Genomic DNA, 55,830 nt, shown 5'->3' with positions numbered 1-55,830 from the left:
TTCCAGTTGGCCTCCATCGACTTGTGCACGGTGCGCATGATGTCGTCGAGGGTCTCGTTCCAGACCGCCGCGTTGGCGGGGTTGCCCCAGATGTTGGAGCCGCCACCGTCGGCGGCGTGCAGGTTCCACTCGGTCATCCACACCGGCTTGTTGTGCTGCTCGGCCAGCGAGTACGGCCGCAGTCGGCCGGACTCCTCGGTGCCGTAGAGGTGCCCGCCGATGTAGCCGATGTTGTTGCGGGCGGTCGCGTCGTTGAGGGTCGGGTCGGTGAAGTTGTAGTTCATGTTCACCGCCTCGGCCACCATCAGCTTGGTGTTCTGCACCCTGGTGCCCTGGTCGCGGACGAAGGTGCGCAGCTCGGTGCCGCTCCAGTCCATCGAGTCGTAGTCCGGGTGCCAGTCCGGCTCGTTCTGCACCGAGGTGACGTCGATGGGTACGCCCTGGCCACGCATGTACTGCACGTAGCTGTTGAGGTGGTTGGCGTAGTCGTCGTAGTAGTCGGTCTTCAGCTTGCCGCCGTTGACCCGGCTGTTGTTGGTCTTCCACGCCGCCGGCGCGGTCCACGGCGAGGCGAGGATCTTCACGTTCGACCCGTACGACTTCGCCGTCTTCAACGAGTTCACGTGCGTCGCCCACTCGCTGGACACTGGCGACAACCCGGTCCGCACGATCGACAGCCCCAACTGGTTGGCACCCATCCCGACCAACGTCTGGGTGTCCGTCGTCGACCAGGCGCTACCCCAGATCGACTGCGCGGCCCCGAACCCGTCGACGGTCTGGTACCTGGTCGCGTTGTTCACAGTGATGTCCGCCGGCCCGGTGGGTGGCGGCGGGTCGGTCGGCGGCGGAGTCGTCGTCGGTGGCGGGGTCGGCTCTGTGCCACCGGTGCAGCCCACCCCGTTCAACGCGAAGGTGGTGGGATCGGGGTTGCTGCCGGTCCAGGATCCGTTGAAGCCGAACGAGACCGTCCCGTTGGTCGGTATGGCCCCGTTGTAGCCGACGTTCCTGGCGGTGACCGCGGTCCCGCTCTGCGTCAGTGTCGTGTTCCAAGCCTGGGTGACGGTCTGGCCGGCGTTGTAGTTCCAGGTCAGCGTCCAACTCGTCACCGCGTCACCGAGGTTGGTGATGGTGACGTTCGCGCCGAAGCCACCTTGCCACTGCGACGACACGCTGTAGTCCACCCTGCAGCCGGCGGCTGCGGCTCCCGCCGGCACCGCCATCGCGACCCCGACCGACGCCAGCAGGACGGCGCCGGCCGACAGCAGGGCGACGTTCCTCGCTCTTCCGCTTCTTCTCATTGAAACTCCTCCTGAACTGGTGGTGGTATCCACGCCTCGGGAGGGCTCAGCTGTGGCGAGTTTGAGCGATGGTCGGACGGTGAGTGGTTGGGAGCGCTCCCAGGTGCTTGATTCAGAAAGTTAATTCGTCCAACGATTCCTGTCAATGCATTCGACCCTCGTTCAGCGGCCCCGTCACCGGCCGCACGCACCGCACGGGCTGCGAGTGCGCAGGTGGTGGTCGGTGGAGGCGACGAGCAGGCCCAGCCCGATGACGAGGTACGCCGACATCGCCACCCACAGGAACGCGTCGGAGAACTCGCTGTGCGAGCCCGTCGTCACCTGCACCATGCCCATGCCGAAGTAGGCCACGATGCCCGCGCCGAGCCCGAAGCCGGGCACCAGAAGCACGAGGCGAGGAATCGTCCGGCCGGCGAGCAGCGGAACCCACCACGGCCAGACCTCACCCCAGTGATGCACCAGCGCCAGTGGCAACAGCACTCCGGCCAGCACCAGGCCGATCTCCAACCCGAGCAGGGAGGCGCTCTGGTCGACGCTGTCGAACCCGACCACGAACTGGGCCGCGAAGCGGGTCACGAGACCGCCCACGGCGACCCACGCGGCCCAGCGCGCCCACCGCGCGGGTGCCGAGCGCCGCGTACCTGGTCGGACCGTCCGGCAGCAGGCCGGGCAGTCGCCCCGGGTGCGCCGCTGATAGCGCCCGGTGGCCAGAGTGAGCAGTACCGCTCCGGTGACACAACCGAGCCGGCTGACGAACGCCAACGGGTCGAAGAACGGGCCGACGGTGAACAGCAGGAAGCCCACCAGCTCCGGCAGCAGGATCGCGGCCGCCGCGACCAGCGCTCCAGCGACAGCCCAGGCGAGCCCGGCAAGCGCTGGCCGCCAGGTCGCCGCCCGGTCCAGGGCAACCGCCAGCCCGCCCGCGGCCGCGCACAACGCCACCGACCACCAGCCGGTGAAGCCGAGCAGGTCGAGCCCGAGCCGCCCGAACTCCGGAGCCTCGCCGACCGTCCAGGCCAGACGCACGCCCCCGTATGCCACGGCCCAGCCGAGCACCGCGTACGTCAGACCATGGACGCTTCGCCCGACGATCCGTGTCGATGTCGTCATGGACCGATCCTGCCGGCGTCCCAGCGTGGGCGGGCCCCGCTGGCAGGGGAAGGCACTCCCTCTCAGGAGGGAAGGGCCGACGGGGACCCAGGAATGATTTGCGTCGCAGATAAGTTGTCTGACAAACGATAGGTGCACAATATGTTTGATTGATCAAACGATCGGTGGATGGTGAAGCAATGTCGGACTACGGGCACGAACTCCGGTTTGGGTCGTTCCTGACACCCAGCGTGCACAACCCGGACCAGGTGGTGGCGCTGGCCGAGCAGACCGAGGCGGCGGGGCTGGACCTGGTCACCTTCCAGGACCACCCGTACAACGCGGAGTTCCTCGACACCTGGACACTGCTCAGTTGGGTCGCCGCCCGCACGCAGCGGCTCCGGATCTCGGGGAACGTTCTCAGCCTGCCGCTGCGCCCGCCGGCCGTGCTGGCCCGGGCTGCGGCGAGCCTGGACCGGCTGTCGCACGGCCGTTTCGAGCTGGGCCTCGGCGCCGGAGCGTTCTGGGACGGGATCGAGGGCATGGGGGCTCGTAGGCTGACCGCGGGGCAGGGCGTCACTGCGCTGCGCGAGGCGATCGATGTCCTGCGCGGCGTCTGGGACGACACCGCCACCGGACCGCTGCGGCTGACCGGGGAGTACTACCCCGTACCCGGCATGCAGCGCGGCCCGAAGCCGGCACATGACATCGACATCTGGCTCGGCGCGTACCAGCCGAAAATGCTGACCCTGACCGGCCAGAAGGCCAACGGCTGGCTGCCGACGCTGGAATACCTGCGGTCCCCGGACCGGGTGACCGCCAACCGGCTCATCGACGAGGCGGCCATCGCCGCGGGCCGCGAGCCCCGGGAGATCCGACGGCTGCTCAACCTGTTCACTGTCGACGTCTCCTCGCGCAGCCGCGGATTCCTCCAGGGTCCTGTCGCGCAGTGGGTCGACCAGCTCCTTCCGCTGGTCGTCGAGGAGGGGTTCAGCACCTTCCTGATCGGCCGTGACGAGCCACGCCTCATCCAGACCCTCGGGCAGGAGATCGCCCCCGCGCTGCGGGAGGCGGTAGCCAGGGAGCGCGCCGGCGGTGAGGTCGGCGGCGGGCCGACCCGCACAACCGTCGCGTTGGCCGAGCGGCACCCCGCTCTCGACTACGACGCGCTGCCCCCGTCGCTGGTCAGCAGCTCCGTCGAGCCCGGTGACCCGGAGTACGAGCGGGTGCGCCACACCTACAGCCGGCAAGGGTCGCCGGCGCTGGTGATCCGTCCGCGGAACGCCGCCGAGGTGGTCGACGCCGTGTCGTACGCCCGGACGCAGGACGTCCCCCTGTCGGTGCGCAGCGGTGGGCACGGCATCAGCGGCAGGTCGACGAACGACGGGGGAGTCGTCATCGACATGTCGAGGATGAACAGGGTCCAGGTGCTCGACCGGGCGACCCGTCGGGTGCGGCTCGAACCGGGTGCCCGGTGGGGCGACGTGGCCCAGGCACTCGCCCCGCACGGCCTGGCCATGAGCTCAGGCGACTACGGAGACGTGGGCGTCGGTGGTCTCGCCACCACCGGTGGCGTCGGATACCTGGCGCGCAGGTACGGCCTGACCATCGACCACGTCGTTGCCGCCGAGATCGTCACCGCGGACGGCCGCCTGCTCCGCGTCGACGACGAGCATCACCCCGACCTGTTCTGGGCCGTCCGGGGCGCCGGCGGGAACTTCGGTGTGGTCACCGCGCTCGAGCTGGAGGCGTACGAGGTCGACAACGTCGTCTACGCGCAGCTCGTCGCGGACGCGACCGACACCGCCCGACTGCTGCGCCGGTGGGGCCGACTGGTCGAGGACGCGCCACGGGAGCTGACGAGCTTCCTCTCCCTCTTTCCCGGCCGCCGTGGCAACCCTCCGGCTGCCCAGGTCACCCTCGTGTACGCCGGTGACGATGTCGAGGCGGCGCAGTCCGCCCTGGGCCCGTTCCTGGAGATCGGGCCGATCCTCGACCAGCAGGCGCAGCTCGTGCCGTACCCGGCGATCGTCGTGCCGCCGGGCAACCAGCATCGGGGGCAGGGGCTGGAGGACACCCGCAGCGGCCTGTTGCACCACGTCACACCGCAGGTGGCCGACCTCATGGACAACATGATCCATTCCGGCGACGTGATGATCATGCAGGTGCGGTCCGTCGGTGGGGCGGTCAACGACGTCGCCCGGGACGCGACCGCCTACCCGCACCGGCAGCAGAACTTCTCGGTGCTCGCCGCCACCGTCCCGGAGCGCCGACCCCAGCTCGACAAGCTGTGGGCCGAGCTGTACCCGCACCTCGACGGCCTGTACCTCAGCTTCGAGAGCGACACCGATCCGGCTCGACTGCTGGATGCCTGGCCCGAGCCCACCCTCGGCCGCCTGCGTGCCATCAAGGCCAGCTACGACCCGGACAACGTCTTCAACCGGAACTTTCCCATCCCACCGGCCGGGGCGGTCGACTAGAGCATGCCGGACAGGTACTCGCGGCGACGCTGCGGTTCGAACTTCTCGATCGCGTACCGCAGCATCACCCGTGGCATCACCAGGTAGCGGCGGGCGAGGAACTCCTCCTCCGCCGCTCTGTCCCGGTTGCCCACCTCGCGCAGCATCCAGCCCACCGCCTTCCGAACGAGGTCGTGCGGGTCGTGCAGGAGCCGGTCGCCGAGCCGGAAGGTCCACTCGAAGTCACCGGCCTTGATGAAGGCGAAGGTCGCCATGACGGCGGTGCGCCGCTCCCACACGAGGCTCGACTCGGCCAACCGGTCCAGGACGCCCCGGTCCCTGTCGATCAGCCAGGGGCCGACGATGTACGGCGCGGACGAGTCCACCAGGTCCCAGTTGTCGATGCGGCTGGTGTTGGCCAGGACGGTGCCGAAGATCCGACTCCGTTCCTGCTCGTCGCCCTTGGCGAACTTCCGCACCAGGATGAACAGCGCGGTCAACCGCTCCTCGTGCGCGCCCTCGATGAGCAGCTTCGTCGTCTCGGCCAGCGACAGGTCGCGCCAGAACCGGGCGGCCACCGTGCGCTGGTCAGGCACGGAGACACCGAGGGCCCGGTCGCCCTCGCCGTACCCGCCGGGAACCATCTGGAGGAACCGGCTCGATGCCTCGGCGCGACGGGGGTCGGCGAGGCTGGCGAGTGCCCGACGCACGTCGACGCTGGTGGCCATGACCGTCGACGCTACCGGGGGTCAGCCCGCGCGGCGTAGGCGTCCGAGCATTCCGTTGAGGTCCTGGACGAACAAGTCGTGGCGGAAGAAGTGCCCACCCGGCACCTCGCGCCACTCGTGCGGGATGCCGGCTCGGGCGAGTGCCGCGCGGAACTCGCGCTGACCGGCAAGGACCTGGGTCTCGTTGACGGTGTCGAACCAATTGACCGGGTCGGGGGAGGTTCCGGCCGCCAGGAAGATCCGCTTGTTCTGGAAACTTGGAATGCGCTGGACCGGGTTGTCGGCGCTGACCCGGGCCTCATCCCACAGCGGGACCCCGTAGACGGTGCCTCCACCGAGGTCCAGCGCGGCGGAGGTGGCATTCGCCCAGTGCACGACCAGTCCGAAGTCTCGGCGGAGACTGGCCGGCCCGGAGTGCGAGCTGACCGAGCAGAAGTGGCCGTAGTACTTGGCCGCGTACTTCAGCGCGCCGAAGCCGCCCATCGAGAAGCCCGCGACCGCACGCCCGTTGTACTCGGCGAACGTCCGGAAGTTCGCGTCTATCCACGGGAGCAACTGGGCGATGTGGAACGTCTCCCAGTTGCGGGGTCCAACGAAGCTGGTCACCGGATTGGAGTACCAGCCGGTCGACGCGTCCGGCATGACGACGATGACCTCCCGGCCGGCAGTCAGACCGACGATGTTGTCCTGTAGGTGGAAGGTGCGGAAGTCGGCGTTGCCGCCGTGCAGCAGGTACAGCACCGGATACCGCTTGCCGCTGGTGTGGTAGCCGTCGGGTAGCAGCACGTTCACGCCCGGATCCCACTCGACGGCGTCGGTGGCGAAGCGGTAGTACTGCAGCCGGCCGCCGTTCTCGTTGCGGTCGACGATGCGCAGGCCGTACCCGTCACCTGCGGCCTGGGCGGCGGACGACCCGGCGAGGGCGCCGCCGAACAGCCCGGCGGCGGCCGCCGCTGCCGAGCCACCGATCAACCGGCGCCGGCTGATCGACGTGGACGGGGGAACGTCGAACATGTGCGGTCTCCCTTGGGTCAGAGGGTGGTTTCGCCGTTGAGGCCGAAGAAGTCGTGCCATTTGGTGGCGCCGAGGAAGGTGGTGCCGGTGGAGAGGCCGACGTGGACGTCGTTGAAGCTGCCCTTGGTGAAGGCGACGATGTCGTCCTTGCCGTCGCCGTTGTAGTCGCCCAGGTAGGGGAACTCGCCGGGTAGGCAGAAGAGGTCGTTCCATTTGACTGTGGTGCCGACGAACGAGGTGCCGGTGGAGACGGCGGCGTAGACGTCGGCGTCGGCGTTGCAGGTGAAGGTGACGATGTCGTCGCGGCCGTCGCCGTTGATGTCTCCGACGCGGGGTTGTTCTGTCCCGACGGCGAACAGGTCGTGCCACGTCTGGGGCGCGCCAAATCCGCTTCCTGTGGAGAGGGAGACGATCACGTCGCTCGCCGTGGCCGGCCCCTGGGTGAAGGTGATGATGTCGTCGCGGCCGTCGCCGTTGACGTCGCCGAGGGCCGGGTACTCACCGGGGATGGAAAAGTACTCGTGCCACTTGAGGCCGGGGCCGAAACTCGTGCCGGTGGACAACGCCACGTACACGTCGGCGTTGGTGTCGTGGGTGAAAGCGATGATGTCGTCGCGTCCGTCGCCGTTGACGTCGCCGACCGCGCCGACCTCCGCGCCCGGCGCGAACCACTCGTGCCACTTCTGACCGCCGCCGAAACTGGTGCCGGTGGAGAGGGCCACGTAGACGTCACCGAGAGTGCCGTGGGTGAAGGCGATGACGTCGTCCCTGCCGTCGCTGTTGACGTCGCCGCTGAGCAGGGTCTCGCCGTTGAGGCCGAAGAAGTCGTTCCACTTCACCGAGGTACCGGCGAAGGCGTTGCCGGTGGACGTGGCCACGTAGACGTCGTTGAGGCTGCCCTGGGTGAACGCGACGATGTCGTCACGGCCGTCGCCGGTGAAGTCTGTCGGTGAGCCGGCCAGGTACCGGCCCCCCGAGCCGCCGGCGTTGACCAGGGAGACGTAGTAGTTCCAGTTCCAGTTCGGCCCCGGGTCGGTGTGGTCGTTGCCGGGCAGCTCGTTGTGTCCCTTGATCGACGCACGGGTCTTCGGCAGCCCGTACTTGTCGCAGAGGTAGCGGGTCAGCGCGGCGGACGACCGGTACATGGCGTCGGTGAACCAGGCCGGATTGTCGACGAAGCCCTCGTGCTCGATGCCCACCGAGTAGGGATTGGCCGAGCGTGCGTGATACGCCGTGTCGCCCTCGCGCACCATCTGGGTGATCTCGCCGTTGCTCGATTTCACCACGTAGTGCGCGCTCACCCCCGCCGACGGGTTCTGGAACCAGCTCACCGTGCCGGCGTACGACCCCTGGGTCACGTGCACCACCACAGTGGTTATCCGCGCCGACCGGCCGGCCTGGTAGTTGCCGCCGTAGGCGGACACCCAGCGGGCCGGCGCGTACTCCGGCACCGCCGCCGCGATGTTCGCGCCGGGGGCGCCCGCGGGGGCGACTCCCGCGTAGCGACCGAGTTCGGGTCGCAGCGGTCGCGGCGCGACCCGTACCGATCCGGCGGCGATTCCGGTACGCAGCAGGTCGTAGACGTGGTCGGCGTAGAGCCGGGCGGTCGACGCGTCGACGGCCGCGCTGTAGCGCGCCACCACCGGATACCAGGCGGAGAGCCGGTCGCGTGCCCCGCCGGACAGCCCTTCGTCGTCGGCCAGGTCGCGGAGCACCGCCGCACCGCCGCGGATGTTGGCGAAGGTGACCGAGCGCAGGCGGTCGACCGGTTCGCCGGTGAGCGTGGCCGCCCGCTCCAGGCTGTGCTGGGTGGGATTGCTGACCAGGTGCATGACCCCGTACCCGTTGGCCTGACTGGGCAGGCCGCCGTGCCCGTCCAGCCGGGACTCCCCGTAGGCGACGGCGACCAGCAGGTCCCGGGGCACGTCGAACTCGGCGGCGGCCCGGGTGAAGTCGGCGGTGAGCGAGCCGGGTGCCGCGGGTCCGGCCGCGTCGGCCGGCGCGACCGCGACCTGGCCGGCCAGCGCCGCCGCCAGGAGGAGGGTGCACGTGCGTCTGGTCAGTCGCATGAGATCTCCAATCCGCTGATCACAGCGTCGTCTCGCCGTTGAGGCCGAAGAAGTCGTGCCATCGGGTGGCGCCGAGGAAGCCGGTGCCGGTGGAGAGCGCGACGTTGACATCGTTGGTGGCGCCCTTGGTGAAGACGATGAGGTCGTCCCTGCCGTCCCCGTTGGCGTCGCCGAGGTAGGGGAACTCGCCGGCCAGGCAGAAGAAGTCATGCCACTTCACAGTGGTCCCGGCGAAGCCGGTGCCGGTGGAGGTGGCGACGTACACATCGGCGTTGGGATCGCAGGTGAAGGTGACGATGTCGTCTCTGCCGTCGCCGTTGACGTCACCGACCCGGGGTAGTTCGGCGCCGACGGCGAAGAGGTCGTGCCACTTCTGTGCCGCGCCGAAGGAGCTGCCGTTCGACAGGGCGACGACGACGTCGCTGGCGGTGGCGGGGCCCTGGGTGAAGGTGATGATGTCGTCGCGCCCGTCGCCGTTGACGTCGCCGAGCGCGGGGAACTCGCCGAACGGGCTGAAGAACTCGTGCCACTTGAGGCCGACGCCGAAGCCGGTGCCGGTGGAGAGTGCGACGTACACGTCACCGGCGGGGTTGTGGGTGAACGCCACGATGTCGTCGCGCCCGTCGCCGTTGACGTCGCCGACCGCGCCGATCTCCGCGCCGGGCGCGAACCAGTCGTGCCACTTGAGGCCAGCACCGAACGAGGTGCCGGTGGAGAGCGCGACGTACACGTCGCCGGTGTTGCTGTGGGCGAAGGTGACGATGTCGTCGCGGCCGTCGCCGTTGACGTCGCCGGTGGAGGCGGTCTCGCCACCGAGGGAGAAGAAGTCGTTCCACTTTGCTGAGGTGCCGCTGTAGGAGCCGCCGGTGGACGTGCCCACGTAGACGTCGGCGAGGGCGTTCTGGGTGAAGGTGACGATGTCGTCCCGGCCGTCGCCGGTAACGTCCGTGGCGGATCCACCGGCGATGGCGTGGGTGCGGGCCGCCTCGTTGAGCTGGGCTCGGGCGGTGGCGGCCGCCTGGTCGTACCGGTCGGGGAAGCCGGACCGTTGGACGCACTGGGCGACCTGGCCCGCGCTGTAACGGGGGTTGTCGCGGTCGCAGACGATGGCCCGGGTGACGTACTGGGTGCTGGCGTAGACCGGGTCCATGATCTGCTCCGGAGTGCCCCACCCGTAGTCCCAGCGCTGCTGGAACACCCCGAGCGACGACTTGTCGCCACACGGCAGGTTGTTCATGTGTGACTCGACCCAGCCCGCCTCGAAGGCGGACAGCGTCACCTTGTCGTTGGCGTTGTAGGCCCGGGCGACCCGGTAGACGACCAGGGTCACCGCCGGGTCGCGGTTGGCGGGGATGGAGGGGCAGGCCAGGGTGCCGACCGGGTCCGCGTGCGCCGGAGTGGCCGGGACCGTCGTGCCGGCGACGCCGAGGGCCATCAGCAGGGCCAGGAGAATACGTCTCACGCTGCTCCTCGTCGGGTCGGGGGTGGTCGACTGATGGCGTCACGAGACCGCCACCGACCGGGGACCGATTGCTGAGAGTTTCTTCAGGACGCTGACGACTGTCAATGTTGTATGAAGAATTCCTTCAATGCATCGTTCATGGCGGGCAGGTATTGACAGCGGTTGTCGTCGGCGGGTTTACTCGCCCGCAACCGCTGTCCAATCACGCGGCAGGGCCATGACGAGTGCGACAGGAGAGGGCAGCCATGGGCGTACGTCGTCGCTCGTTGCTCGGCCGCGCCGCCGCGATCGGGGCCGCCAGCGCGGTCGGTTCAGTCGGCGCGATCCTGACGTCGGCCGCTCCGGCCCAGGCGGCGGTCTGGAAGAAGCGGCTGACCGGTGCGGACCTGGACACCAGTCGCCGATGGCGGGTGGCCGGCACCGATCTGGGCATCCCCTACGTGCTGGAGAACGGATCCATCGGCTACCTCTTCGGCGACACCTTCGACACGCCGTGGCCCGAGGGCCCGCCCCTGCCGAACGACTGGCGGTCGCCGGTCATGTTGCGCTCGGCCGTCCACCCCGGCGCGCCGGGCGGAATCGTCTTCGACAGCGCCGCACGCGTCGCCGGCAACGGACGGGCACCGGAGCTGATGCACAACGGCCACCACGGCATCGGCATCGACGGTCTGCCCGAGGTGACCGTCATCCCCAACGACGGCATCAGCTTTCCGGAGACCGGTCGGCAGCTCATCTCCTACATGAGCATCGAGAACTGGAACTCCGCCGGCCCGGCCGGGCCGCAGTGGAAGTCCCGCTACGCGGGGCTGGCCTACTCCGACAACGGCAACGACTTCATCCGTACGCCGCTGAAGTGGTGGAACAGCCCGGACAACAAGGACCCGTTCCAGATGTGGACCATGCAGCGCGACGGAGAGTACGTCTACGTCTTCTCGGTCCGGTCGGGTCGGCAGGACGGTCCGATGATGCTGCGACGCGTCTGGTGGGATCAGCTGTTCTTCCCCGAGTCGTACGAGGGCTGGGGCTGGAACGGCACCAACTGGGGCTGGGGGAGACCCTGCACACCCATCCTCACCGGCCGCTTCGGCGAGCCATCGGTGCGCCGATTGGCCGACGGGACCTGGGTGATGGCCTACCTCAACTGCCAGAACGGGTGTCTGGTCACCCGTACCGCGTCCGGGCCCGACCGAGCCTGGACGGGGGAGAAGATTCAGCTGACTGGCTGGCAGGAGCCCGCGCTCTACGGTGGGTTCATCCATCCCTGGTCCAGCCGGAACGCCGACGACCTGCACCTGATGGTCTCGAAGTGGACCCGCACCCCGGACGGCCGCAGCACCGCCTACCACGTCAGCCAGTTCACCGGATCGGTGTGACGGGGGCACTGGCCGACCTCGTCGTGGGTGTGAGTGGGTGATTCAGGGGGTAGGACCACGGTTGCTGACGACCGGCCCGGGGCAGGGCTGCCGAGTATCCGACGTGATGCCGGCCGCGCCGGAATCTTCGTCCCGGCGGACGCCGATCGAGGAGGGCGTACTGCGATGACGCAGCCAACGATGGATCCCGCGGACGCGTTGGCCGAGTTGGGCAAGGTCAGATTCGACGAGGTCAGCCTCGACGAGATGCTGCTCCGGATCGCTGAGCTCGCCAAGGCGAGCATCGCCGGGACGAGAGAGGTGACTGTCACGCTGGTTCGGGGTCGGGTCGGCTGGACCGGGGCATCCACCGGCGAACTGGCCCGTCAGTTGGACGAGTGGCAGTACGAGGAGCACCGGGGTCCCTGCCTGGATGCCTCCGCCAGCGGTGACACCATCTCGGTGCCGGACATGGCGACCGAGGACCGCTGGCCGGTATGGGCGGAGAGGGCTCACGCCGCCGGGGTGGGGAGTTCCCTCTCCATCGGGCTTCCCGTCCAGGCATCGGTGGTAGGCGCGTTGAACGTCTACAGCGATTCGGTGAACGCTTTCGACCCGCCCTCGATCACCAGCGCGGAGGGCTTCGGCGCGTACGCGGCGGTGGCACTGGCCAACGCACACCTGTACGAGAACGCCGCCACGCTGGCGGCCCAGATGCAGGAGGCGATGCGCAATCGGGCGGTGATCGAGCAGGCCAAAGGAATCATCATGGGGAGCCGGCGGTGCTCGTCCGAGGAGGCGTTCGCACTGCTGTCGAAGATCTCCCAGGACACCAACCGGAAGGTGCGCGAGGTCGCGGAGTCCCTGGTCGCCCAGGCGGAGGGCAGGACCCAGCGGTGAACACGCCCGCCGCTCCTCGTCGAGCCGGTCGTCGACACTGGCGTCACCGTCCCCGCCCGGCAGCGTCCGGGCGAGCGGATTGAACATGTAGCTCCTTGTCGGGGGGACGGTGGCCGCGCCGCCTACGGTTGGGCGGCGACGGACGGGCCGAGTGGCTGATGCGGCGGTGTGGCACGGCGGGGCAGGGGTGGAACCACGCCGCTGAGGCGAGCACTGGTCGGTGTGGATGTGCCGTGAAGGTGGAGATGCCCCAGCACGCCGGCCACGTCGAGCACCCGGAGGACGAACGGCGAGGGGTCGCGAAGCGTCAGTCGACCGCCGGCCTGGGCGGCCACGTGGCCGGCGTGGAGCAGGGCGCTGACGGCGTGCGCGCCGAGGAAGCGGACCGCCGCGAGGTCGACGACCACCAGTGGCGTGGGCGTGCGGCAGAGGACCTCCACCAGTTCGGTGAGCAGGTGGGCGTTGCTCATGTCGATCTCACCGACGACCCTGATCTGGCTGACGGAGCCGTCACGGCTCAACGACAGCGACATGATGGGCCGGTCCGGGCCGTACTGCGGGTCTGGTCCTGAAAACCCGACTGGGGGGTCCTGGTCGGTCACACGATGCCTCCGCCCTCGACGAGGGTGGCCGCCCGCCGCGTGCGTGCCGAGGCGAGGTGACCACTGGAGGGCGCGTGTCTTGACCCGACAAAGACCCTACCCGGGGGGTTGGGGCTCAAACCAACCCGGCACCCACCGGACGGCAAATCGTGGGCCGCCGGCATGTGGGGGGGGTGTAGGGGAGCGCCCGGGGGGTAGGGCCCGCACATGCTGAAGCGAGCGGTGTGGCAGGGACTGGTGGCGGGTCTGGCCGGGGCAGCGGTGATGACGGCCGCGGAGAAGATCGAACAGCGGGTGACCGGTCGACCCGACTCCTACGTTCCGGCCCTGGTTCTGGCACGGTTGACTGGCCTGCCGGAATCCTCCGGGCAGCCGCCCCGGTGGCAGAACCTGGCAATGCACTACGGCCAGGGCGTGCTGGTCGGTGTGCTGCGCAGCGTCATGGCGCAGGCCGGGTTGCGGGGCGTCTGGGCGTCGACGATGTTCACCGCGCTGCGCCTGAGTAACGACCAGATCCTGGAGAACGCCACCGGCGTGGGGGCGCCGCCGTTCACCTGGCCCCGCTCCGAGCTCGCCATCGACGTGTTGCACAAGTCCATCTACGCGTTCGCCACCGGAGCGGTGGCCGACGCGCTCGCCGCCCGCGACGGGGCGGGTCCCGGGCAGCGGCACGCGGCGCTCCGTCCCGGTCGTCACTCGGACGTCGGACCGCTGTCCCGGACAGCCTGGGCGCGGAGTGCTTAGCTGAACGGATGATCACACCCGTTCCCCTCGGTACCTGGCCGACGCCGCTGGAGGCCGCGCCCCGGCTCGCCGCCCGGCTGGGGCTGGCCGAGCTCTGGTTCAAGCGTGACGATCTCAGCGGCCTCGGTGGGGGTGGTAACAAGATCCGCAAGCTCCAGTACACCTGCGCGCAGGCGATGGCCGTCGGCGCCTCCACTGTCATCACCTCAGGGGCGCCGCAGAGCAACCACGCCCGGCTCACCGCGGCCGCGGCCGCGCGGCTCGGCCTCCCCTGCGTGCTGGTGCTCGCCGGCCCGCCCCCGGAGACCAGGCGGGGAAACCTGCTGCTCGACGAGTTCGCGGGCGCGGAGATCGTCTGGAGCGGAGACCGTCCGCCCGCTGAGGTGGCGGCGGCCGAGGGAGAGCGACGATCGGCGTACGTCATCCCGTTCGGCGGCACCTCTCCCGCGTCGGTACAGGGTTATGTGGACTGCGGTCGGGAGCTGCGGGCCCAGTTGCCGGACGCCGACGGCGCCGAGGTCGTGACGGCGCTCGGGTCCGGCGGGACGATGGCCGGCCTGGTGCGGGAGTTGGGCGCGCGGCGGGTGGTCGGCGTGGACGTCGGCGCTGTGCCCGACCCACGGGCGACGGTCGCCGGGCTGCTCGTCGGCGAGGTGGAGCCCGGGGAGCTGCGGATCGACGGCACCCAGGTGGGTGCGGGTTACCGCACGCTGACCGACGCCGTTCGCGACGCGCTGGAGGTGACAGCGCGTACGGAGGGGATCTTCCTGGACCCGACGTACACCGGTCGGGCGATGGCGGCGCTGCTGGCCGGCAGCTTCCCGCGCGGCGACCGGGTCGTCTTCCTGCACAGCGGCGGGCTGCCGGGGCTCTTCGGCCACCCCGAGCTGTAGGGGCGCCGGCCGGGCACGCACGGCGGTGCCCTCCGGCCGATCGCGCCGGGGGGCACCGCGCCGAGCTGTCGACGGGTCAGACGCTGGCGAAGTGCTCGCGGTGATCGCTGGCGAACTCGGCGAAGGTCCGCGGCTGCCGGCCGAGGACCCGCTCGACATGGTCGTTGGTGAAGTCGCCCCACCCGGAGCCGTAGGCGACCCGGTACTCGGCGAGGACCTCGGCCGACCACTGGTCGAGGCCGGCCTGGAGCAGGCCGTCGCGTGCCTGCTGCGGGCTCTGCGGCACGTAGCGCACCGGCTGGCCGAGGGTGCGGGTGATCTCGTCGGCCGCTTGGTCGAGGGTGATGCTCTCCGGGCCGGTGGGCGTGTAGATCCTGCCCTCGTGCTGCTGTGGCGCGGCGAGGATCGCCGCCCCGGCGGCGGCGATGTCCCGTGCGTCGATCAGGCCGACCCGGGCGTCACCGAAGAGGCCGTAGAGGTGGTCACCGGCCTTGGCCGCGAGCAGGTTCTGCATGAAGTAGCTCGGTCGCAGGATGGTCCAGGCAATGCCCGACGCCTGGAGCTCCGCGTCGGAGAGCGCGTGCAGGCGGCCGTTGCGGGTTGGCGCGTCGTGCGCGGCGCCGATCGCGGAGAGCCGGACGATGTGCCGCACGCCGGTCTGTCGGGCCGCCCAGACCGCGTTCATGCTCTGGCTCGGTGCCAGCGGGCCCATCGGCATCAGCAGCCAGAGCGTCGTCACACCCTCGAACGCCGGGGTCAGTGTGGTGGGGCGGTCCAGGTCGCCGACGACGTACTCGACCCCGTCGAGCCCTGGCGTACGCGACGCGTCCCGGACGAGGGCGCGAACCGGCTGCTTGCCGGCCAGCTCCCGCAGCACCTCCCGCGACACGGTGCCGTTCGCCCCGGTTATCAGAATGGTCATGGTCATCCTCTCGGTCAGGCGGACCGAGGTCGGACCGCCGGTCGCCGCCAGCGACGATATAGTCCATAAGCTGTACAGTCCAATGATTGGACCAAATTATGAAGCGCAGCACACTGAAGGAGCAGGACCCCGACCTCGGGATCCTTGTCGTGCAGCTCTCCACGCGCGTTCAGCGGGAGATCTTCCGCCGCTCGGCGGAGCAGGGATTCGACGACGTGCGGCCCCGCCACGGCGCGGTCCTCGCGTACCTGGACGCCGAGGGCACCCGCCCCGGTGAGCTGGCCCGGCTGGCCGGCCGCAACAAGCAGACGATGGGCGCGATCCTCGACGAGTTGGAACGGCTGGGCTACGTGCGGCGTACGCCCGACCCGGCCGACCGGCGGGCGAAGTTGATAGTGCCGACGGATCGGGGCCTCAGCTTGATGGCGGCCTCCGACGGCTTCGTGCGTCAGATCGAGCAGGACCTCGCCGACACGCTCGGCCCCGACCGGTACCGCGACTTCAGGGATGCGCTGGCACGTGGCGTGGCGAGCCTTCCCGGGGCCGGCCAGGACACCGAGGGCTGAGTCGTGGGCATGTGTCGGCGCCGAACGGGTACGCCGTCGTGGCCCCGGGGGCCGGCGGAACGCCCAGGCTGACCGCTCTCCACGCAGCCGAGGAGCACCGACATGCCAATCGCGGGGCGGGCCCGACTCACGCCGACGGTCTCCCTGGTGCTGTTGGCGTCCATCCTCGTGTCGTTCCTGGCCGCGTCGGCGGCTCCGACCCCGCTCTACGGTACGTACCAGGAGCGCTGGCACTTCTCGCCTGTCACCACGACGATTGTGTTCGCCGTCTACGCCCTCGCGGTGCTCGCTTCGCTGCTCACCTTCGGCAAGTTGTCCGACCACGTCGGTCGGCGGCCGGTGCTGGGCGTCGCGATCGCGGTGCAGATGCTCGCGCTTGTCGTCTTCATCTTCGCCAACGGCGTTGCGTCACTGCTGGTCGCCCGACTCGTGCAGGGGCTGGCAGCCGGGGCCGCCACCGGCGCCGTGGGCGCCGCCATGCTCGACATCGACCGTGCCCGTGGCACGCTGGCGAACTCTCTCGCCCCCGGTATCGGCACCGGAAGCGGCGCCCTGCTGTCGGCGTTGCTCCTCCAGTTCCTGCCCGCGCCGACGCGACTGGTGTACGTCGTGCTGCTCGTCATCCTGCTGATCCAGGCCGTCGGAGTCGTGCTGATGCCGGAGACGGTGAGCCCGATGGGCGGCGCGCGCCGCAGCCTCCGGCCGGACATCGCTCTGCCCCGTCCGGTGCGCAAGCCGGTCCTGGTCGTGGTGCCGGTGCTCTTCGCGGTCTGGGCGCTGGCCGGGTTCTTCGGCGCGCTCGGCCCAGCGCTCGTCCGCAGTCTCATGAGCACGTCCATCGTGATCGGCGGTCTCGTCCTCTTCGTCTTCGCCGTCTTCGGGTCGGCAGCCGTTCTGATACAGCGCAACACCGCCGCGCGGACCGTGATCCTGACCGGGATCACCGCGCTCATCCTGGGCATGGTGGTCACGTTGGTGTCGGTCATGGCGAAGTCCGTCCCGGGCTTCTTCGTCGGCCTCGCGCTCGGGGGCGTCGGCTTCGGCAGCGGCTTCCAGGGCAGTCTCAAGACGGTCATGCCGCTGGTCGAGGCTCACCAACGTGCCAGCGTGCTGTCGGTGCTCTACGTCGTCTGCTACGTCGGCTTCGGTCTCCCCACGGTGATCGCCGGCTTCCTCGTGGTCTACGCCGGCGGCCTGCCGAGGACCGCCGACGAGTACTCGGTCGCCGTCATCCTTCTCGCCGTGGTCGCCCTGTTGGGGGTGCGCAGGGCCACCAGGACAACGCCGGGGTGATGCCGGAGAGCCGGGGTCGAGCAGTAACGCGGACAGTAGCGTGATGATCAGGAAGGGAGCGGGGGATGAGCCCGAAGGTTGACCAGGGAGACGCGGGCGCGACATCGCGCATCGAGAGCCTCGACGTCAAGCTCGAGGTGATCGTCATCCCGGTGTCGGATGTCGACCGGGCGAAGGCGTTCTACGAACGGCTCGGATGGCGACTCGACCAGACGCCGCCCGGCATCGTCCAGCTGACTCCGCATGGCTCCGCGTGCTCCGTGCAGTTCGGCCCCGGGCTCACGCCAGCGGCACCCGGCTCGGCCATGGCGTATCTGATCGTGTCCGACATCGAGGCGGCCCACGACACCCTCGTCGCCGCCGGTGTCGAGGTCGGTGACGTCTTCCACATCAGCCCGGACGGCCCGGTCGACGGGCCGGACCCGCAGCGGCGCAGCTACTTCTCGCGTGCCACGCTGCGCGACCCGGACGGGAACACCTGGCTGATGCAGGAGATCACGAGCAGGCTTCCCGGGCGCATCGAGGGCGGCCTCACGTCGTTCGGCTCTACGAGCGACCTGGCGAGCGCGCTTCGGCGCGCGGCCGCTGCGCACGGTGAACACGAGAAGCGTACGGGCGAGCATGACGACAACTGGCCCGACTGGTACGCGGCGTACATGGTCAGCGAGCAGTCCGGGGCCAAGCCGCCCGAGTGAGCTACGCCCATGCGTGGGACCTACTGATCGACGTGCTGCCGGTGAGTCACCTGATGACTCACCGGCAGCACCATCTCCGCTTCGGAGTGCGCGCCGCCACCTGCTGCGCGCTGTTCGTACGGGCGATATACGCGAGTTGTACGCCGAGCGCCCTACCATTCCCCCGGACGCGATGATCTTCGATCCAAGCGGCACCGCCGGGTTCAGAGCTGAATCGGGCGTGCCGTGCCTCGTCGCCGGGGCGCGGTTCCCCGGCCGCCGGTAGGGAGGAGACCTCGATGACGAGTCCTGGTGCGGGCGGTGCGGTGCCGTGACGCGGGTACGGTTTCACGCCCTCGGCCCGCTTCACGCCGAGGTCGGCAGAGAGTGGCTCGACCTCGGGCCCGTCCGGCAACAGGCGGTCTTCGCGATCCTGCTGTTCAACGCGGACCGTGTGGTCACACCGGCGTCGATCCTGCAGGGCGTCTGGGGCGGCCAGATCCCGGCGACCGGCGCCAAGCTGATCCCGCCGTACATCTATCGCCTGCGACGCACGCTTCAGGCGGCGTGCGGAGGCCCCGACGACCCCTCGATCGACAGTTCCCGGATCGGCTACCGGCTGCGTCTCGGTTCGGCCCGCACCGACGTCGCGGACTTCGACGAGGCGATGGAACGGGCCGCCGTGGCCGAGGCGGCCGGCGACCTCGCCGGGGCGGCGGCGCTACTGGCCGAGGCCGAGCAGAGTTGGGCGGGCGAACCATTGGCGGGCCTGACCGGCCCGTACGTGGAGAGCCGTCGACAGCACCTGCTCGAACGCCGCATCGTCTGCCTGGAACACCGGCTGGAACTGCACCTGCGGCTGGGCGACTGCCGCCGGGCGATCCCCGCGCTCACCGCGTTGCAGACGGAGTATCCGCTGCGGGAACGGCTGGCGATCATGCTGATGACCGCCCTGTACCAGACCGGCAGGCAGGGCGAGGCGATGGATGTGTTCGCGGCCTTCCGTACCCGCCTGGCCACCGAGTTGGGCGTCGAGCCGACCCCGGCGTTGTTCGCCGCGTACACCTCGATGTTGCGGGGCGACCTGGGCCCGACCGTCGGGGCCGGGCCGTTTTCCCGAAGGACCCGCCCGGGGTCCACGGCCACCCGCACCTGTCGGCCGAGGCGCTGACCACGCGCTGGGGCGTGGGGCCGGTCGACACCGTCTCCGGCCGCTGTAGCCGGTGGTCTCACTCGGGCGGGGTCACCGGGCGGGAGTGGCCGGGCGCGACGCGTACCAGCAGTTGCCGCACCACGTCCGCGGCGGGGTCGCCCAGGTCGTCGTAGATCCGGATGGCCCGCAGCCATGCCTCGGCAGCGGCCGGAGGGTCCGCCATCGCCTCGCGCGCCTCGCCGAGCCGGACGAGGGTCAGCCCCTCGTGATACCGGTTGGCCGATTCCTGGAAGCGTTGGACGGACTGCTCGTAACAGACCGCAGCCCTGGCCGGGTCACCGAGCCGGTGGTACGCGAAGCCCAGACTGTCCAACGTCGCGGCCTGCCCGACGCGATCGTCGATCGCCTCCTGTTGGGCCAGCGCCTCGGCGCAGTCGACGACGGCCTGCTGGTAGTCACCGATCAGGGCGTGCAGGTAACCCTTGACGTTGAGCGCGCGCGCCTCGGCGTACCGGTTGCCGATGAGCTGCGAGACCCGCAGCGCCTCGGCGCTGTGCTTGAGCGCCTCGTCCAACCGGCCGTACTGGGTGCAGTGCTCGGTGTACTGGCGCAGGATCAGCGCCAGGCTGTCCAGGTCCTCAAGCTGTTCGTACAGTTCCAGTGCCCGCTGAACGTGGTGCTCGGCCGCGTGCTGATCGCCGAGCCGCATGAGCGCGCGGGCGAGCATCCGGCTGGCCTGCGCCTGCGCCCGGACGTCGCCGATCCGCTGCGCCGCCGCGAGCGCCGCCTGCTGGGCCGCGAGCTGCTCCTGGAACATGCCTCTGGGCGCGAGGTACGCGGCCAGAGCCCAGGCGAGCTGGCAGGCGTACCGCTCGAAGCCGGTCTCCGCGGCCTGACGCAGCACCCGCAGCAGGACGGGATGCTCGGCGTGGAACCAGGCCGCCGCGACGACCCGATCGGGCATCGGCACGTGCACGTTCGCCGGCATCGGTGGTTCCAGCTCGATGGGTGTCCAGGTCGGCTGGAGCAGCACCGCGCCGGGGTGCGCGCTGTGCAGGTAGTGGTCGTGCATCCGGCGCGCGGCGACCTGTCGCTCCTCGGCCAGGTCGGATGCCTGGGCCAGTTCGGCGGCGTACGACCGGAGCAGGTCGTGCAGGGCGTACCGCTCGGGTAGGTGCTCGGTCAGCAGGTGCAGCCGGGTCAGCTCCTTCAGCAGCGGGGTGACCGCCGCCCGGGGGCGGCCGAGCAGCGCGGCGGCGGCGTCTCCGGTCAGGTCGGGGCCCGGGTGCAGGCCCAGCAGGCGCAGAAGGCGGGCCGCCTCGGCGCTCAGCGCCCGGTACGACCAGGAGAAGATCCGGCGGACGTCCCCGTCGGCCAGCTGCTCGAGGCGGGACTCGGACTGGCGGAGTTGGGCCGCGACGGCGTCGATCGGGAAGGTGGACCGGGCGGTCAGCCGGGCCGCCACGATGGACAGGGCGAGCGGGAGGCGTCCCGTCGATTCGATCACCTCGCTGGTCGCTGCCGGTTCCGCCGCCACCCGGACGTCACCGAGTCGGCTGCGGAGCAGCCGCGTCGACTCAGCGGTGGTCAGCACCTCCAGCGTCAACGGTCGGGCGCCCTCGGCCACGGCGAGGCTGCTGAGCTGGTCCCGGCTGGTCACCAGGACCGCACACCGACCCACGCCGGGCAGCAGCGGGCGCACCTGGTCGGCGTCGCGCGAGTTGTCGAGGACGACGAGCATCCGACGCGAGGCGAGCAGGCTGCGGTACAGCCCGGCCCGAGCGTCGACGCTGCTGGGGATACGGCCGACAGGTACGCCGAGCGCCTCGAGGAAGTTGACCAGGGCATCGGCGGGGGATACCGCGTCCGCGTCGTCGTAGCCTCGGAGGTTGACGTACAACTGGCCGTCAGGAAAGTGGTCGGCGGCCCGGTGGGCCCAGTGCAGCGCGAGCGTCGTCTTGCCCACGCCGGCCATGCCGCTGATGGTGACGACGTCCACAGTGGCGTGTCGTGCGGATCGGACGCCGAGGGTCGCGTCGAGGAAATCGAGTTCGGCGCAGCGCCCGACGAAGCCGGGCAGGGCGAGTGGCAGTTGCCGAGGGCGGCCCGGTGCCGCGCCAGCCGACGTGTCGTCGACCGGCCCCGTCGTCGCGGCCTGCTGGCTGAGGCGGTGGTGCAGGATGTCGTCGTGCAACCGGGTCAGCTCGGGGCCGGGGTCCATCCCGGTCTCCTCGGCCAGCGTGCGCCTGGCCTGCTGGAAGGCTGCCAGTGCCCCGGCGATGTCACCGATCTGGTAGAGGCCGGTCATGAGTTGGGACCAGGCCCGTTGCCGCAGCGGGTGACGGTCGAGCAGTGCCCGCAGTCGGGGGATCACCTGGGCGGCCTCGCCGAGCGCGAGCCGCGCTGCGGCGTGGTCCTCCTCGGTCAGCAGACGCCGCTCGGTGATCCGCGCGACCCGGCCGGTGAGGAGCCGGGGCAGCGGCAGCCCGGCGAAGGCCGACCCCCGCCACATGCCGAGCGCGCGGGCCAGCTCCGGCTGCGCCGCCGCCGGGTCGCCGGCGGCCAGTGCTGCCCGTCCGCGCGCCGCCGCCGCGTCGAACCGGTCCACGTCCCGCTCGTCCGGCTCGACGCGAAGCAGGTAGCCGCCCGGTGTGGTGAGGATCCGGCGGTGCTCGTCCGCTGCGCAGTCGAGCGCCTGGCGCAGCCCGCGCAGGTAGGTGCGCAGGTTCGCGGCGGCCGAGGCGGGGGGCTGGTCGCCCCACACCATCGCCATCAGCTGGTTGGCGGAGATCGCCTCACCCGGGCGTAGCAGCAGAGCGGCCAGCACCAGCTGCTGTTTCGTCGACCCGAGCGGGACCGGCCGGCCGTCCCGCGACGCTGTCAGCGGCCCGAGCAGGTCGAAGTGGAGGGGCATCCTCACCTCAGGTTGCGGTGCCGGCCGGGCGAGACTGACGATCGCTTGAGCATCGATCGATGACGTTAGCACCGATTGAACATGATCTTCATGTTTGGTCGGGTGGTCGCCTGTGCGCCCGGTCGGTCAGTGGCCTGTGGTGGCCGGACCGGTTGTCGGTCAGCGCAGTCCGCGGATGAGGTTGTCGATCAGGGTGCGGGCGAAGTCCTCGGTGAGCGGCAGGTCGGCGATGAGAAGCCGGTGGTAGCAGGCGCCCCAGAGCTGGTCGACGACGGATTCGGGGTCGATGTCGGCGCGTAGCTGCCCCCGGGTCATGGCCCGGGTAAGGGTTTCGACGGCGAGGGCCCGGCGGGGGGCGGAGTAGCGCTCGCGGTAGGCGGCGGCCAGTTCCGGGTCGGTCTGCGCCTGCCCGATGAGTTGGCTGATGACCCGTCCGGCGGTGGTGTCCCGCACCAGGTGGACGAAGGCGACCAGTTGGTCGGTCAGGTCGGCCACGATGTCGCCGGTGTCCGGGAACGCCAGCGTGGGCGCGACGACAGTGAAGTAGCCGTCCAGGGCGAGCGCGCCCTTGGAGGGCCACCACTTGTAGATCGTCATCCGGCTGGCCCCGGCGAGGGCGGCGACCTTCTCGATGGTGAAGCCGGCCATGCCCTCGGCCAGCAGGAGTTCACCAGCGGCCGTGAGGATCTCCGTTCGTACCTGATCGGTGGGCCGGCGGCCACGACCACGGCGTGCTGGCGGCTGGGCATCCGTCGTGAGCTCGGCCACTGGTCCTCCCGGTTATATGGACACGCTGTCTACTTGCTGGTTATATGGACACAGCGTACACAGCGGTGCCTGGTCGCCACCACGCACCGACGACGACCGAAGGAGACGAGGGACATGACGGGTCTACGACGGCGACGGCTGGGTGCCTCCGGGCCGGAGGTTTCGATCATCGGGCTCGGCGCGATGGGCATGTCCGACCTGTACGGGCCGGCCGACGAGGCGGAGAGCGTCGCGACGCTGCACGCCGCGATCGATGCCGGCGTGAACCTGATCGACACCGGCGACTTCTACGGTTCGGGTCACAACGAGATGCTGATCGGCCGGGTGCTGCGGGAGCGTCGCCGGGACGAGGTGGTGCTCAGCGTGAAGTTCGGCGCACGCCGTACACCCGACGGCGGCTTCCAGGCGGCACCGTACGACGTGTCGGCGGCGGCGGTGAAGGACCGGCTGGCGTACTCGCTGCGACGGTTGGGCACCGATCACATCGACATCTACCGGCCGTCGCGGCTGAACCCGCAGGTACCGGTCGAGGAGACCGTCGGTGCGCTGTTGGAGATGCAGCAGGCCGGCTACATCCGGCACATCGGGCTCTCCGAGGTGGGTGCCGACAGCATCCGTCGGGCCGCAGCGGTCGCACCGATCAGCGACGTCCAGATCGAGTATTCGCTGCTCTCCCGAGGCCCGGAGGCCACCATCCTGCCGGCGCTGCGCGAGCTGGGCATCGGGCTGACCGCCTACGGGGTGCTGTCCCGAGGTCTGCTCAGCGGCCACTGGTCGGCGGAGCGTGAGCTGACCGGCACGGACTTCCGGGCGAACAGCCCACGGTTCCAGGGCGAGAACCTGGCCGCCAACCTCCGCCTGGTGGACGCGCTCGGCCGGGTTGCACAGCGGCTCGGGGTGACCACCAGTCAGGTGGCGATCGCCTGGGTCGCGGCACAGGGCGAAGACATCGTGCCGTTGGTCGGGGCGCGGCGGCGGGACCGGCTGACCGAGTCGCTGGCCGCTGTCGACGTGGTGCTCGACCAGGACGCGGTGGACGAGATCGAGCGTGCCGTCCCGGCCGGAGCAGCCTCCGGCCAGCGGTACGCGACCGCCATGATGGGCCTGCTCGACAGCGAGAAGTGACGGCGGGAAAGCGGGCTCAGGAAGCTGCTCGCCAGACCCAGTTGCGGCGTTCGTAGAGCGGCACCAGCCCGGCCCGGCGCATGTTGTTCAGCGACGGGCGCGTTCCCAGGCCCGCGCCAACTGCATCCGATTGTGAATGCCCAGCTTGTGGTATATGGAGCGGAGTTGGGTGTCCACGGTGTGGAAGGAGACGAAGAGGCTCCTGGCCGCCTCCTTCTTCGTGGCACCGGTGGCGAGCATCTCGGCGACCCGCTCCTCCGCGGGGGTGAGCGCGTCGATGCCCCGGCTCGGCAGCTCGTCCATCGAGGACCGGTGGCGCGGGGTGGCGGCGAGGGCGGCGCAGCGCTGGTCCGCGATCGCCTGGTCGCCTGGGGCACCGATCCGGGCGTACAGGGCAGCCGCCTCGTGCGCGGCATCGCGCGCTTCTCCGGACCGCGCCCGAGGGCAGTTCGCGAGGTCCAGCAACGCGTCGGCCAGCGCCGGCCGGGCGGCGGTGGTGCGCAGTTGGTCGACCGCCGACCGGAGCGCGCCAGCGTCACCGTCGCGCAACCCTCGGCTCTGGTCGGCCAGTGCTCGCCACAGCGGCACCGGAGTACGGGTGGACACCAGCTCCACCAGTTCGGTGACCCGACCGGCAGCATGGGTGTCGCCGGCGGCCATCGCCGCGCGTACCAGTCGGGGGCCGAAGTGCGGCACGGGCAGGAGCGGCCGGACCGACCGGTGCAGGTCGGTGACGACCCTGGTGAGCAGGCCGGCCGGCGTGCTGAGGGCGGCGTCGCGCACCGCCACACAGAACGCGAACGTCCACATCGTACGGTCGGGCCACCGGTCCTCGGCCAGGCAGGCGCGGAGGATGGCGCGGGCGTCGTCGTGTTCGCCACGGCGGTAGCGGACCTCGCCGATCACCGCGACCAACAGGGCACGCACCTCCCTGCTGAGGTTCGCCGAACCGGAGCTGAGCGTCGTGACGGCCAGCGCGGCCGCCTCGGGTAGCTCTCCCACGGCCACCATGCGCAGGCAGTCCAGCGCGGTCAGCCCGGTGAGTGAGACGTCGGTCGCCTCGGGCGGCTGACAGGTCGCGGCCCGCGCGTCCTGGTGCCGGCCCAGACCGAGCTGCACGAGGATGCGTTCCGCCCGGATGGATGCGGCGTCGGCGCGTGCCGCCCAGGAGTCCGGGTCGAGGGCCGCCAGCACGGCCTGGGCGCCCGGCAGATCGCCGTGCGCGAGTGAGCGGGCGGCCCGGCCGAGGGCGAGATGGCGAGCGGACGCCTGATCACCCGACGCGGCGTGCGCGGTACCCGCGTCGCGCAGCAGGGCATCGGTGTCCGGATGTCCCGTGCGGGCCGCGATCGTGGCGACCAGGGCGAGCACAGTGCCGCGGCTGGGGGCGTCCAGTCGGAGGTGCAACGCCTCCCGCAGACCGGCGAGGGCGATGGCCGGCTGCTCCAGTGCCACGATCTGCGCCAGGCGCCCGAGCAGGAGGGTGCGGTGGCGCTCGCCGCTGCTACTCGTGGCGATATCCGTCGCCAGGACGTGCAGCGCCTCCACTCCGCGCCCGGCCAGCCGGAGCTGGTCCGCCGTGGCGAAGAGCCGGTGCCGTCGTTGTTCGGCGTCGGTGGCGATGTCGTCGGCCGGAAGCGTCCCGGCGTTGAAGGGTGATTCGGACAATGGCGTTCTCCCCGGTTGTTACCAGGCTCGTCGAAGGGCCGTCCTGCGACCGAGCCTATCCATGGCGTCAGGGAGGGGCGACCAGATCGACGAACCGGCTCGATTGGGCGGAATGGCCTGCGCCGTCCGGGATCTGACCGGCGGCAATGGCGCGATCACGTGATGCGTCGGACGGTGTTCGGCGCCAATCATCGAGTCATGGCCCAGCTCATCGAACTTCCCGGTCTGCATCGGCTCCGGGTCGTACTGCTGATGTTCGTCCTCTACGCCGGCACCGGGGTGGGTGGTCACGCTCCGGCGTGGACCCGTCTGGTGCTGACGGCGACCGCCGCGGCGATTCCGGTCGCGATCACGGTCCAGTACGGCTGGCCCGGACTTCGTGCCCTGCTGGGGGTCTCGTCCCGGCTACGGCTGCGGGGCGGATCCCTTCCCGCGCCCAATCCGATCCAACCCGACTGAGGAGGCAGCGATCATGGCGAACAGCGATCCCCAGCCGCGGCGCGGCGATCAGGGTGCCGCGCCACTTGCGGGCCGTAACGTCGAGCTTGAGCGGCAGAATCCTGATCTGGTGGTGCCGCCGACGACCGACAGCCGGTTGGTGCCCAACCTCAAGTTCTCCTTCTCGCAGGCGCACACCCGGGTGGAGAAGGGCGGCTGGACCCGGGAGGTCACCAGCCGCGACCTCCCGGTCGCCACGCAGTTGGCTGGTGTCCAGTTCGGCTTGGAGCCGGGCGGATACCGGGAGATCCACTGGCACCAGCAGTCGGAGTGGGCGTACATGCTCAGCGGCAGTTGCCGGATCAGCGCCGTCGACCACGAGGGACGCAACTTCATCGAGGACGTGAAGGCCGGCGATCTGTGGTTCTTTCCGCAGGGCGTGCCACACAACATCCAGGCCCTGGAGGACGGCGCACAGTTCCTGCTGGTCTTCAACGACGGGGCGTTCTCGGAGAACAACACGTTCCTGCTCAGCGACTTCTTCGCACACACCCCTCGGCACGTCCTGGCGAAGAACTTCGGCTGGACGCTGGAACAGATGGAGAATCTGCCCGAGCGGGAGAGGTACATCTTCCAGGGTGACGTTCCACCGCCCCTGCAACAGGACCGGGTGGTCAGCCCGACCGGTGACATCCCCCGGAGCTTCAAGCACCGGATGCTGGCGCAGACCCCGCAACGGTTCCGCGGGGGTACGGTCCGGATCACCGACTCGACGAACTTCGCCGCCTCCGTGACCACCGCCGCGGCCCTGGTGGAGGTCGAGCCGGGAGGGATGCGCGAGTTGCACTGGCATCCCACCACCGACGAGTGGCAGTACTACATCTCCGGCACCGGGCGGATGGGCGTCTTCGCCTCGCAGGCCGCCGCCCGGACGTTCGACTTCCAGGCCGGCGACGTGGGTTACGTCCCCTTCGCGTACGGCCACTACATCGAAAACACCGGCGACGAGCCACTGGTGTTCCTGGAGATGTTCCGCCATCCCCGATTCGAGGACATCTCGGTGATGCAGTGGATGGCGAACACGCCCCACGAGATCATCGCCGACACGATCAACGTGCAGAAGTCGATGGTCGACAGCCTGCCGACCACCAAACAGGTGGTGATCTGAGCGAAGTGTCCAGCCGGCCGTCCGTCCGACGACGGACGGCCGGTCCGGTGGATCAGCTCCCCGCGGGTGCCGGCGAGGTGGGAGCTGCCGCAGGTCGTCGGCGTCGGGACACCGCACCCACCACCACGTCGATGAGGAGGAAGGCGAGCAGGGTGAGCCCGAACAGGGGCAGCGTCCAGCCGATCGCCACCGTCACCGGTACGCCGATCAGCAGCGCCCAGAGCGGCAGGCCGCGTACGCCGCCGCGCGCCGGTGGGGTGCCGGCGATCGCACGGCGGTCGGCGCGGGTGGGCCGGCGTTGCCACCACATGCGGTAGCCCCAGAAAATGACGCAGAGCAGGCCGAGGGCGAGCGCGGCGAGCAGGATCTGGTTGACCAGGCCGAAGAGGATCCCCATGTGGGCCTGGATACCGAGGCCGCTCAGTTTGGCCAGCAGGGGCCAGTCGGCGAAGTCGCTGCGGGCGGTGACCGTGTCGGTGGCCGGGTCGACGGCGATCCGGTCCTTCTTGACCGGCCAGGTGTTGTCGACCTGCGTGACGGTCCAGGCGGAGCCCGGCTCCGGCGCGGGACTGATCTCAACCGGACCGGAGAGGCCCGCGCCGCGAGCGACAGCCAGGACCCTATCGAAGGCCGCCGACTCGACGACCCCGCCCGCCCCGGCGGCACCGTGCTCGTGACCGCCGCCGGTCTCGGCAGGGGCGGTGGGGCCGGCGGTGAGGCTGGTGGAGATCTCCGGAGTGCGGGCACTCAGCGCGTCCAAACCGGCGGCGAAGTTCGCGCCGGCGTATCGGGACCAGGTCAGGCCGGTGGCGGAGAGGAAGAGGAGACCGACCGTGAGCCAGATGCCCGTGGTGGCGTGCCACCCACGGGTACGGCGGACACCCTTACCCGTGGACAGGTCCGGCACCAACAGGTGCCGGGCGGCGGCCCTGGCGGCGTTACGTCGCCGCCACCAGAGGACGACCCCACCGAGCGCCATCACCCACAGCCAACTCGCGGCCAGCTCGGAGTAGTGCTCGCCCACCGTGCCCAGGTGCAGGTGGCGGTGCAGGTCGTCCAGCCAGGTGGTGATCGGCGTGGACCCGAACCAGGTGGTGAGCTGCCCCTGGGACTCGCCGGTGTACGGGTTGATGTAGACGGTGTGCTGGTTCTCGCCGAGCTCGGGCAGGGAGAACACCACAGTGGTGGTCTGGTCGCCGGCGCCGGGTTGCACTGTGGTGATGCTGCCGTCCGGGTGCGCGTTGCGCGCGGCCCCGATCTGCTCGGCCAGCGGCAGTTGCCGGTCACCCACCTGGGCGACCTTCAGCTGGTCGCCGTAGAGGATCGTGTCGAGTTGCGGGGTGACGGTGTAGGCAAGGCCGGTCAGTGCGGCGACCACCAGGAACGGGGCGACGAGGATCCCGGCGTAGAAGTGCAGCCGCAGCAGCAGCGCGCCGAACGGCGAGGTGCGCCGGGCGGCTCGGGCCGGTTTCTCGACGGTGGTGGCGGGCTCCGGCTGCGGGGTGCCGGACAATTCAGTCAGAGACATGGTGATCCGATCGGAAGAGTCGGGAAGCACGAAGGTGTTTCCCGTACTGGTCTGGTCGCCCGGTGAGGTGTCGCATCGGCCCTGACTGGTAGTCGGGGGGAAGACGCCGGCGGTTCCCGAAGATCGGTCATCGATGTCAGGGCTGGTCCGGCCGGGCCGTGCGGCGCGGATCGATGTCGGGACGTCGGGCCGCGGCGAGAAACGCGTTGTAGCGGGCGAGGTCGTCCTCCGCGCCGGTGGCGTCGGCCCGATCGGCGGCCCGGTCGAGGCGGTCCTGTTCACGCTTGTCGGCGCGAATCCACTGGCGAATCAGGACGATCATGACGACGACGGCGGGCAGCTCGCCGAACGCCCAGGCGATGCCGGCGCCGAGCTGCTGATCGGCGAGCAGCGACGATGCCCAGGCGGGGTGCACAGCGAGGTACCAGTCGGGGGCGATGACGGTGGTCGTCTGCATGAGGTGATGAGGCGAGCCGACCGCACGGGGGCGGGTCGGATCAGCGTCGGGCCGCCCGTCGCCACAGCAGCCCAGCCGCCACCAGGACGAGAAGGGCCAGCGCGGCAGCCGCAGTGAGGACACCGGCACTCGGACCGTCGCTGGACGCAGCCCCGGCGGCGGGCGGGGCGGGCGCTGACGCGCTGACGGCGACAACTGGCGCGGCGCTCGACGAGGGATCGGCCACCGTGAACGGGTACGAACCCTGAACCGGGTGCCCGTCGACGGAGACGACCCGGTAGGCGACCGTGTATGTCCCGTTCGGCAGGGGGTCGGTCACCTGGATCGTGCTCTTCGCTCCGGTGACCACCGGTTCGCCGGTGGGAAGCTTCCGCTTGGCGGCGTCGGTGAGCACGATGGTGGTGAACGCGGGGTCGAGTCGCTGCATGAATTCGAGCGTGACCTCGGTCGGTGCGCTCGGCAGTGTCGCGTCCCGAGCGGGCGTGGCCGTTCGGAGCGAGTTGTGCGCCCAGGCCGGGCTGGCCGGGATGAGCACCGCAACGAGGACGGCGAGCACCGCCGCGCCGAGTCGGACGGCCGCGGGACAGGAGGGGACGCTCATCCGAGCACCTGCTCGCCGATCCAACCGCCGGGACGACATCCGGGCGGGATGGCGAAGACAGCGGAGCCGATCGGAGTGGTCCACTCGTTGAGCAGGTCCCGGTCGGCCAGCCGGCGCTGGATGGGCAGGAACTGCTGTGCGATGTCGGTCTGGTACGAGGCGAAGATCAAGCCGCTGTCCGCGTGGCCCTCGGCCGTCGGCACCCCGTCGTAGTTGTAGGGCCGGCGCAGAATCCTCAACCGGTCGTCGGTGACGTGGGCGCGGGTCATGTGCGAGAAGTCGGGGATGACCGTGAGGCCGTTGGCGTCGGTGGCGGCGAAGTCGGGTTCGTCGTGTTCGGCGGTCCCGGTGAGCGGGGCGCCGGTGTCGAGCCGTCGCCCGACGGCGAGTTCGCGGTCGGTCCGGCCGAGCAGGTCCCAGGTCTCCATGTTCATGCTGATCCGCCGGAGCACCAGTGTGGTGCTGTCGCGCAGCCACGCCGGGCCCTCCGGGACCCAGAGCGCGGTGTCCATGGGCGCGCCGGGTCTGGGGTTGGCGGTGCCATCGAGCTGACCGAACAGGTTGCGTTGGGTGTGGCCGCCCGGCTCGACACCAGGGCTGCGTCGGAAGCCCTGCTGGACCCACCGCACTGTCGCGAACGGGCGGCTGTCCTTGATCAGGACCCGCTGGGCGTGGGCGACGGAGATCGCGTCGTCCGCGCAGATCTGCAGCAGCAGATCACCGCCGGACCAGGCCGGCTGAAGTCGGTCGATGCGGAACGACGGCAGTTCGGTGACTGATGCCGGCCGGCGGTCGGCGACGCCGGCCGCCCGGTAGAGGCCCGGCCCGAAGCCGAAGGTCACTGTCAGCCGTGCCGGCAGCAGCCCGAGTTCGGCCTCGGTGTCGGCCAACGCGGGTCGGCCCTGGGTGAGCCGGGCGGCGTCGTCGGTGAGCAGCCGCAACATCCGGCCCAGCGCGGCCCGGTCGGTGCCGGCCCGCACTGTGAGCGCCACGAACGACGCGTGCGCCTGCGGTTCGGTGGACACCCCTGCCTGCCGGGCGCCATGGAACGGCTCGACCAGGCCGCCGACGCTCGCCACCGGCGTGGTGTCGGCGGCGGCCGGTGGTTGCCCGCTGCCGGTTCGGGTCGTGGCGATGGCGGCGCCGCCGGCCAGGGCCCCTCCGGCAGCCAGGGCACCGCCGGTGAGCAGGCCGCGCCTGCTCATCGGCCGGACGGGTGGCGTCTGCGTCACGATGACGGGCTCATGCTCATCTCCGGCGTGGCGCTCACGCCGGGCATGGGCTGACCGTGCCCGGGGGCGTAGCTCTCCTGCGCCCCGGTGAACGGCTTGGCCACGGCGCTGAACTGCTGGGTCCTGCCGTCGGCGAAGGTCAGCGTGAAGGTCAACTCGTCGCCGGCCTGAACGGGCTTGGTGAGGTTCATCAGCATGAGGTGGTCGCCGCCAGGCTCCAGCGCATGCGTGCTCTTGGCCTTGATCACGACGCCACCCTGCTTGGCCTGCATGACCATCTTGCCGTCCTTCATGGTCATCTCGTGCAGCTCCATCGGTGACAGGGGGTTCGTGGCGCCCGTCACCGTGACATCGCTGTCGCCGTCGTTGACCAGGGTCCCGAAGGCCGCCGTCATGCCCTTGTCGGCCGCCTTCACCCACGGGTCACGAATGCCGAGCACACCAGCGTCCGGGTTGGCCGGGGCCGACGCGGACGGGCTCGTCTGCGCGGTCGACGGAGAGTCGGACGATCCGCACCCGGCGGCGCCCACCGTCAGGATCGCGGCGGCGAGGATCGCGGCCGAGCGGCGGCGTGAAACGTTCGGGCTGGTGGCGCGCATGTGTTCTTCCTCCGATGGTTGCTGCTGGGAGGTTGGTCGGCCGCAGCAGGGAGAAAGTTCCGGGCTCAGGGAACGTTGATCGTGAACTCCCCGGCGTGCACCTTGCCGGCGACCTGGAAGTCGAAGAAGGCCCGGTACCGGCCTGAACTCGGCGCGGTCAGCCAGAACTTGACAGTCCCGTCGACCAGCTCCGGCTCGGGGTGCACGTGCACGTAGCCGAGGTCACCCTCACGAACCACCACCAGGTGCCCGTACGCGGCAAGGTATCGCTCCAGCTGCGCGGGCGTTGCCGTGTCGGCGCTGGCGACCTGGAAGTGGATCGGCGCCGTCACCCCCACCGTCGGGGTGCCGGTCATCGACACCGTGTACGGACCAGCCGTCGCCTGCGCCTGTGCCGGCGGCAGCGCGGTCGGGGTGTGCGCACCGGGCACTGTGTGGTCGACGCCCAGCACGAGCGGCAGCGGCGTGCCGTTGGCAGCGGTGACGGAGAAGTCGGCGTAGACGCGGTAGCCGCCGGGTCGGGCCAGCGTCATGGGGACGCTCCAGGTGCCGTCGGGTGCCATCGTCGGGTGCAGGTGCTGGTAGCCGCTCAGGTCACGGCCCACGACGATCATGTGCAACGGCTTGTCGTGGACGACCGCGAAGCGAGTCGCCGGCTGCCGGTCGGTGCCGACGATGCGGAAGCGGTAGTCGGCGCGTACCCCGGCGGGTTGGGTTCGTTCCAGCGGTTGCAGCGTGTACCCGCCGGCGCTGACGGTCGTCCCGGTGGCCAGCGTCTCGCCCGTGACGCCGTCGCCCCGGTGCGTGTGCGGCCCGGTGCCCGCCGGGTGTTGGTGTCCGTCGGCCGCGGACCCTTCCGGGCCGGAGGCGGGCGGACCGCCCGCCGGCTGCCGGGCGTTGTTGGCGGCCGGGCCCTCGTTGCCGCTGATGCGCGCCAACCCGAACCCGCCGAGCAGGGCCAGCACCAGGGTACCGACGAACAGTGCCAGGCTGGTGTTGCTCAGCCGGGACCCGGGCGTCGCCGTGGCGAAATCCGGGTCGGGCGATGCCCCGGAGTCGACGGGCAGTCGACTGTCCGTCGTGGCGGGGGCTTTCGCGTCCTCAGCGGTCGGAGTTGGATCGACAGCGACGCCGGTCCGAGCCACGACGACGGCGGTGTCCTTACGCGCGGCCGGCACGGCGCTGGGTCGCCGCTTACCGTCCGAGGTCTGCGTACCGCTGCCGGTCGCCGCGAGGCTCCTGTCTGCGTCGGTCCTGCCACCGACCGCTCTGCCGCCGCCGGTTCTGGCAGCGGCGGGCTTGCTACCGGCGCCCTTGGCGCCGGTGGCCTTGGCGCTGGCGATCCTGGTGCCGGCGGTCCTGGTCCCGGGACGGGTGCCGGCGCCGCGTCGAGCGGATGTCGCCGACGCGGTACGGCCCCGGCCGGCGGGTCTGCCGGTGGGGGTCGTCCGCCGACGCCAGACGACGAATCCGGCCGCCGCCGCCGCCACCGCGACCACCGCCAGGCCGACCCACGCGACCGCTCCGGGGCCGCTTTCGTCAGTCGATCCGGTCGGCGCAGCCGCTGCCGCGGACGGCGGAACCGCCGTCTCGGCCGCGACTGTCGGCACCGCCGACGCCTGCCCGGACGACCCGTGTTGCTCGGCGGTGGCCAACAGCGCCGGATCTGGCTGGGTCGACGGCGGGCTCCACCCCTTGGGCGCCGCCGTCACCGGCCCGTCGTAGCGGAAGGTCAAGGTGCCGCGTACGGGGTCCCCGTCCGAGGCGACCGACAGGTAGCTCACCGAGTACTGGCCCTTGGCTGGCAGGTGCGCGACCGCCACCGTCGCGGGGAACCCGGTTGTGTACTCGCGTGGCTCGAACTGGCCGTTGACCAGGAAGTACTCGCGCACCGGCTTGTCCAGCGGCTTCGGCTCCCCGTACGACCAGCCATTGTCGACCCGGATGCCACCCGGCGCGGTGATCGTGAAGAACGCGTTGGCAGCGGCCTTCTCGGTGAAGAACAGCTGCACCGACGTCAACGGCTCGCGCACGGTTGCGCCGCTCGCCGGTGTGGACATGGCGAGGGTCCCGTGAGCTGCGGCGGGCTGGGCGGACGCGAGGAGAGCGACCGCCGAGGCGAGGAGGAGCGCGAGGAGGCCCGAGACCACCCGCCCAGGAATCTGAGGGTGACGACGCATCTGAATATCCTCACTGGGCTGAGACTTTTTACAAGAGGTGACGAACTTTTTCCTCACATGGCTAAAGCCGAACACCTCCCGGGTGGTCGGCCGGGCTGAGGGGCCGTCGCCCCTGGCCAGCTATGCTCCCGGTGGCGCTGGTTCGCCCCGTCGTGACCGGCTGGGCGTCGTAAGAGGGAACCCGGTGGGAATCCGGGGCTGCCCCGCAGCGGTGAGTGGGAACGACCGCCGTCATCAGCACTGGGCCAGTGGCCTGGGAAGCGACGGCCAGTAGGGGACCGGCGTGGAGCCGGTCGGGCCCGCGAGTCCGAAGACCTGCCCGCGCCGCGTACACAACCGTGTGCGCTGCCGTCGGCCTCGCGGGTGGGCTGAGCGGGTGACGTGCCGGGCGGTGTGCGCCGGTGTGTCCTCGTCAGCGTGTGCCCGTGTTCCGGCGGTGTGGTTTCCCGAGGGACGGACTACCGCTGTGCACGACACCACCACGATCGCCGGCCGAGCGCCGTCGGCGTCGCACCTGACCCTGTCGCAGATCATGGACCAGCATCACACCAACCTGATGGGTACGGTCCACGGCGGCCGGATCCTCAATCTCATCGACTCGGTGGCCGGGGTGGTCGCCGCCCGCCACTCCGACGGGCCGGCGGTCACCGCCGCGATCGACGAGACCGCGTTCCTGCGCGCGGTGCGGGTCGGCGACGTCGTGCACGTCGACGCCCGGATCACCTGGGCCGGTCGCAGCTCGATGGAGGTGGCGGTCAAGGTGACCGCCGACCGGTGGGACCGGGCGGTGCCGCCCACCGACGTGGCCACCGCTCACCTGGTCATGGTCGCGATCGACGACGACGGCCAGCCTCGTACGGTGCCGCCGCTGCTACCGGAGACCGACGGTGACCGGCGGCGGTACCGCGAGGCGGAGATCCGCCGCAAGCACCGGCTGGCGCTGCGGCGCGCGCTGCTCGACGGTGCCGAAGACGACTGACCCGTGCGCGGTGCGCCCGTCGCGGCGCCGGCGCGGTCTGAGGAACGCCCCGCCGTCGATCTGGTCGGATGGGATGGCGTCCACGTCAAGTCCCGATCACGCAGAGTGTGGATGCTTATGTGCGCCGCGTTGTTGCGGGAGCTCGATGCCGCGGCGGCGGGTGCGTTCGGCGCGGATGAGGTCGGCCAGGTGGTTCAGAGTGCGGCCGGACAGCGCGACCCGTAGACGGGTGAGACAGCACAGTGAGGCTCCCGGTTGGGGCATCGGATCTTGGTCGCCTGCTGTCTTACCGGGAGCCGCGTCCTATCTCGACATACGCTGCCCGCCACCCATCGCGACCAGGCCCATCACGATGAAAAGCCCTCAATGCCTGACCCGCGCCATAACTCGCAACGCCGGTATATCGACGCCAGGCTATCGTGATCTGACCCCTGCAGCGACAGTGCGAAGGTGAGTCATGGACGTAGTCAGCACCACCGAGGTCCCGGTTGAAGACGGGTTCGCCTTCTGGCGCGAGGTGAACTCGAAGCTCTGGGTGCCCTACGATTTACGGTGTGAATCGCAGTGGGAGCCCGGATTTCGAGCTCAGGTCGGAATCAGCGAGTTCGGTCCCGTGCAGGCGACATTAATGACCACGATGCCGCACTCGGTCCACCGCACTCCCAAGCTCATTCGGCAGGCCGATCCCGAGGTGTTCAAGCTGGGCTGCCTTGTGCGCGGTGGCGGCATGATCACGCAAGACGGCCAGCGCACAGATTTCGGCGTGGGGGATCTGATTCTGTATGACACCTCCCGGCCCTACCTGGCCGAATTCAGCCCGGATGTGCCAGTTAGTCAGCTGCTGCTTCTGCGCTTCCCGCGTTTGTTACTGCCGTTGCCCCCTTGGGAGTTGCGGCGCCTGAGCGCAGTTCGCATCCCCGGCGCCCAAGGTATCGGCGCGTTATCTTCACAATTCCTGCTGCACCTTGCCCGGCACATGGACGAACTCAGTCCGTTGGACGCCGCCCAGCTGTCCACCCTCACCATTGACGTGTTGACAGCGGCACTGGCAAACGCGCTGGACGTCCAAAGTGCGGTGCCCTCCCACACCCGACGTCGAGCGTTGATGGCTCAGATCCACGCCTTCGTCCGAGAGAATCTCGGCGATCCGCGCCTGACACCGGACGCGATTGCCGCAGTGCATCACATCTCGTTGCGATACCTGCACAAGCTGTTCCACGAGGAAGGGCGCACGGTTGCCGGCTGGGTCCGCGAGCGTCGCCTGGAGCAGTGCCGACGCGACCTCGCCAACCCCCAACTAGGCGCGCGCCCGATCCACGCGATCGCCGCCCAGTGGGGGTTCACCAGCCCGGCGCACTTCAGCCAGGCGTTCCGCAACGCCTACGGTCTTTCGCCACGCCAGTTCCGCGAGCAGTACGCGAGAGTACGCGCAGACTAAAGACTTGTGCGCTCACCAGTAACGACAGACCCGGCTGTGTCCTGCACTCTTATCTTAGGAAGTCCGCTCAGTCAGGGTTGAATCTGATTCCGGCTTACAGAAGAAGATTCACTTGAGCGTGTTACATCGATCCGTGTTTTCGCGATGGAAGGAGCGCGAGGAAGTGCATCGATCACTTCATGCAGCCAGCAGCATCATCGAGGCCGCAGCGGCGGCTGACAGGAGACCATTGTGAAAATGGGGTACAGAACGGCGTTTCGGATCTCGGCAGTGACCGCGATCCTCGGCGCACTCACCCTGTCCGGGACCGTGGCACAGGCAAGTCCGGGCGCCAGCTCCCGCCTGTCCCAACCCGAAACCACCGCGGTTTCGGAGCAGGCCAAGCCCGGCAGCGAGGACGTCGCCGCGCAGGTTTGCGGCTACTACGAAGACGCGGTGACGGCCTGGTACAACCACTGCGGGAACACCCATGTGCTCATCTACGTCGACGCGACGTGGCCCCGCGACGACTGGACATGGTGCATCGGTCCGGGAACGTGGGACATCGGCGGCGCCAACGCCGTATCCAACGCGTGGTACTCGGGTCAAACTTGTTGAACGGCCGGCCAGGCGCTACCTGCGTTCGGTGTTCGCGGATCAGGCCAGCGAGGCAATTGAGGGCGCGGTCGGACAGGGGAATCGCGGCAGGGTAGACAACGGCGAGGCTTCCGGTTGGAGCATCGGATCCTGGGTGTCTTGCCGGGAGCCTCGCCCTACGTCGATCCCTGCCCCCACCCCACCGCCGTGACCAGCCCCGTCACGATGAAATGGGCTTATTCGACATCGCGCTCGCCCTCAGCAACATCGGCGCTGTCAGGTCGCCTCGGCCCACAGCATCGCGGCGCGCTACCTGAGAGTTTCACTGGGACTCATGGGCCGGCTGGGCATGAGATTCGGAACAGCCTCCTCGTTCGATGAACTGGGAGGGGTGCTTCGGAGGCTGCAGCAACTGAGCGAAGCACAGAAACAGCATGAATTTGCAATGACCGCCGGGCCGATGAGCACCACCCGAAGTGACAGAAAGTCAACGGATCAGTGCCCGCGATCGTGGTCGCCTACGCCACTGGCTACCGCGAGCCCGGTCCGGGGGAGCAGGTTGGGAGCAACAGGGTGCTCTGAACGGTCTTGAACTGCGTCCAACGGCATCGAAGGTCACTCAACTGTGCCCACCCTTTTCTGTGGCTCCACGTTTGCGCAGGTCAAAGAGGGTGTGGCGTCCTGTTTCACCCCGAAGAGGTCGCTGGTTCGACACCAGCATCGCCCACTCTCAGTTCGTGCAGGTCAGTAGCCCCTTGCCGGAGTAGCCGGTAACGGGCTTCGCCGTATGTGCGGCTTACGTGGGGAGCAGGCTGGGAGCAGCGTGGCTGGCTCTGGGTTCGGACCTGCATGGACCCGCCTGGCTGCGTGACCGGATTTGCAGCCCCGAGTGGGGACTGCTGCTAGTTGAGAAGCTGGTACTACCGCTACCGGCGTCCACATCACGAGAGGGTGCCCCCGCGCTGTGTCTCGCAGGCTGACTGATGGCCGTCGGTCTGGTGATCTGCCCACTCGCCGGGTCCACATTGTGGGGTCGCGTACCCGGCGCTCGGGTTTCTGCCGGGACGATCAGCCATGGGCGGGCTGTCCGTTGTCCTGCCGGCGGCAGGACTGCCGTTCGTGCCTTGACAGGAAGGCGGAGCAGCAGGACAGTCGACATATTCATAGACGTTCAACTATCTACGGCGAGGTGTGCAATGCGGAAGTCGCTGACTGCTGTGGCCGCCATCGCTGTTGCCATGGTCGCGATGATGGCCGCGATCTCACACGCCAGTGCGGCGAACGCGGCGTCCGGGTGTCGGGTGAACTACGTCGTCACCAGCCAGTGGACCGGTGGCTTCCACGCCGACATCGCGGTCACCAACTTGGGTGACCTAGTCAACGGGTGGACGCTGCGGTTCGCGTTCCCCGCAGTCGACCAGCGGCTCACGCAAACCTGGAGCGCCACCTGGGCCCAGGCGGGCCAGCAGGTCAGCGCGACCAATCTGGGCTGGAACGCGACCCTGGGCACCAATGGCTCCGCGAACATCGGTTTCGTTGGCGCCTGGTCGGGCAGCAACCCCATACCGGCGTCGTTCACGCTCAACGGTGTCACGTGCACCGGCGGCGTCCTGCCCAGCGTGACGCCGACCCGGACGACCACACCGCCGGTCGCTGACTGGCCGGCGATCGTCACCTGGCTCAGCCCGACCGCCGGCGCGGTGTACACCACGTCGGGAACCGTCCCGCTGGCGGCGACCGCGACCGTGGGAGGCGGACACAGCATCACCTCGGTGTCGTTCCGGGTGGACGGCGTCACGGCGGCCCGGGGGGTGAGGACGACCGGTGACCGGTTCGAGGCGCTGTGGACACCACCGATCGGGGAGCCCGGCACCAGCACCACCTTCGTGCTGTACGTCTCGGCCGGCACCGACCAGTCGCTGTCTGGCGCTGCGCCGCCGTTGCTGGTCACGGTGGTGACGCCGGCGTCCACCGGCACCAACCAGCCGCCGGCGGTGGCGTTGAGCACCCCCGGCGGGCAGACCTACTTCCTCGAGCCGACGACCGTCACGTTGGTCGCCGACGTCGCCGACACCGATCCCGGGGATCTCGTCAGCCGGGTGGAGTTGTACCTCGGCGCAACCCGGCTGGCCGTGACGCCGACCAACAGCGGACAGCGCTACCAGTTCCAGACGGCCCTGTCGGCCGGCACGTCGTCCACCTTCACCGTGCGGGTCCATGATTCCCACGGTGGCATCGGCATCTCGAACCCGCTGACCTTCACCATCCGTTAGCGCCTCGGCCCTCCGTGGAGAACGTCGCCGCCCTCTTGCGGCGAGGATTCGACGTCGTCGAAGCCAACCTGGCCACGATCGGGTACAACACGCGCTGGCTATGCCTACGCGCGCCCGACATGGGCGCCGCCCACCGCCGCGACCGGCTGTTCCTGCTTTATCTGGACACTTGGAGCACCCTGGGGGCACCTCACAACTGTCGAGTGCCCTGTCAGGCCGTTATGGCGAGAGTGCGGTTGTACTCATCGCGGGTGATCGCATAAACGCGGGTCGGGCGGTTGCAGGAGGGGTCGATCGTTTCGCGGTCCAGCCGCATTCCGAGTTTCCGCATGACACGTTCAGATGCGTCGTTGCCGATCTGGTGGATGCTGAGGATCCGATCGAGTTCTCGATCGACGAACGCGAAGTGCAGCGCTGCGTGGGCGGCCTCGGTGGCGAAGCCTTGGCCCCAGTACGGTCTACCCAGCCGCCAACCGATCTCGACCGCGGGCATAACCTCGGGCAGGAAGGTGGGAATCGCCAAGCCGGCAAAACCCGCCAGTTCGCTGGTCTGGCGGACCTCGACCGCGAACAGCCCGAACCCGTGTTCGTCCCAGGCGCGTTCGCAGCCGGTGATTCCCGCCGCTGTGCGTTCTGGATCGGCAGGCGTCCCGTTGCCGATCCAGCGCATGACGTCCGGATCCGCGTTGATCGCCGTCATGGGCATGATGTCGTCATCGCGCCAACGGCGCAGCACGAGTCGTGGAGTTTCGAGTCTCGCCATCGTCCTATCTTTCATGATCCGCACTATCGCCGTCCGCTGCGGGGCGGATCGCATGAAACCAGTCGAGGCGTGCTGAGCCGAGGCGGTCGTTGACCATGCTGATGGCCGCCGCGGTCTCGCCGTACGGAAGTGGACGTGGCTCGGTCGCGCCTGGTAGGCAGGCGGTTGTGCGCATCGTTTCCCTGCTGCCGGCGGCTACGGACATCGTGGCCATGCTCGGCCTGACCGGGCACCTGGTCGGCCGTACCCACGAGTGTGACTGGCCGCCGGGGGCCCTGGCCGACGTCCCGGCGGTGACCGCGACGTCCCTCCCGGAGACCTTGACCAGCCGGGAGATCTCGGCGGCGATCGCCGGTGACGCGCACCGAGGCTCGTCGTTGTACCAGCTCGACGTCGCCATGCTGGAGGGGTTGAAGCCGGATCTGATCCTGACCCAGGATCTGTGCGACGTGTGTGCGGTCTCCTACCAGCGGGTCAACGACGCGGTTGGTCTGATCGATCTCGACACCACTGTGATGTCCCTGGAGGCGCGGACCATCGGCGGGATCCTGGACACTGTCGATGCCGTGGCCGCGCTGACCGGCACCGAAGGCCGGGCGGCGGAGATCCGAGCCGACGCCGAGCGTCGCCTCGCCGCGTTGCCAGGGCCGGTGCCCGGCGCGCCGACGGTGCTGTTCGTCGAGTGGCTCGACCCGTTGATGCCGGGCGGGCACTGGGTGCCGGAGCAAATCGCCCATGCGGGTGGGCGGTCTCTGCTGCTCGGGCCGGGCGCGCACAGCACCCCGCACCGGTGGTCGGTGGTCGCGGATCTGGCTCCCGAGGTGGTGGTGTTCGGGCCGTGTGGGTTCACGCCCGAGCGAACCTTCGACGAGTTGTCCGTGGCGACCGCGCAGCCCGGTTGGGCGGACCTGCCCGCGGTCCGTCAGGGGCAGGTGTGGTTGGTCGACGGGCCTGCCTACTTCAACCGCCCCGGCCCGCGAGTCGTCGACGGCGCGGAGATCCTCGCCGGCATCCTCGCCGACCGCCCCGACTCCCGCGCTCGGCGGGTGCCCCTCGACGTCGGTTGACACTGCCGCGCCTGACCGGCCGGGAAGGACATCGGTGGCGCCGGCGAAGCCAGGGCCACGGTGGGGCGGCGGCAGACCACCGCCCCACCGTGCGCTCAGGGGAGCGTGCTGCGGACTTTGGCAGCGGCCGCGACGACGCGGGTCAGGGCTTGTTCGACCTCTGCGTACCCGCGGGTCTTCAGGCCGCAGTCCGGGTTGACCCAGAGCCGACGGCGGGTACCGCGGCGACGGCGCGACGCAGGGCGTCGGTGACCTCCGCCTGTTCCGGTACACGCGGGAGTGGATGTCGTACGCACCGGGCCGGACACCGCGCTGGTAGCCGGTGGTGGGCAGGTCGTCGAGGATCTCCATCTTCGACCGGGACGCCTCGATGCTGGTGACGTCGGCGTGAACCCGCACCGGGGTGCCACGTCCGTGATCAATCACGTCCCCTGACGACAATCCGGCTCTTGTTGCACGACAATGGCAACAGCCAAACTGTGGCAGCAATGAGAGGACGTGCCCCATGGCCGTGTACAACCTGCCCGACCTGCCCTACGACTACGGCGCGCTCGAACCCGCCATGTCCGGCGAGATCCTGGAGCTGCACCACGACAAGCACCACGCCGCGTACGTCAAGGGCGCCAACGACGGGCTGGACAAGCTCGCCGAGGCACGCGACAAGGGCGATTACGGGACCCTCGTCGGTTTGGAGAAGACGTTCGCGTTCAACCTGTCCGGGCATGTCCTGCACTCGATCTTCTGGAACAACCTGTCTCCGGACGGTGGTGACCGCCCCGACGGTGAGTTGGCGGCGGCGATCGACGAGCACTTCGGCTCCTTCGACGGCTTCGCCGGTCAACTGTCCGCGGCGACCAAGGGTGTGCAGGGTTCCGGCTGGGGTGTCCTGGCCTGGGAGCCGCTGAGCCAGCGGCTGATCGTGGAACAGGTCTACGACCACCACGGCAACGTCGGGCAGGGCTCCACCCCGATCCTGGTGTTCGACGCCTGGGAGCACGCCTACTACCTGCAGTACCGCAACGTCCGCCCGGACTACGTGGACCGGCTGTGGAACCTGGTCAACTGGACCGACGTCATCTCGCGTTTCGACGCCGCCCGCGCCGCCACCCCGAAGATCTGATTCCGGCGTGAGCGGGTACACCCCCGAAGCGGCCGAGATCGTTCAGCGCGCGGCTGGGGTCATCGCGGCCAAACACCGTGGTGACCTCGCCGGCGCTGAAGCGCTGATGTCGGCGTTCAGCTCTGAGCAGGCCCGCACCCTCGGCTTCTACCTGCTGGCCGATCTCGCACTCGGCCTGGTCAAGGCGCAGAGCGGCCAGTCGATGGACGACCTGGTCCGGGAGTTGTCTCTGCTCCTGGCCGACACCGCGCAGTCCCCGCCAGCATGATGGTCCGCTGGGTTCCGCCTCAGGCGGAACCCAGCGGACAACCCCAGCTCCACCGCTCACTTGAGCGGGGACGTCAGGCCAATGCGGCTGCCGTGCTGGCCAGGTCGACGATCCGGTCACTCCAGCGGGCCAGCAGGGTCTGGTCGTGGCTGATGACCAGGACCCCGGCCTGCTGGGTCCGCTGGTAGTCGCGGATGACGGCGGCGACGTGCGCCTGAGTCGAGGCGTCCAGCATCGCGGTGGCCTCGTCGCAGAGCAGGTAGTCCGGGCGGTGTGCCAGGGCCCGGGCGAGGCAGGCGCGTTGCAGTTGCCCGTCGGAGACGGCGTGTGGCCGTCGGCTGCGCAGGTCGGCGGTGAGGCCGACGAGGTCGGCGAGTTCGGCCACCCGTTCGCGGACCGCCGGCTCGGGCGTCCGGGTGGCGCGTAGCGGTTCGGCGATCAGGTCGGCGAGGCTCAGTCGGGGGTCGGCGGCGGCACGCGGGCTCTGGAAGAGGGCGGCGACGCGGGTCCGCAGGGCGACCGGTACGGCGTACCGGATGCCGTCGACCGGTGTGCCGTCGATGCTGACCCGACCCTGATCGGGGCGGTGCAGCAGGGCAAGGACCCGAACCAGCGTCGACTTTCCGCAGCCGGAGGGCCCGCGCAGCCCGACCGTCTCTCCGCGGCCGATCCGCACTGTGACGCCGTCGAGGACGACCTGGCGGCCGTAGGAGACGGTCACCTCGTCGGCGAGCAGGTGCTGCGGGCTGGTCACGTGGTGGCTCCCGTGGGTATCGGGTGGTGGCAGGCCACAGTGCCGCCACCGGCGACCGGTGTCGGCTCTGGTCGGTCCGCGCAGGTGTCGGTGCGGCGCGGGCAGCGGGGTGCGAACGCGCAGCCGGGTGGCAGCGCGGTGAGCATTGGCGGGTCGCCCGGCACCGGCCGGAAGGCCCGGTCCGGCAGGGCGTCGAGCAACGCCGAGGCGTACGGGTGGGCCGGCGCGGTGAAGAGCTGGTCGGTGTCGCGGTGTTCCACGATGCGGCTGGCGTACATCACGGCGACGGTGTCGGCGACCCGTTGCGCGGCGGCCAGGTCGTGCGTGATGAGCACGACTGCGGAGCCGTTGTCGCAGCGACGTCTCAGCAGGTCGAGGGTGTGGTCGACCAGGGGTCGGTCCAGCCCGGTGGTGGGCTCGTCGGCGATGAGCAGCGACGGGTCGGGTGCCAGCGCCAGCGCGGTGACCAGACGCTGTGCCATGCCACCGGAGAGTTCGTGGGGGTAGCGGTCCAGGTCCGCCGGGTCGAGCCCGACATCGACAGCGAGCTGGTCGGCGTCGGCGCGGTCGCGGCCGTGCGCCCGCAGCGTCTCGGCGAGCAGTCGGCGTCCGGTGCGCACCGGGTTCAGGGCGGTGGCCGGGCTCTGCGGCACCAGCCCGACGCGGCGCCCGCGCACCCTGCGCGCCAGGTGGCGCTGACCGCAGGTGATCAGGTCGACCGGTTCGCTGTCCCTGGCGTGCAGGACGGCGTGGCCGGTGGTCGTGGCGTTGCCGGGTAGCAGGCCGAGCAGGGCGTGGGCCAGGACGGACTTGCCGCAGCCGGACTCGCCGACGATGGCCAGCAGTTCGCCGGCCCGTACGGTGAGGCTGAGGTCGGTGACGGCACGCACCGTCGTGTCGCGGAGCCGGAACTCGACGCCGAGGCCGTCCACTGTGAGCAGCGGCTGACCCGCGGCGGCGCGGGGAGACGCGAGGGCCGAAACGGATTCGGTGGTGGTCACAGGTGCAGCTCCGCTCGGATCCGGGGATCGAGGCGGTCGCGCCAGCGGGCGGCGAGGACCGCGATGGCGAGGGTGACGACGACGATGACCGCGCCCGGTGCCAGGCTCGCCCACCAGGCACCGGTCAGCAGCGACCCCTGGCCGTCATTGATCATGTTGCCCAGTGAGGCGAGGTGTGGAGGCAGGCCGAGGCCGAGGAACGACAGGGCGGTCTCGTGCCACACCGCGTGCGGGATCATCAGGGTGGTGGCCAGCGCCAGCCGGGGCAGGACGTGCGGCAGCAGGTGCCGGGTGAGGACCCGGAGTCGGCCCGCCCCACCGCTGATGGCGGCGTCGATGAACGGTCGGGTCCGCAGGCTCAGCAACTCGGATCGGACGATCCGGGCGGTGGAGAGCCAGTGGGTGAGCCCGACGGAGGCGATCACGGCACCGAGGCTGGGACGCAGCATGGCGACGATGAAGATGCCCAGCAGCAGGTGGGGCATCGCGGCGATGGTGTCCACGACCCGCATCAGGATCCGGTCGACCCGGCCGCCGAGCGTGCCGGCGATCCCGCCGACCACGCCCCCGAGAACCGTGGCCACGAGGGCGGCGACCGCGCCGACGAGCAACGAGACCCGCAGTCCGTAGACGGCCCGGTGTGCCACGTCGCGGCCCAGGTCGTCGGTGCCGGCGAGGTGGGTCCAGGACGGTGCCAACCGGGTCTGGTCCAGCGCGACCGCGCTCTGGTCGAGTGGCCAGACGAGCGGTGCGAGCAGCGAGCCGGCGACTGCCACCAGCAGGACCAGACCGGCGATGACGACACCGGTCTGGCCGGGTCGCAGCCGCAGCCGGGACCGGGCCAGGTGGAGCAGCGGCGGTCGGGTGACAAGGTCAGCCATCGAGTCGCACCCTCGGGTCGGCGGCGGCGTAGGCGAGGTCGGTCGTGAGGTTCGCGGCCAGCACCACGGCGGTGGTGACCAGCGTGATCGCCGCCAACAGCGGGAAGTCGCTGCCCAGCGCGGCGGCCACCGTGACGGCACCGAGGCCCGGCAGCGAGAACACCGTCTCGACGAGCACCGCCCCGCCGACCAGCTCGGGCAGGTGGGTGCCGACCAGGGTGAGGAACGGCAGCAGCGCGGTCCGTAAGGCGTGCCCGAACAGGACCGTCCGCCCGGGCAACCCGCGGGCCCGCGCCGCGAGCACGTGGTCGTCGCGCATGCTCTCCGCCACCGCGTCCCTGACGAACAGCACGAACCACGGCGCCTGGGAAACGGCCAGCACTCCGACCGGCAGGATCAGGTGGTGCGCCACGTCGCCCCAGGAGGTGCTGGTCGCCGTGACATCGGTGAGCCCGCCCGCCGGAAACCAGCCCAGGGCCAGCGCGAACACGGCGATCGCGGCCAGGCCCAGCCAGAACACCGGCATCGACTCGACCGCGTAGGCGGCCGCCCGCAAACCCCGGTCGAAGAACCCACCCCTGCGGTACGCGGCCAGCGCGCCCAGCAGCAGACTGCCGACCAGGACCAGGGCGAGGGTCACCCCGATCAGCAACAGCGTCCAGCCGGCGCGGGCGGAGAGCACCGAGGCGACCGGCTCGTGACGACTCGTCGACCAGCCCAGATCGCCCTGGAGCAGGTTGCCGATCCAGCGCAGGTACTGCACCGGCAGTGGGTCGTCGAGACCCCAGTTGGCGCGGATCTGCGCCAGGTTCTCCTCGCTGGAGGTGAAGGCCGCCGCGCCCGCGTACTGCTTGGCGGGGTCCACCGGCGAGGCGGCACCCAGGGCGAACATCCCGATGCTCGTCGCGGCGAGCACGGGCACGGCTACCAGGAGGCGGCGTCGGACCACCACCCCGGCCCCGGCCAGTCGCCCGGAGCGGGTCACGAGCGCGTCCAGGTGTTGATGTTCCACCAGATGCTGTTCGCCACCCCGTGCTCGTGCGCCTCGACCCGGGGGGCCGCGCCCTGGACGGAGGACTTCAGCACGTAGGTGTGCCGTAGGTAGGTGAGGAACAGCCACGGCACGTCGGCGGCCAACTGCTTCTGGAACTGCGCGTACGCGGCCTTGCGGAGAGGCGGGTCGATCTGGTCGCGGCCCTCCTGCAGAGCGCGGTCCGTCACCTCGGAGCGGTACGAGCCAGGGTTGAAGTAGCCCTGCCCGGCGAACTGGGAGCTGAACAGCTTGTACGAGACGAAGTCCGGGTCGTACGGCGTGCCGTAGCCCATCAGCAGGGCGTCGGACTTCATTCGCGGGTCGATGGCGTCCCAGGTGAGCCCGGCCGGGGTGACCTCGATGCCGATCTTCTTCGCGTCGGCGGTGACGGCCAGGGCCAGGTCCTTGCGCAGGGTGTCGGTTGCCGGGTACATCAGCGTGAACCGGGCCGGCCGGCCGTCCTTGGCCCGCACCCCACCCGAACCGGGCTTCCAGCCGGCCGCGTCGAGCAGCGCGCTCGCCGCCGTCGCGTCGGCGGTCGGCGTGCCGACTGTCGAAGGGTCGGCGAACTCGGAGGTCGGGGGGACCGGTCCGAACGCCGGCTCGCCGGCGCCACCGAGGATTCCGGACACCATCGCGGCCCGGTCGACGGCGAGGTTGAGCGCCCGGCGGACCGCCGGGTCGGCGAGGACCGGGTTGCCCATCGGCAGCATCACGCCCCGGTAGTCGGCGGTCGGCACCCGCTGCACCCGGTACGCGGTGTCGGAGTCGAATCCGGAGGCGAGCTTCGGCGGCAGCTCGGCGGCGTCGAACTCGCCGGCCCGCATCCGCTGGGCGCGGACGTTGTCGTCGGCGACGAACGCCACCACGACCCGGTTGTTCGCCGGTCGACCACCGAAGTAGCGCTCGTTCGCGGTGAGCACCAGTCGGTCACCCGGCGTCCAGGACTCGACCCTGTACGGCCCGGTCCCGATCGGCTTCCGGTTGAACCCGGTGGTGTTGATGTCCTGCCCGCTGAGCAGCTTCGACGGCACGATGCCGAGGGTGAGTCGCTGGAGGAACGGCGCGTACGGGTAGCGCAGCCGGAACACGACGGTGGCCGCGTCGGGCGCGGTCACCGACTCCACCATGTCCAGGTCGGAGCGGAGCGTGGAGTCCACAGTCGGGTCCAGCACCGCCTGGTAGGTGAAGGCGACGTCCGCCGCGCTCAGCGTGGTGCCGTCGTGGAACTGCACCCCGTCACGCAGTTTCGCGGTCACTGTGCGTCCGTCGGCGGACAGCGCCGGCAATGCCGTGGCCAGCCCAGGAACGAGCCGGTTGTCACTGTCGCGGGCGACGAGCCCGTCGAAGATCAGCGCGGCGCCGTCGACGCCGAAGTTGAGCACCGGGTTCAGCGCGTCGGGCTCGTCGGAGGTGGCCACGACCAGGGTCGCGCCGCCGGCTGGGCTGTCCGGGGTGGTCGGGGCCGAGCAGCCGACGAGGACGAGCATCCCGGCCGCTGCTGTCAACGCCACGAGGCGTCGGAAGGTCGGACGGATCCGGGTCACGGAACGCTCCTGTGGTGTGGGGAACGGGGTGTGGGCGCGCAGGTGCAGCCGCCTACAGTTGATGATCACGGTGGCACAGTTGCAAGTTCTTTGCAATTGCCACACACCTGCATCATGCCCGGCGCGGCCCGTCGGAAAGGCCCTCGCTCCGGTGGTGACGGTCACCGGTGACCGGCTAGGGTTCCGGGATGTTCCGCGCCGTCGTGTTGATCGCTGCCGTGGTGCTCGCCGCCGATCAGGCCACCAAGTTCTGGGCCGAGTCAGCGCTGTCCGACGGGCAGACCATCACGCTCCTCGGTGAGCTGCTGCAACTGCGCCTCTTGTACAACCCGGGTGCTGCCTTCTCGATCGGCTCCGCGTACACCTGGATCTTCGCGGTGTTCGCCGCGGCGGCGGTGGTCGCGGTGACGGTGGTGGCCCGGCGGGTCACGTCGCGTCCCTGGGCGGTGGCGTTGGGCCTGGTGCTCGGCGGCGCGACGACGCACCTGCTGGACCGACTCTTCCGCGAGCCGGGGTTCGCGCGGGGGCACGTGGTGGACTTCATCGACTACGCCGGGTTCTTCGTCGGCAACGTCGCCGACATCGCCCTGGTGGTCGGCGTGGGCATCGTCATGCTGCTCAACGTGCGCGGCGTCCCGCTGCGGGACCCGGCGGGCGAGACCCGCGAGCAGGTGTCGTCAGACTCCTGAGCTGACCAGGACGACCTCCAGGCGGCGCGGGCCGTGCACTCCCTCGACCCGGTTCAGCTCGATGTCGCTCGTCGCTGACGGGCCCGAGATCCAGGTCAGAGGCGCGCGTGGGTCCAGCCGGGCCAGCGCCTCCGGCAGCAGGCCGACGACCTGGTCGGTGCGGACGACACAGATGTGCCGGTCGGGCACCAGGGTGAGCGCGCGTCGCCCCTGCGTCGGGCCGGCGTCGAGGATGATGGTTCCCGTGTCGGCGACCGCCACGGCACAGCCGGTCAGGACCGCATCCAGGCCGTCGAGCGCGGCCGGTGACAGCGGGGGCGCATCGCGGTGCAGCTCTCCGGCGTAGCCGTCCAGCCAATGGGCGGGGGTGTCGGTGGGAACGGCGAGCCGGCCGACCTCGCCGAGCAGCCGGTGCAGGGCCTCGGTGCCACGGTGGACGACGGCCCGGTAGTCCTCCAGGCGGTCGACGAGGGTTTCGATCAGGTCGGGGTGGTCGCCGACCCGGCGATAGCGGCGGGGCACCTGCACCGGCGGCGGGCTGTCGGCCAGGGCTGTCCGGAGCCGCGCCAGGATCTCGTCACGTGCGCTCACTGTTTTCCCCACCATTCGCGGAAGGTCTGCGGCGCGGGCAGCGGCAGGTCACGCGACCGGGTCCACGCCGACGCGGGCCAGGGCAGTCGCCGCAGCGTGCGAGCGCCGGTGCGCCGCTGACGGTACGCCCCGAGCGGCCCCGCGCCGGCCCGGGCCAGGCGCAGGGCGGCGGCCCAACGTCGGGGGCTGCGCATCACCCAGGACAGGAGCCGCATGGTGGCCCGTTCCGCCGGCGGGTGCGGTGCCTGCTGGCGGAGGTGGACCAGAATCTCCGGAATGTTGATCTTCACGGGGCACACGTCGTAGCAGGCGCCGCAGAGGGTCGACGCGTACGGCAGTGAGGCGTTGTCGGCAACGCCGGTCAGCTGCGGCGACAGGATCGCGCCGATCGGGCCCGGGTACACCGAGCCGTACGCGTGCCCGCCGGCCCGTTCGTACACCGGGCAGACGTTGAGGCACGCGGAGCAGCGAATGCAGGACAGCGCGGGCCGTCCGACCGGGTCGGCGAGCACAGCGGAGCGGCCATTGTCGACGAGCACGACGTGCACGTCCTGCGGGCCGTCCCCGGGGGTGACACCGGTCCACATCGAGGTGTACGGGTTCATCCGCTCACCGGTCGAGGACCGCGGCAGCAGTTGCAGGAAGACCTCCAGGTCGGTGAAGGTCGGCAGCAGCTTCTCGACGCCGACGACGCTGATCAGCGTCTCGGGGAGGGTGAGGCACATGCGGCCGTTGCCCTCGGACTCGACCACCACGAGGGTGCCGGTGTCGGCGACGGCGAAGTTCGCGCCGGAGACGGCGACCCGGGCCGAGAGGAAACGCCGTCGCAGGTGAGCGCGGGCCGCCTCGGCCAGCGCGGCCGGCTCGTCGCTCAGGTCGGGCGGCGCGTCGGCCATGCGACGTTCGAAGATCTCCCGGATCTGGGCCCGGTTGTAGTGGATCGCCGGCACCAGGATGTGCGAGGGGGTGTCCTCGCCGAGCTGCACGATCAGCTCGGCGAGGTCGGTCTCGTACGCGGCGATCCCGGCGGCCTCCAGCGCCTCGTTGAGCTCGATCTCCTGGGTCGCCATCGACTTGACCTTCACGACCTCGTCGGCCCCGGTGGCCCGGGTCAGCTCGACCACGATCCGGCACGCCTCGGCCGCGTCGCGCGCCCAGTGCACAGTGGCGCCGGCGGCGGTGACGGACGCCTCGAACTGCTCCAGCAACTCCGGTAACCGACGTTGGACGTCCGCCTTGATCGCCGAGCCGGCGTCGCGCAGAGCCTCCCAGTCGGGTACCTCGTCGACGACCCGGGCTCGCTTGGCCCGGATGGTGCGGGTGGCCCGGTGCAGGTTGGCCCGGAGTTGCGGGTCGGCGACGGCCGGCCTGGCGGCGGTGGGGAACGGCAGCGGGGTGCGGATCCGCCCGCCCCCGGTGGCGGGTGCGACCGGATGGCTCATGAGCTGGCTCCCGTCTCGGCGAGAATGTCGGCGTAGTGCACGGCCCGTACGCCTGAGCGGTGGCGGTCGAGACCGCCGCCGATGTGCGCCAGGCAGGAGTTGTCGGCAGCGGCGAGCACCCGTGCGCCGGTGTCGCGGACCCGGGCGCACTTGTCGGTGAGCATGGCGGTGGAGACGTCCGGGTTCTTCAGTGCGAACGTGCCCCCGAAGCCACAGCACTCCTCGGCGTCGCCCAGCTCGACCAGGTGGATTCCGCGCACCTGGCGCAGCAGGGTCAGCGGTCGGTCGCCGAGACGCAGCATCCGCAGGCCGTGGCAGGTCGGGTGGTAGGTGACCGTCTCCGGGAACTCGGCGCCGACGTCGGTGACGCCGAGAACGTCGACGAGCAACTCGGACAGCTCGTACGTGCGGGCGGCCACCGACGTGGCCGGCGCGTGCAGGCGCGGGTACTGGTCGCGGATCATCGCGGTGCACGACCCGGACGGCGCGACGATGGCGTCGTAGGAGTCGAAGACGTCGACGTAGTTGCGCACCAGAGGCATGGCCTCGGCCCGGTAACCCGTGTTGGCGTGCATCTGCCCGCAGCAGGTCTGGTCGGCGGGGAAGTCGACGGTGTGGCCGAGTCGCCGCAGGATGCGGGTGACCGCGATGCCGGTGGCCGGGAAGGCGAGGTCGTTGACGCAGGTGATGAAGAGGGCGATCCGCATGGCGGCTCCTCGGATCTGTGGGGGTGGGTCAGGCCGAGTCGCGGGGTGTCGCGGGGGTTGGGAGCCGGTCGAAGGCGGGCAGATGGCGCTCCCGGGCGGCGCTGAGGTGCGCCCGCATCGCCTCGGTGGCGGCTGTCGCGTCGCCGGCGACGATGGCGGCGGCGATGCGCTGGTGCTCGGTGTTGGTGTCCGGTGCGCCGGCGACCGGAAAGTAGAGCCGGTGCAGGTGCAGGTGTGAGTGCAGCCGCGTGATGGTGTCCCGCAGCAACGGGCTGCCGGAGACCTCGGCGATCAGGTCGTGGAACGTCGCGTCCAGTGCGGTGAAGGCGGCGTGGCGGCGATATCCGTCGCCGGCCTCCACGTCGATGCTCGCCGCCGCCTCGACGCTGATCCGTTGGCGCGCTTCGTCGGAGGCGTGGGTGGCGGCCCGCCCGGCGGTGGCGCCCTCCAGCAGTTGCCGGACGTCGAACAGGTCGTCGAACTCGGCACGGCTCAACAGTGGCGTCGTGGTGTAGCCGGAGAGTGGGCGTTTGCGGACCAGGCCGTCGGCCTCCAGCCTCGCGAGGGCCTCACGGACGGGGGTGGGGGAGACGTCGAGCTCCCGGGCGAGCGCGTCGATGTTGACCCGCTCGCCAGGCGGAAGGATGTGGTCCATGACCAGCGTCTTTATCGACTCGTAGACGTCCTCGGCGAGGGTGAGTCGACGGGCGGGGCGGAGTCGACCCTCGCGAGGTTCCTGCTGGGCCATCTCGTCTCCTCAGCGACCCCTTGACTGTGCCGGTGTGAGCGAGTACACACGAGCCGAACAGCATCCTATAGGAAATTGGGTTCTCAGCGACCCAGGCGGTGGAGGTTGGTTCGTGAGATTCATGCGCGTCGGGCCGGTGGGACGGGAACGCCCCGTGCTGTACGTCGATGGGCGGCACTTCGACCTCTCGTCGCTCACCGTCGACATCGACGGCGAGTTCCTTGCCGGCGACGGCGTCCGGCGTGCCCGCGAGGCCACCGACCTTCCCGAGATCGACGTCACCGGGCAGCGGGTCGGCGCGCCGATCGCCCGGCCGGGTGTGGTGCTCTGCGTCGGGCAGAACTACGCCGCACACGCCGCCGAGTCCGGTGCCGCGCCACCGTCCGAACCGATCATCTTCTACAAGGCGCCCAACACCGTCGTCGGCCCGTACGACGAGGTCCTGATCCCGCGCGGATCGACGAAGACCGACTGGGAGGTGGAGCTGGCGGTGGTGATCGGCCGAACGGCACGCTACCTCGCCTCACCGGCCGACGCCCTCGGGCACATCGCCGGGTACGTGCTGTCCAACGACGTCTCCGAGCGGGACTTCCAACTCGCGGTCTCCGGCGGCCAGTGGTCCAAGGGCAAGTCCTGTGAGACGTTCCAACCGCTCGGCCCGTGGCTGGTCACCGCCGACGAGATCGGCGACCCGCAGGCGCTGCGGCTGCGCTCCCGGGTCAACGGCGAGCCCCGCCAGGACTCCAGCACCAAAGACATGATCTTCGACGTGGCGTACCTGGTCTGGCACCTGTCCCAGTACACCGTCCTGGACCCGGGCGACGTCATCAACACGGGCACCCCGGAGGGAGTGGGACTCTCCGGCCGCTTCCCGTACCTGACCGTCGGCGATGTGATGGAGGTCGAGATCGACGGCCTCGGTCGGCAGCGCAACACGCTCCGGGACGCCTGATGCGGTGTGACGGTCTCGTGGCGGTGGTGACCGGAGGTGCATCGGGGATCGGCCTCGCCTGCGTGCGGGCGTTCGTCGCCGCCGGCGCCCGGGTGGGTGTCCTGGACCTGGAGCTGTCCGGGCTGCCCGAGACCCCCGGGGTGCTCGGCGTCCAGGCGGACGTGGCCGACCGGTCCTCCCTCACCGCGGCCGTCGCCTCGGTCGCGGAGACGTTCGGCGGCATCGACATCCTGGTGAACAACGCCGCCATCTCGGCCGTGGGCACTGTGCAGGAGAACGACGACGAGCAGTGGAGCCGGGTCCTCGACGTCAACGTCTCCGGCGTGGCCCGAACCAGCGCCGTCGCCCTGCCGTACCTGCGCCGGTCGTCGTCCGCGGCGATCGTCAACATCTCCTCGATCGCCGCGACCACCGGTCTGCCCAAACGCGCCCTCTACTCGGCGTCGAAGGGTGCCGTGCACGCCCTCACCCTCGCCATGGCCGCCGACCTGGTGACGGAGGGCGTCCGGGTCAACTGTGTCGCCCCCGGCACCGTCGACACGCCCTGGGTGGCCCGTCTGCTCGCCGGTGCGGCCGACCCGACGGCGGAGAAGCGGCAGTTGGCCGCCCGCCAGCCGACCGGCCGACTGGTGACCGCCGACGAGGTGGCCGCCACCGTCGTCTACCTGGCCTCGCCCGCGACCAGGTCGGTGACCGGTTCGTCGCTGCCGGTGGACGGCGGCATGTCCGGTCTGCGCCTGCCCGCCCCGGTCCCGCCCGTGGCCAATCCTGCCGAATCGGGCGCGTGACATGATTGCGGCATGGGGAAACAGCACGATGTCGGCGAGGCCGACCGTCACAGCGCGTCCGGCACCACCGCCCACCGTCCGATCGGTGGCGGCGCTGACGCTCGGCTCGCCCTCGCTCAGGACCCCACAACGCCACAAATGACCCTCATTGACCTGGCGTCCGACCCGTCGGTCCTGGTCCGCAAGGCGGTCGCCTCTCGGGCCGACGCACCCGCGCAGGCCCTGCGACCGCTCACCCGCGACCAGGATCGTCAGGTCCGGGAGGCAGTGGCGAGGAACCCCTCCACGTCGATCGCCAACCTCATGCGCCTGGTCAAGGACGACGACCGGTGGGTCCGCTGGGCGGTCGCCAGCAATCCGGCCTGTGACGAGTCGATCCGCCAGGTCATGTTGAAGACCTCGGACAAGGAGCTTCGCGGGCTCCTCGCGGAAAGTCGTCAACTGGAGCCGGAGCTGGCCGCCAAGCTGATCGACGACGTGTCACCCGAGGTGCGGGAACGACTCGGCACGCACACCCACGACCCCAACGTGATCGACGCCCTGCTGGCCGATCGCACCGCACGCGTACGCAAGGGGGTTGCCCGCAACCCGCGGACCACCGCCGCGCAGCGCAGCGCGCTCGCCGCGGACCCGGTGGTCGACGTCCGCGCCGCGCTGGTGCGGGCCGTCGAGCTGAGCGAGGGGGACCTCGCCCGCCTGGTCGACGACCGCGCGGTGCAGGTCCGACTGGCGATGGCGACGTCCGAGTTCGTCCCGGCGCACATCCGGGAGACGCTTACCCGCGACGCCGACGAGATGGTGGCCAGCGCGGCACGGGACTACCGCCCGGGGTCGGGCACCGCCTCCGCCGTTCGGGCGCCGCGCATCGCGCACCGGCCCTCCGCCACCGGCACGAGTCGATCGAGCGGCGGCACCTCGCACTAGCGCGACGACCGTCGCCTCCCGGCGACCCGTGCCTGCGGCCGGCGGGTCGCCTCCCGTCGCCTTCCAGGTCGTCCAGAGCGACCTGAGTGATGAGTTGTCGCATCCGCGCCCGTCATACCTGCGACAGGACATGACGAGGCGGAAGGATGACGTGATGAGTGCGGACACGCGGCTGCAGGAGCTGGGCGTGAGCGGTCTGGGCGAGGTCGACGAGCCGGCGTTCTCGGGGCTGGCGCAGCGGCACCGGCGGGAACTGCACGTGCACTGCTACCGGATGCTCGGCTCGTTCGAGGACGCCGAGGACACCGTGCAGGAGACGTTCCTGCGTGCCTGGCGGCGGCGGGAGACCTTCGAGGGGCGGTCGACGTTCCGGGCCTGGCTGTACCGGATCGCCACCAACGCCTGCCTGGACCTGCTCGCCAAGCGCCGCCCGGAGCCGGCGACCGGCGGCGAGGTGCTGTGGTTGCAGCCCTACCCGGACCGGTTGCTCGACGAGCTGCCCGCTGGCGACGCGGACGAGCCGGAGACCGTCGCCGTCGCGCGGGAGACGATCGAGCTGGCGTACCTGGTCGCGGTCCAGCACCTCGCGCCGCGTCCACGGGCCGTGCTGATCCTGCGGGACGTGCTCGGCTGGCCCGCCAGGGACGTCGCGGAGCTGCTCGGGGACTCGGTCAACTCGGTCAACAGTGCCTTGCAGCGGGCTCGCGCCGGCATGCGGGAGCACCTCCCCGCCGAGCGGCAGGACTGGACCGGCGGCGACGAGGACGCCGGCACGCGCGAGCTGGTGCGGCGCTTCACCGACGCCAGCGTGGCCACGAACGTCGACGCGCTCGCAGCCATGCTGCGAGACGACGTCCGCTATTCGATGCCGCCCACGCCGGGCCTGTACGTCGGCCGCGACGCGGTGGTGAACAGCTGGGTCGAGGACGGCTTTGATGGCATGAAGGGCCTGCGTGCGGTCCCCACCTCGGTGAACCGCCAGCCCGCCGTCGCCTTCTACCACTGGCGGGAGCAGGAAGGCGCGTACCTGCCGTTGACGATCGACGTCCTGCGCATCACAGGCGGCGCGATCACCGAGGTCTTCATCTTCCACGATGACCAGTTCCCGCGGCTCGGGCTGCCGGAACGCCTGCCGGCGGACGGCTCGGAGTAGTCCCGGTGCGGACGCTCACGCTGCACGGCGGCGCGCGTGCCGAGGTGGTCGCGGCGGAGTGGCACGACGCGTTCGGCGTGGTCACCAGCGGGCGCGTGCAGTTGGAGCTGCGCGACGGTGAGCCCGGGCCGGTCCTCGGGCGCGATGCCGGCTTCTGGCTGCGCGGCACCGGCGTCCGTGCGCTGTGCAACCCCGGCCGTCGCACGGCGCGAGTGCGTGTCTTCACGCCCGGTGCCGTCA

General features: G+C 70.4%; 54 protein-coding genes and 1 riboswitch (2 of these 55 only partly in view). Of the genes, 26 read left to right on the top strand and 28 right to left on the bottom strand.

The window, feature by feature from the left end:
- Together ABZU43_RS10525 and ABZU43_RS10520 are read right to left on the bottom strand one after the other, a co-directional pair.
- Window positions 1–1,298, bottom strand: the 5' portion of a protein-coding gene (locus ABZU43_RS10525) for a cellulose binding domain-containing protein (RefSeq protein WP_355006241.1). The gene continues 412 nt to the left of window position 1, outside the view; the window shows 1,298 of its 1,710 coding nt (coding positions 1–1,298); the start codon lies at window positions 1,296–1,298; the stop codon falls past the left edge of the window.
- Between the two features lie 174 nt (window positions 1,299–1,472).
- Window positions 1,473–2,408: a hypothetical protein gene (locus tag ABZU43_RS10520; protein WP_355006240.1), complete on the bottom strand. Its 936-nt coding sequence runs from the start codon at window positions 2,406–2,408 to the stop codon at window positions 1,473–1,475.
- A 179-nt stretch (window positions 2,409–2,587) separates the two neighbouring features.
- On the opposite strand from ABZU43_RS10520, the gene ABZU43_RS10515 reads away from it, so the two are divergent.
- Window positions 2,588–4,867 carry an LLM class flavin-dependent oxidoreductase gene (locus ABZU43_RS10515; RefSeq protein ID WP_355006239.1) on the top strand — a complete coding sequence of 760 codons (2,280 nt, stop codon included), beginning with the start codon at window positions 2,588–2,590 and terminating at the stop codon, window positions 4,865–4,867.
- On the opposite strand, the gene ABZU43_RS10510 is transcribed toward ABZU43_RS10515, so the two are convergent.
- Genes ABZU43_RS10510 through ABZU43_RS10495 form a run of 4 tightly spaced genes read right to left on the bottom strand, consistent with a single transcriptional unit; the run spans window position 4,864 to window position 10,119 of the window.
- Window positions 4,864–5,574 carry a DNA alkylation repair protein gene (locus ABZU43_RS10510; protein WP_355006238.1) on the bottom strand — a complete coding sequence of 237 codons (711 nt, stop codon included), beginning with the start codon at window positions 5,572–5,574 and terminating at the stop codon, window positions 4,864–4,866. The two genes, ABZU43_RS10515 and ABZU43_RS10510, sit on opposite strands and share 4 nt — an antisense overlap.
- Window positions 5,575–5,595: 21 nt before the next feature.
- A complete protein-coding gene (locus ABZU43_RS10505) occupies window positions 5,596–6,588 on the bottom strand; it encodes an esterase family protein (protein WP_355006237.1) in 993 nt (330 codons plus the stop codon).
- Window positions 6,589–6,605: 17 nt separating this feature from the next.
- Entirely contained in the window at window positions 6,606–8,657 is a 2,052-nt protein-coding gene (locus tag ABZU43_RS10500) for an N-acetylmuramoyl-L-alanine amidase (RefSeq protein ID WP_355006236.1), read from the bottom strand.
- 19 nt (window positions 8,658–8,676) lie between these two features.
- Window positions 8,677–10,119 (bottom strand): VCBS repeat-containing protein, encoded by a 1,443-nt coding sequence (locus tag ABZU43_RS10495; protein WP_355006235.1) that lies wholly within the window; start codon window positions 10,117–10,119, stop codon window positions 8,677–8,679.
- Window positions 10,120–10,364: 245 nt separating this feature from the next.
- Between ABZU43_RS10495 and ABZU43_RS10490 the strand changes: the two genes are divergently transcribed.
- Together ABZU43_RS10490 and ABZU43_RS10485 are read left to right on the top strand one after the other, a co-directional pair.
- Window positions 10,365–11,492: a DUF4185 domain-containing protein gene (locus ABZU43_RS10490; protein WP_355006234.1), complete on the top strand. Its 1,128-nt coding sequence runs from the start codon at window positions 10,365–10,367 to the stop codon at window positions 11,490–11,492.
- 165 nt (window positions 11,493–11,657) lie between these two features.
- Window positions 11,658–12,371: a GAF and ANTAR domain-containing protein gene (locus tag ABZU43_RS10485; RefSeq protein WP_355006233.1), complete on the top strand. Its 714-nt coding sequence runs from the start codon at window positions 11,658–11,660 to the stop codon at window positions 12,369–12,371.
- A 122-nt stretch (window positions 12,372–12,493) separates the two neighbouring features.
- Here ABZU43_RS10485 and ABZU43_RS10480 read toward each other — a convergent pair whose 3' ends face one another.
- Complete coding sequence (locus ABZU43_RS10480; RefSeq protein WP_355006232.1) at window positions 12,494–12,904, bottom strand: STAS domain-containing protein; 411 nt, start codon at window positions 12,902–12,904, stop codon at window positions 12,494–12,496.
- Window positions 12,905–13,180: 276 nt separating this feature from the next.
- Between ABZU43_RS10480 and ABZU43_RS10475 the strand changes: the two genes are divergently transcribed.
- Window positions 13,181–13,717, top strand: coding sequence for a hypothetical protein (locus ABZU43_RS10475; RefSeq protein WP_355006231.1), 537 nt, complete (start codon window positions 13,181–13,183; stop codon window positions 13,715–13,717).
- An 8-nt stretch (window positions 13,718–13,725) separates the two neighbouring features.
- Window positions 13,726–14,610 carry a pyridoxal-phosphate dependent enzyme gene (locus tag ABZU43_RS10470; protein ID WP_355006230.1) on the top strand — a complete coding sequence of 295 codons (885 nt, stop codon included), beginning with the start codon at window positions 13,726–13,728 and terminating at the stop codon, window positions 14,608–14,610.
- 76 nt (window positions 14,611–14,686) lie between these two features.
- Here the strand turns inward: ABZU43_RS10470 and ABZU43_RS10465 are convergent, their stop codons facing one another.
- Window positions 14,687–15,532 (bottom strand): NAD(P)H-binding protein, encoded by an 846-nt coding sequence (locus ABZU43_RS10465; protein WP_355006229.1) that lies wholly within the window; start codon window positions 15,530–15,532, stop codon window positions 14,687–14,689.
- A gap of 86 nt (window positions 15,533–15,618) precedes the next feature.
- Here ABZU43_RS10465 and ABZU43_RS10460 point away from each other — a divergent pair, with 86 nt between their 5' ends.
- The 4 genes from ABZU43_RS10460 to ABZU43_RS10445 all read left to right on the top strand — a co-directional run bounded on the left by ABZU43_RS10460 (window position 15,619) and on the right by ABZU43_RS10445 (window position 19,236).
- Window positions 15,619–16,098 carry a MarR family transcriptional regulator gene (locus ABZU43_RS10460; protein WP_355006228.1) on the top strand — a complete coding sequence of 160 codons (480 nt, stop codon included), beginning with the start codon at window positions 15,619–15,621 and terminating at the stop codon, window positions 16,096–16,098.
- 102 nt (window positions 16,099–16,200) lie between these two features.
- Window positions 16,201–17,391: an MFS transporter gene (locus tag ABZU43_RS10455; RefSeq protein ID WP_355006227.1), complete on the top strand. Its 1,191-nt coding sequence runs from the start codon at window positions 16,201–16,203 to the stop codon at window positions 17,389–17,391.
- Window positions 17,392–17,456: 65 nt separating this feature from the next.
- A complete protein-coding gene (locus ABZU43_RS10450) occupies window positions 17,457–18,086 on the top strand; it encodes a VOC family protein (protein WP_355006226.1) in 630 nt (209 codons plus the stop codon).
- Between the two features lie 310 nt (window positions 18,087–18,396).
- Window positions 18,397–19,236, top strand: a complete 840-nt coding sequence (locus tag ABZU43_RS10445) for an AfsR/SARP family transcriptional regulator (RefSeq protein ID WP_355006225.1) — start codon at window positions 18,397–18,399, stop codon at window positions 19,234–19,236.
- A 58-nt stretch (window positions 19,237–19,294) separates the two neighbouring features.
- On the opposite strand, the gene ABZU43_RS10440 is transcribed toward ABZU43_RS10445, so the two are convergent.
- Window positions 19,295–22,132, bottom strand: coding sequence for a BTAD domain-containing putative transcriptional regulator (locus tag ABZU43_RS10440; protein WP_355006224.1), 2,838 nt, complete (start codon window positions 22,130–22,132; stop codon window positions 19,295–19,297).
- A 159-nt stretch (window positions 22,133–22,291) separates the two neighbouring features.
- A complete protein-coding gene (locus ABZU43_RS10435; RefSeq protein WP_355006223.1) occupies window positions 22,292–22,900 on the bottom strand; it encodes a TetR/AcrR family transcriptional regulator in 609 nt (202 codons plus the stop codon).
- Between the two features lie 114 nt (window positions 22,901–23,014).
- On the opposite strand from ABZU43_RS10435, the gene ABZU43_RS10430 reads away from it, so the two are divergent.
- Entirely contained in the window at window positions 23,015–24,025 is a 1,011-nt protein-coding gene (locus tag ABZU43_RS10430) for an aldo/keto reductase (RefSeq protein WP_355006222.1), read from the top strand.
- An 87-nt stretch (window positions 24,026–24,112) separates the two neighbouring features.
- Here ABZU43_RS10430 and ABZU43_RS10425 read toward each other — a convergent pair whose 3' ends face one another.
- Entirely contained in the window at window positions 24,113–25,693 is a 1,581-nt protein-coding gene (locus tag ABZU43_RS10425) for a helix-turn-helix transcriptional regulator (protein ID WP_355006221.1), read from the bottom strand.
- 198 nt (window positions 25,694–25,891) lie between these two features.
- Here ABZU43_RS10425 and ABZU43_RS10420 point away from each other — a divergent pair, with 198 nt between their 5' ends.
- Together ABZU43_RS10420 and ABZU43_RS10415 are read left to right on the top strand one after the other, a co-directional pair.
- On the top strand, window positions 25,892–26,152 hold the full coding sequence (locus ABZU43_RS10420) for a hypothetical protein (protein WP_355006220.1): 261 nt from the start codon (window positions 25,892–25,894) through the stop codon (window positions 26,150–26,152).
- 13 nt (window positions 26,153–26,165) lie between these two features.
- Window positions 26,166–27,299 (top strand): cupin domain-containing protein, encoded by a 1,134-nt coding sequence (locus ABZU43_RS10415; protein ID WP_355006219.1) that lies wholly within the window; start codon window positions 26,166–26,168, stop codon window positions 27,297–27,299.
- Window positions 27,300–27,351: 52 nt separating this feature from the next.
- Here ABZU43_RS10415 and ABZU43_RS10410 read toward each other — a convergent pair whose 3' ends face one another.
- From ABZU43_RS10410 to ABZU43_RS10385, 6 genes are all read right to left on the bottom strand, one after another.
- Complete coding sequence (locus ABZU43_RS10410) at window positions 27,352–28,827, bottom strand: PepSY domain-containing protein (RefSeq protein ID WP_355006218.1); 1,476 nt, start codon at window positions 28,825–28,827, stop codon at window positions 27,352–27,354.
- Between the two features lie 136 nt (window positions 28,828–28,963).
- Window positions 28,964–29,284 carry a cytochrome c oxidase assembly protein gene (locus ABZU43_RS10405; RefSeq protein WP_355006217.1) on the bottom strand — a complete coding sequence of 107 codons (321 nt, stop codon included), beginning with the start codon at window positions 29,282–29,284 and terminating at the stop codon, window positions 28,964–28,966.
- 40 nt (window positions 29,285–29,324) lie between these two features.
- Window positions 29,325–29,885 (bottom strand): copper resistance CopC family protein, encoded by a 561-nt coding sequence (locus ABZU43_RS10400; protein ID WP_355006216.1) that lies wholly within the window; start codon window positions 29,883–29,885, stop codon window positions 29,325–29,327.
- Window positions 29,882–31,090, bottom strand: a complete 1,209-nt coding sequence (locus tag ABZU43_RS10395) for a Dyp-type peroxidase (protein ID WP_355006215.1) — start codon at window positions 31,088–31,090, stop codon at window positions 29,882–29,884. Before ABZU43_RS10395 ends, ABZU43_RS10400 begins: the two co-directional genes overlap by 4 nt.
- Window positions 31,091–31,113: 23 nt before the next feature.
- Complete coding sequence (locus ABZU43_RS10390; protein ID WP_355006214.1) at window positions 31,114–31,716, bottom strand: copper chaperone PCu(A)C; 603 nt, start codon at window positions 31,714–31,716, stop codon at window positions 31,114–31,116.
- A gap of 65 nt (window positions 31,717–31,781) precedes the next feature.
- Window positions 31,782–33,896 carry a copper resistance protein CopC gene (locus tag ABZU43_RS10385; RefSeq protein ID WP_355006213.1) on the bottom strand — a complete coding sequence of 705 codons (2,115 nt, stop codon included), beginning with the start codon at window positions 33,894–33,896 and terminating at the stop codon, window positions 31,782–31,784.
- Window positions 33,897–34,017: 121 nt separating this feature from the next.
- Window positions 34,018–34,234, top strand: a riboswitch (cobalamin riboswitch).
- Between the two features lie 128 nt (window positions 34,235–34,362).
- Here ABZU43_RS10385 and ABZU43_RS10380 point away from each other — a divergent pair.
- The 5 genes from ABZU43_RS10380 (at window position 34,363) to ABZU43_RS10360 (ending at window position 39,425) form a co-directional block, all read left to right on the top strand.
- Window positions 34,363–34,875, top strand: a complete 513-nt coding sequence (locus tag ABZU43_RS10380) for an acyl-CoA thioesterase (RefSeq protein WP_112588799.1) — start codon at window positions 34,363–34,365, stop codon at window positions 34,873–34,875.
- A gap of 457 nt (window positions 34,876–35,332) precedes the next feature.
- Window positions 35,333–36,313: a helix-turn-helix domain-containing protein gene (locus tag ABZU43_RS10375; RefSeq protein ID WP_355006212.1), complete on the top strand. Its 981-nt coding sequence runs from the start codon at window positions 35,333–35,335 to the stop codon at window positions 36,311–36,313.
- Between the two features lie 270 nt (window positions 36,314–36,583).
- The gene (locus ABZU43_RS10370; protein WP_355006211.1) at window positions 36,584–36,910 is read left to right on the top strand and encodes a DUF6355 family natural product biosynthesis protein; all 327 of its coding nucleotides are present in this window, start codon (window positions 36,584–36,586) and stop codon (window positions 36,908–36,910) included.
- Between the two features lie 1,175 nt (window positions 36,911–38,085).
- A complete protein-coding gene (locus ABZU43_RS10365; RefSeq protein ID WP_355006210.1) occupies window positions 38,086–39,162 on the top strand; it encodes a cellulose binding domain-containing protein in 1,077 nt (358 codons plus the stop codon).
- Window positions 39,163–39,176: 14 nt separating this feature from the next.
- Window positions 39,177–39,425 (top strand): DNA cytosine methyltransferase, encoded by a 249-nt coding sequence (locus ABZU43_RS10360; protein WP_355006209.1) that lies wholly within the window; start codon window positions 39,177–39,179, stop codon window positions 39,423–39,425.
- Here the strand turns inward: ABZU43_RS10360 and ABZU43_RS10355 are convergent.
- Window positions 39,374–39,925, bottom strand: coding sequence for a GNAT family N-acetyltransferase (locus tag ABZU43_RS10355; RefSeq protein WP_355006208.1), 552 nt, complete (start codon window positions 39,923–39,925; stop codon window positions 39,374–39,376). The two genes, ABZU43_RS10360 and ABZU43_RS10355, sit on opposite strands and share 52 nt — an antisense overlap.
- Window positions 39,926–40,092: 167 nt before the next feature.
- Here ABZU43_RS10355 and ABZU43_RS10350 point away from each other — a divergent pair, with 167 nt between their 5' ends.
- Window positions 40,093–40,992 carry an ABC transporter substrate-binding protein gene (locus tag ABZU43_RS10350; RefSeq protein ID WP_355006207.1) on the top strand — a complete coding sequence of 300 codons (900 nt, stop codon included), beginning with the start codon at window positions 40,093–40,095 and terminating at the stop codon, window positions 40,990–40,992.
- A gap of 95 nt (window positions 40,993–41,087) precedes the next feature.
- Here ABZU43_RS10350 and ABZU43_RS10345 read toward each other — a convergent pair whose 3' ends face one another.
- Window positions 41,088–41,288: a hypothetical protein gene (locus tag ABZU43_RS10345; protein ID WP_355006206.1), complete on the bottom strand. Its 201-nt coding sequence runs from the start codon at window positions 41,286–41,288 to the stop codon at window positions 41,088–41,090.
- 209 nt (window positions 41,289–41,497) lie between these two features.
- On the opposite strand from ABZU43_RS10345, the gene ABZU43_RS10340 reads away from it, so the two are divergent.
- Window positions 41,498–42,112, top strand: coding sequence for a superoxide dismutase (locus ABZU43_RS10340; RefSeq protein WP_355006205.1), 615 nt, complete (start codon window positions 41,498–41,500; stop codon window positions 42,110–42,112).
- A gap of 7 nt (window positions 42,113–42,119) precedes the next feature.
- On the top strand, window positions 42,120–42,380 hold the full coding sequence (locus ABZU43_RS10335; protein WP_279517658.1) for a superoxide dismutase: 261 nt from the start codon (window positions 42,120–42,122) through the stop codon (window positions 42,378–42,380).
- A 73-nt stretch (window positions 42,381–42,453) separates the two neighbouring features.
- Here the strand turns inward: ABZU43_RS10335 and ABZU43_RS10330 are convergent, their stop codons facing one another.
- From ABZU43_RS10330 to ABZU43_RS10310, 5 genes are read right to left on the bottom strand one after another with little or no spacing between them, the layout of a single operon-like run.
- Window positions 42,454–43,134: an ATP-binding cassette domain-containing protein gene (locus ABZU43_RS10330; protein ID WP_355006204.1), complete on the bottom strand. Its 681-nt coding sequence runs from the start codon at window positions 43,132–43,134 to the stop codon at window positions 42,454–42,456.
- Window positions 43,131–44,135: an ABC transporter ATP-binding protein gene (locus ABZU43_RS10325; RefSeq protein ID WP_355006203.1), complete on the bottom strand. Its 1,005-nt coding sequence runs from the start codon at window positions 44,133–44,135 to the stop codon at window positions 43,131–43,133. Before ABZU43_RS10325 ends, ABZU43_RS10330 begins: the two co-directional genes overlap by 4 nt.
- A complete protein-coding gene (locus ABZU43_RS10320; protein WP_355006202.1) occupies window positions 44,132–45,016 on the bottom strand; it encodes an ABC transporter permease in 885 nt (294 codons plus the stop codon). The genes ABZU43_RS10325 and ABZU43_RS10320 overlap by 4 nt, the downstream gene beginning before the upstream one ends.
- The gene (locus tag ABZU43_RS10315; RefSeq protein WP_355006201.1) at window positions 45,009–46,028 is read right to left on the bottom strand and encodes an ABC transporter permease; all 1,020 of its coding nucleotides are present in this window, start codon (window positions 46,026–46,028) and stop codon (window positions 45,009–45,011) included. Before ABZU43_RS10315 ends, ABZU43_RS10320 begins: the two co-directional genes overlap by 8 nt.
- The gene (locus ABZU43_RS10310; protein WP_355006200.1) at window positions 45,998–47,596 is read right to left on the bottom strand and encodes an ABC transporter substrate-binding protein; all 1,599 of its coding nucleotides are present in this window, start codon (window positions 47,594–47,596) and stop codon (window positions 45,998–46,000) included. The genes ABZU43_RS10315 and ABZU43_RS10310 overlap by 31 nt, the downstream gene beginning before the upstream one ends.
- Before the next feature lie 188 nt (window positions 47,597–47,784).
- Between ABZU43_RS10310 and ABZU43_RS10305 the strand changes: the two genes are divergently transcribed.
- Entirely contained in the window at window positions 47,785–48,285 is a 501-nt protein-coding gene (locus ABZU43_RS10305; RefSeq protein WP_355006199.1) for a signal peptidase II, read from the top strand.
- On the opposite strand, the gene ABZU43_RS10300 is transcribed toward ABZU43_RS10305, so the two are convergent.
- Genes ABZU43_RS10300 through ABZU43_RS10285 form a run of 4 tightly spaced genes read right to left on the bottom strand, consistent with a single transcriptional unit; the run spans window position 48,274 to window position 51,773 of the window.
- Window positions 48,274–48,876 carry an LUD domain-containing protein gene (locus tag ABZU43_RS10300; RefSeq protein WP_355006198.1) on the bottom strand — a complete coding sequence of 201 codons (603 nt, stop codon included), beginning with the start codon at window positions 48,874–48,876 and terminating at the stop codon, window positions 48,274–48,276. The two genes, ABZU43_RS10305 and ABZU43_RS10300, sit on opposite strands and share 12 nt — an antisense overlap.
- Window positions 48,873–50,318, bottom strand: coding sequence for a LutB/LldF family L-lactate oxidation iron-sulfur protein (locus ABZU43_RS10295; RefSeq protein ID WP_355006197.1), 1,446 nt, complete (start codon window positions 50,316–50,318; stop codon window positions 48,873–48,875). The genes ABZU43_RS10300 and ABZU43_RS10295 overlap by 4 nt, the downstream gene beginning before the upstream one ends.
- Window positions 50,315–51,025, bottom strand: coding sequence for a (Fe-S)-binding protein (locus tag ABZU43_RS10290; RefSeq protein ID WP_355006196.1), 711 nt, complete (start codon window positions 51,023–51,025; stop codon window positions 50,315–50,317). The genes ABZU43_RS10295 and ABZU43_RS10290 overlap by 4 nt, the downstream gene beginning before the upstream one ends.
- 28 nt (window positions 51,026–51,053) lie before the next feature.
- Window positions 51,054–51,773, bottom strand: a complete 720-nt coding sequence (locus ABZU43_RS10285; protein WP_355006195.1) for a GntR family transcriptional regulator — start codon at window positions 51,771–51,773, stop codon at window positions 51,054–51,056.
- A 112-nt stretch (window positions 51,774–51,885) separates the two neighbouring features.
- On the opposite strand from ABZU43_RS10285, the gene ABZU43_RS10280 reads away from it, so the two are divergent.
- The 5 genes from ABZU43_RS10280 to ABZU43_RS10260 form a co-directional block, all read left to right on the top strand.
- Window positions 51,886–52,725 (top strand): fumarylacetoacetate hydrolase family protein, encoded by an 840-nt coding sequence (locus ABZU43_RS10280; RefSeq protein WP_355006194.1) that lies wholly within the window; start codon window positions 51,886–51,888, stop codon window positions 52,723–52,725.
- 26 nt (window positions 52,726–52,751) lie between these two features.
- Window positions 52,752–53,513 (top strand): SDR family oxidoreductase, encoded by a 762-nt coding sequence (locus ABZU43_RS10275; RefSeq protein WP_355006193.1) that lies wholly within the window; start codon window positions 52,752–52,754, stop codon window positions 53,511–53,513.
- Window positions 53,514–53,651: 138 nt separating this feature from the next.
- Window positions 53,652–54,437, top strand: a complete 786-nt coding sequence (locus tag ABZU43_RS10270; protein ID WP_355006192.1) for a hypothetical protein — start codon at window positions 53,652–53,654, stop codon at window positions 54,435–54,437.
- A gap of 154 nt (window positions 54,438–54,591) precedes the next feature.
- Window positions 54,592–55,590, top strand: coding sequence for an RNA polymerase subunit sigma-70 (locus ABZU43_RS10265; RefSeq protein ID WP_355006191.1), 999 nt, complete (start codon window positions 54,592–54,594; stop codon window positions 55,588–55,590).
- Window positions 55,591–55,595: 5 nt separating this feature from the next.
- On the top strand, window positions 55,596–55,830 hold the 5' end (the start) of the coding sequence (locus tag ABZU43_RS10260) for a DUF6069 family protein (protein WP_355006190.1). It continues 506 nt past the right edge of the window; 235 of the gene's 741 nt are visible here — the first part of the coding sequence; its start codon is at window positions 55,596–55,598; its stop codon lies beyond the right edge, outside the window.

Source organism: Micromonospora sp. NPDC005205 (assembly GCF_040608275.1).
GTDB lineage: Bacteria > Actinomycetota > Actinomycetes > Mycobacteriales > Micromonosporaceae > Micromonospora.
Note: the sequence above shows the minus strand (reverse complement) of the source record. Positions and strands in the feature narration are given on the sequence as shown.

Bases quoted from the DNA above. Each gene is read 5' to 3' on its own strand.
- ABZU43_RS10510 (WP_355006238.1), bottom strand. From the start codon at position 5,574: ATGGCCACCAGCGTCGACGTGCGTCGGGCACTCGCCAGCCTCGCCGAC.
- ABZU43_RS10415 (WP_355006219.1), top strand. From the start codon at position 26,166: ATGGCGAACAGCGATCCCCAGCCGCGGCGCGGCGATCAGGGTGCCGCG.
- ABZU43_RS10295 (WP_355006197.1), bottom strand. From the start codon at position 50,318: ATGAGCCATCCGGTCGCACCCGCCACCGGGGGCGGGCGGATCCGCACC.
- ABZU43_RS10485 (WP_355006233.1), top strand. From the start codon at position 11,658: ATGACGCAGCCAACGATGGATCCCGCGGACGCGTTGGCCGAGTTGGGC.
- ABZU43_RS10430 (WP_355006222.1), top strand. From the start codon at position 23,015: ATGACGGGTCTACGACGGCGACGGCTGGGTGCCTCCGGGCCGGAGGTT.
- ABZU43_RS10450 (WP_355006226.1), top strand. From the start codon at position 17,457: ATGAGCCCGAAGGTTGACCAGGGAGACGCGGGCGCGACATCGCGCATC.
- ABZU43_RS10440 (WP_355006224.1), bottom strand. From the start codon at position 22,132: ATGCCCCTCCACTTCGACCTGCTCGGGCCGCTGACAGCGTCGCGGGAC.
- ABZU43_RS10390 (WP_355006214.1), bottom strand. From the start codon at position 31,716: ATGCGCGCCACCAGCCCGAACGTTTCACGCCGCCGCTCGGCCGCGATC.
- ABZU43_RS10355 (WP_355006208.1), bottom strand. From the start codon at position 39,925: ATGGCGAGACTCGAAACTCCACGACTCGTGCTGCGCCGTTGGCGCGAT.
- ABZU43_RS10480 (WP_355006232.1), bottom strand. From the start codon at position 12,904: ATGTCGCTGTCGTTGAGCCGTGACGGCTCCGTCAGCCAGATCAGGGTC.
- ABZU43_RS10410 (WP_355006218.1), bottom strand. From the start codon at position 28,827: ATGTCTCTGACTGAATTGTCCGGCACCCCGCAGCCGGAGCCCGCCACC.
- ABZU43_RS10455 (WP_355006227.1), top strand. From the start codon at position 16,201: ATGCCAATCGCGGGGCGGGCCCGACTCACGCCGACGGTCTCCCTGGTG.
- ABZU43_RS10405 (WP_355006217.1), bottom strand. From the start codon at position 29,284: ATGCAGACGACCACCGTCATCGCCCCCGACTGGTACCTCGCTGTGCAC.
- ABZU43_RS10400 (WP_355006216.1), bottom strand. From the start codon at position 29,885: ATGAGCGTCCCCTCCTGTCCCGCGGCCGTCCGACTCGGCGCGGCGGTG.
- ABZU43_RS10290 (WP_355006196.1), bottom strand. From the start codon at position 51,025: ATGCGGATCGCCCTCTTCATCACCTGCGTCAACGACCTCGCCTTCCCG.
- ABZU43_RS10265 (WP_355006191.1), top strand. From the start codon at position 54,592: ATGAGTGCGGACACGCGGCTGCAGGAGCTGGGCGTGAGCGGTCTGGGC.
- ABZU43_RS10520 (WP_355006240.1), bottom strand. From the start codon at position 2,408: ATGACGACATCGACACGGATCGTCGGGCGAAGCGTCCATGGTCTGACG.
- ABZU43_RS10515 (WP_355006239.1), top strand. From the start codon at position 2,588: ATGTCGGACTACGGGCACGAACTCCGGTTTGGGTCGTTCCTGACACCC.
- ABZU43_RS10395 (WP_355006215.1), bottom strand. From the start codon at position 31,090: ATGAGCAGGCGCGGCCTGCTCACCGGCGGTGCCCTGGCTGCCGGAGGG.
- ABZU43_RS10320 (WP_355006202.1), bottom strand. From the start codon at position 45,016: ATGGCTGACCTTGTCACCCGACCGCCGCTGCTCCACCTGGCCCGGTCC.
- ABZU43_RS10340 (WP_355006205.1), top strand. From the start codon at position 41,498: ATGGCCGTGTACAACCTGCCCGACCTGCCCTACGACTACGGCGCGCTC.
- ABZU43_RS10270 (WP_355006192.1), top strand. From the start codon at position 53,652: ATGACCCTCATTGACCTGGCGTCCGACCCGTCGGTCCTGGTCCGCAAG.
- ABZU43_RS10385 (WP_355006213.1), bottom strand. From the start codon at position 33,896: ATGCGTCGTCACCCTCAGATTCCTGGGCGGGTGGTCTCGGGCCTCCTC.
- ABZU43_RS10305 (WP_355006199.1), top strand. From the start codon at position 47,785: ATGTTCCGCGCCGTCGTGTTGATCGCTGCCGTGGTGCTCGCCGCCGAT.
- ABZU43_RS10500 (WP_355006236.1), bottom strand. From the start codon at position 8,657: ATGCGACTGACCAGACGCACGTGCACCCTCCTCCTGGCGGCGGCGCTG.
- ABZU43_RS10465 (WP_355006229.1), bottom strand. From the start codon at position 15,532: ATGACCATTCTGATAACCGGGGCGAACGGCACCGTGTCGCGGGAGGTG.
- ABZU43_RS10420 (WP_355006220.1), top strand. From the start codon at position 25,892: ATGGCCCAGCTCATCGAACTTCCCGGTCTGCATCGGCTCCGGGTCGTA.
- ABZU43_RS10490 (WP_355006234.1), top strand. From the start codon at position 10,365: ATGGGCGTACGTCGTCGCTCGTTGCTCGGCCGCGCCGCCGCGATCGGG.
- ABZU43_RS10475 (WP_355006231.1), top strand. From the start codon at position 13,181: ATGCTGAAGCGAGCGGTGTGGCAGGGACTGGTGGCGGGTCTGGCCGGG.
- ABZU43_RS10375 (WP_355006212.1), top strand. From the start codon at position 35,333: ATGGACGTAGTCAGCACCACCGAGGTCCCGGTTGAAGACGGGTTCGCC.
- ABZU43_RS10285 (WP_355006195.1), bottom strand. From the start codon at position 51,773: ATGGCCCAGCAGGAACCTCGCGAGGGTCGACTCCGCCCCGCCCGTCGA.
- ABZU43_RS10365 (WP_355006210.1), top strand. From the start codon at position 38,086: ATGCGGAAGTCGCTGACTGCTGTGGCCGCCATCGCTGTTGCCATGGTC.
- ABZU43_RS10470 (WP_355006230.1), top strand. From the start codon at position 13,726: ATGATCACACCCGTTCCCCTCGGTACCTGGCCGACGCCGCTGGAGGCC.
- ABZU43_RS10505 (WP_355006237.1), bottom strand. From the start codon at position 6,588: ATGTTCGACGTTCCCCCGTCCACGTCGATCAGCCGGCGCCGGTTGATC.